This is a genomic window from Mucilaginibacter sp., assembly GCF_965201005.1.
Classification (GTDB): domain Bacteria; phylum Bacteroidota; class Bacteroidia; order Sphingobacteriales; family Sphingobacteriaceae; genus Mucilaginibacter_A.
The window spans coordinates 2996461-3054131 of sequence record NZ_OZ241747.1; the positions used below are offsets into that span (position 1 = coordinate 2996461).

Here is a 57671-nt window from a genome sequence, read left to right on the forward strand (position 1 = left end):
GATCCTGATTATTTAGGGATGATAACTTTTGAGTTACCCGGCAAACTTTTTAATTATGAAGCCGCAGAAGGACAGGGATTAACCTCGGAAGAAGTTGAGGAAGCGATTGAACAAATAACACAATACCGGGAAACGCCCGGCATGTGGCAAATTTAGCCTGGTAAAAGAAGCATTGTTTATTGGCAATGCTTCTTTTATCGACTAAAAATTGGTGCGTGCATTCTTAAATACAGGCAATTTAGCCAACTGGATAATAACGATTCGCAGCAAATAAATGATCAATCCGATTACAGCAATAATAATCAGCCCGAAAATTAAACCAGCTTTAAAAGCACCTTCAACCAAGCCGCAGCCAGAAAGTGCAAAACTTAAAAATGCGCAAATTATAGGTAGAATTGATTTTTTCATATTTGTTGTTTTTGAAATAAAGGTAAATTAATTTTTTATTTGAATGTTTGGCTGGATGCTGTTTTTATCGGTATAAATATTGGATTTTATATTTTCATCCTCACTCCCCGCTTTTTTTTAAAAAATAGTTTGGGCGTGCCCCTTCGGGTCGGGCTTTCCGTTGCAAGTCCGCGCTGCGCTTGCGGGCTTTCCACTGCAATCCCTCACGCAGAGCTACACTACCGGCACACCAATCACACTAACAAACATGCTTCTTTTACCACATAAAAAACCCCCTGTACTTTATTTAAAGCACAGAGGATTTTTCATTATAAATAAATTAAAATCAAGGAGTTAACACCACTTTTACACAATCATCTTCTTTATTTTTAAAAATATCATAACCATGAGCCACTTCGCTTAGCGGCAAACGGTGCGAAATAATATCATCCAAAACCACTTTTTCGGTAGTTACCAGTTCTATTAAATGATCGATATAGTTTAAAACCGGTGCCTGGCCTTGTTTAATGGTGATACCTTTATCAAACATGCGGTGAACCGGGAAATTATCAAACGGCGTACCGTAAACGCCCACAACTGTTACCGTACCAGAACGGCGCACGGCCCGGAAACACATATCCAGCACTTTCATGGTTCCTTTTTCAAAGTTAACGGTGGCTTTTACTTTATCCAGAAATGAACGTTCGGCTTCAAAACCTACCGCATCCACGCAAACATCGGCACCGCGGCCGCCCGTCATCTCACGGATGGCTTCCACCACATCCACATCGTGCGGGTTTAAGGTTTCTACCTTATTCACGTCTTTTGCTCTTTTCAGGCGGTAATTTTCAGGATCGATGGCAATCACCCGTCCTGCACCATTGATCCAGGCAGCTTTTTGAGCCATCAAACCAACCGGGCCAGAACCAAATATGGCAACCGTTTCGCCAGCTTTTAACTGTGCCCAATCTATTGCAGACCAGCCAGTTGGAAAAATGTCCGTTAAAAACAGCACCTGTTCGTCTGTCATGTTATCTGGTACTTTACGCGGACTGACATCGGCATAAGGCACACGCACGTATTCTGCCTGTCCGCCGGAATAACCGCCATATAAATCCGTGTAACCAAACAAAGCGGCACCTTTTTGATCCAGCAAATCGCCATCCGGGCCGTAATGCTCGTAGTTAGAATTTTCGCAATGCGGCGTGGCTCCGTGCTGACAAAAAAAGCAATGGCCACAGGCAATCGGGAAAGGGACTACCACCCGGTCGCCTTTTTTCAGGTTTTTTACGGATGGGCCAACTTCTTCCACAATTCCCATAAACTCGTGGCCCACAATCATATCTTTGGTTTGAGGGATTCCACCGTCAAAAATATGCAAATCCGAACCGCAGATTGCCGTGGATGTAACCCTTAAAATCACATCGCCCGCGTCTTCAATTTTCGGGTCCGGAACGGTATCATAACTAATATCACCTGGTTTGTGAAAAACTGCTGCTTTCATAAAAAAATTATTTTTGGTTTTATTTAGAAAGTAACAGTTGCCTTAAAACAATAGTTTTAGTACTTAAAAATATTACTTTGTAAGTAACGGAAACCGGCTTAAAACCGATTATGGATTTCGGTAATGATACGCGCTATTTCGGCACGGATTGCAGCCGTAGGCTGGATGAAATTATTGTTCATGTAGGAGAAAATCAGCTTTTTACCTTTCCGCGTAACTAAGTAGCCGCTTTGGTTGTAAACATTGCTTAATGAACCGGTTTTGCCCCAAACAAACGGAACGCCGTTGTCCGTTTTATAAGTGTTGCGCAATGTGCCGGAAACGCCGCCTGAGGGCAATAAACTATGTAGTTTTGGGTCGTTGTTGATTTTTAGCCTGATTTTTTGCAGCAGCGCAACCAGCGTTTGCGGCGTAAACAAATCTTGGCGCGATAAACCCGAACCGTCTGACCATTGCGGTTCATCAGGCAAATCATTTAAAAAGTGTTTTTTGCTGAAATTGATTGCAGCTTGTGTACTTAAATTTCCGCTAAGTTTGGATGAACAAACCAATAACAACTGCTCGGCAATAAAATTATCACTTGGCAAAAGCATGTACTTGTAAACAGAATCCGAAGCAATACTATATAAAGTTTTGGCATTTTTTGGCATATCCAACTTTACCAGTCCAACCGGTTTTTTCAAACTATCCTGCAACAAAGAAATGGTTAGTTCCGGGCTTGTTTTCCATGGGATTTCCTGCTTAAACTTAGATGGGATTTTACCAGTCGGATACATAAACCAGTTTTCAAACAATGCTCTTTTTACCATATAATTTTTAGGCTTAAAAGAAGTATCCGGTTGTAACTTGGATTGAAAGTAAGCCGGTTTAACTTGTAAGTTTCCTTGTGCATCAGCCTGAAACTTTGCCACATTATCTTCAATTGGCATTGCGTTTATTTCTGCCTGATAATAATCATTGTAATCACCGTAAGGCCAGCCTTCACCATAAAAATTTCCCTGATAATTATTGTCTGCAAAAAACAGCTTCTTAGGGCTTTCCTTCAGCAGATCATAAACTTTGGTTGATTTTAAAGCAGAATGCAAAAGAGAAGGATCGCCTGTTCCCCAAAAAATCAACGAATCATTTCGCTCCAGGTAACGCAAACCGGGAATAGAATCGCCCAGCATTTGCAATGCCGTATAAAAAGTAAAAAGTTTGGTATTGGATGCCGGTGTAAAATATTTGCTTTCATTTTGTGCAAAGATCATTTTCCTTTTATCCTGATCATACAAAGCAAAACCTGTAAAATGATTTTGGTTAATGGCGGAATTATTGAAAATTTTACTGATTTTGTGTTGTGTAATCTGATGGCTGCAACCGGTGATACTTGCAAAAATTATAGCATAAAAACAGTATGCAAGTTTGGATTGGGTTTTTAGATTTTTTATCGGCATTACATATACAATTTTATATAATTATACTTTCCAATTTATCCAAATAATCCTGGTCAACATCAGCCCCGATCCCCGGCGTATCATCCAGCAGTATTTCCATGATATTGTACTTGCAGCCACCAATTACCGGATCAGCCAAATGCCCTAATAAACACGTATCTAAATCAAAAAAACAGATATTTTTAAAAGCCATGGCAAAATGAACATTGGCCGTTAAAGCCAAACGGCTTTCCAACATTCCGCCTTGCATACAGCGTATGTTATTTTGTTCGGCAATCTGGTTTATTTTAATGGCTTCGTGGATGCCGCCGCTTTTGGCAAGCTTGATATTGATGTATCTGGCCGCTTTATTCCGGATGATCCGTTCGGCATCATGGTGCGTGTAAACACTTTCATCGGCCATTATGGCAATTGGCGAAAGCTGGCAAAGTTCGGGCAGCCGTTCATCATTGTAAGTGCGCATGGGCTGCTCGCAAAACTCAATATCATATTGCGCCAAATTTTGCAGGGTAAAAACAGCATCGTCAAAACCCCAGCCCTGGTTGGCATCCAATTGCAACTTAATTTCCGGACCGATGGTTTGGCGGATTTGCCTGATGCGCTCCAAATCTTCCTGCGGCTTTTTGCCTAATTTAACTTTGATCTTTTGATAACCCTGCATTTTAAATTTCAAAGCCGAAGCCGCCATCGCTTCCGGTGCGGCAATGCCAATGGTGATGTCGGTTTCGATCTTTCTTTTTTCCCCACCCAGAAATTGGTACAAGGGCTGATTTACATTTTTGGCCGCCAGATCATACAAAAGCATATCGAATGCACTTTTTACCGTATAATTTTTGGCCGTGTATAGATGCAGTTCGGCCATTCGGGCTTCAATGTCCAGCGCATCTTTACCTTTCCACAAAGCGGCAAAATCTTTGGCCATTTCGTAGCAGGTGGCCTGGGTTTCGCCTACAATCATCGGGAAGGCCGAACATTCGCCCACGCCGGTTAAACCTGCATCGGTATGCGCCCGCACAAACAGGTTTTGTGCATACTCCATCGTGCCGGTTGCAATGGTAAAAGGCTCTATCGGGATAGAATATTTGTAAATTTCGAAGGAAACGAACCTCATATCTGTATAAAATAATTTCGGCAGATAATATCAGCAAAATATTGTTGTTATCATCACACTCCATAAAATCAACCCAAATTATACAGCCTGATTTGGTTGCAGGAAGGCTATCTTTGATTTGATACATGAAATTATACCATTACTTTTTTCCATATCCATCAATCTGTTTTAAACATAGCCGTTTTTTATGTTTTATTTTAGTTTTGGTTTTCGCTTTCACCAACCCTGATGCTGTTTTTGCACAGGTAAAATTGACGGTTAGCGGCGTGGTGAAAGATGCCACAACCGGCGAAACATTAATTGGTGCCAGCATCCGGTTTCTGGAGATTAATGGCAGCGGCACCAGCAGCAACAGTTATGGTTTTTATTCTTTATCGGCATCGGCAGGTGTTTACCAACTGCAAATCAGCTATACAGGCTACACTACGCAGGTTAAAAATGTTGATCTGCGGAAAAATTTAAGGCTGAACATTGCTTTGAGTCCGGGCTCTACTTTAAATGAAGTGGTGATTAGCGGCAGGCAGAACAAAAACGAGCAGGTTACCAACCCGCAGATGGGTTTGCAGGCCATCAGCATCACCGAAATTAAAAACGTGCCGGTACTTTTGGGCGAAAAGGATGTGTTGAAAACCCTGCAACTGCTGCCCGGGATCAAATCTGCCGGGGAAGGAAACAGTGGTTTTTATGTCCGCGGCGGCTCATCAGACCAAAACCTGATTTTGCTGGACGAAGCCACTGTTTACAACGCCTCGCACTTGCTGGGCTTTTTTTCCACCTTTAATTCTGATGCAATAAAAGACGTAAACGTGTACAAAGGCAACATGCCCGCGCAATATGGAGGAAGGCTGGCTTCTGTAGTTGATATAAAAATGAACGACGGCAACCAGAAAGAATATACGGCGGAAGGCGGCATCGGTTTGATTGCCTCGCGGTTAAAAGTGGAAGGGCCGATTGTGAAAGACCGCGGTTCGTTTATGATCAGCGGGCGGCGCACTTATGCCGATTTATTTTTGAAAGCATCCAGCGACAGCACTTTAAAACAAAGCTCGCTGTATTTTTATGACCTTAACCTGAAAGCAAATTATCGTTTAAATGATAAAAACACCATTTATTTATCCGGATACACCGGCAAAGATGTACTTGGTTTAGGCAGCACTTTCAACCTGAACTGGGGCAATCAAACCGGCACGCTCCGTTTAAACCATCTTTTTAGTGATAAGCTGTTTTCCAACACCACGCTGATCTACAGCAATTACAATTATACCATCCAAAACTCCACCGATAACCAGGATTTTAAGGTAACATCCAAAATTCAGGACGAGGAACTGAAAGAAGATTTCCAGTACTATGCCAACGACAAGCATTTGCTGCGCTTTGGTTTGGATGCCGTTTATCACACCATTGCGCCCGGAGAAATTACCACTTCGGCCACTTCCAGCTTCAATACCAAAACCATCGAAAACCGGTTTGGTGCCGAAATTTCTGCTTATATTTCTGATGAATGGCGGGCCAATGATCGTTTGAACCTGGTTTATGGCCTGCGTTTAAACACATTTTCGCTGCTTGGCCCGGGCACGTTCAATACTTACAACGCGGATGCTTCGATCAAAACTTCCGACACGTACAGTTCGGGCAAAATCGTAAAAACTTATATCAATCCGGAACCGCGCATTTCGGCCAGTTACCGGCTGGATTCTGTCAGTTCCATTAAAGCCAGCTACGCGCGCAACACGCAAAATCTGCATTTGCTGTCCAATTCTACCTCAACTTTGCCAACAGATTTATGGGTGATGAGCAGCAACAACATCAAAACTGAAATTGCCGATCAGGAAGCACTGGGTTATTACCGGAATTTTAAAGACGGCGTTTACGAGTTTTCTTCGGAAGTATATTACAAGGCCATGCAAAACCAGATTGATTATAAAAATGCGGCCCAACTGCGCGCCAATGATGATGTAGAATCGCAGTTGCTGTATGGCGTTGGCCGGGCTTATGGCATTGAGTTTTTCCTGAAAAAGAAAACCGGGATTTTTACCGGCTGGCTGGGCTACACCTTATCGCGCACGGAAAGGAAGTTTGACGGCATCAACAACGATACTTATTTCCCTTCCAAACAAGACCGCACGCACGATATTTCGGCTGTTGGGATTTATAAACTCAACAAACGCTGGACTTTTTCCGGAACGTTTGTGTACAGCACCGGCAACGCCATCACCTTCCCAAGCGGAAAATATACCTTAAACGGTGAAACTACTTTTTATTATTCGGAACGGAACGGCTACCGGATGCCCGCTTATCACCGTTTGGATTTGGGCGCTACGCTGGAAGGGAAACCTCATCCTAAATACCATTCGAGCTGGACTTTTGGTTTTTACAATGCCTACGATCATCATAATGCTTACGTGATCGAGTTTAAAGATGACCCGAAAAACCCCGGCCGAACCGAAGCAGAACAAACAGCACTGTTTGGCATTATCCCATCTGTAACCTGGAATTTTAAGTTTTAATTTATGAAATTCGATCCGCCCAAAACAACGTTTTTTACGATACTGGTTTCGGCCATGCTTCTTTTATCGTGCAAAAAAGTGATTCAGATTGATTTTAACAACGCCGGCCAGCAGCTGGTGATCGAGGGAAATGTAACCAACGGCAGTAATACGCAAACGGTCAAAATTTCAAAATCGGTTGCCATTACCGATGCCAGTAATTTCCCGGCCGTAAGCGGTGCCACAGTTACAATCTCCAGCAACGGCAATATTTACCCGCTAAAAGAAGCATCGCCCGGCAATTATATCACTACGGGTTTAAGAGGGCAGGCCAACAGGACTTATCAGCTTAACATTAATTACAACGGGCAGGTTTATACAGCAACTTCTACCATGCCCATTCCGGTAAAACTGGATTCTTTGGGCATAGAAACCACTTCTTTTGTTGGGAAAGAGTTTAAATCAGTTACAGTTACTTATACCGATCCGGTGGCAGAAACCAATTATTACCGGTTTTTGTTAACGGTAAACAACACACCCTCAACCAATTATTTCATTTATACCGATCAATTGACCAACGGCCGCAACGTAAACCGCAATTTACTTGACAACGATCTGAACCTGGAAAAAGGCGATATTGTGGTGATTGAAATGCAATGCATCGACTGGAATATTTACCAATACTGGAACGGGCTAAGCCAGAACCAAAACCGCGGTGGTGCATCTACCACGCCGGCCAATCCGGTTTCCAACATCAGCAATAGCGCGCTGGGTTATTTTAGTGCGCATACCATTCAAAAAGTGCAGCTTACCGTAAACTGACCGGTAAAAACAGCATGGTTATTTTTGTTTTGGTTTGAATAAATTACTGTTTAAAACCCATCCTTAAAAATAGGTGGTAAAAGAAGCATCTGTTTAAATGATGCTTCTTTTATCCATATAAAAACTGGTAAAAGGGTTTGCGGCAGCGATCAGCAAATCCTGTGTTTTAGTAATTTACACCATTACTCCGTTCATCAGTTTTAAAATAGAATCCACATACTCGCGGTTATTGGCCAGGCGCGGCACTTTGTGCTGGCCGCCTAATTTGCCTTTCAGTTTCATCCAGTTGTAAAAAGTTCCTTCCGGGGCAAAGTGGACCAGCGGCGGCTTTAAAGCCATGTCTTTAAAACGCTTGGCATCATAATCAGAGTTGATTTTACGCAGCGTTTCATCCAAGATCAGCTTAAAACTTTCTTTGTTGCTGGGTTGCTGTTCAAATTCGATGATCCACTCGTGGCCGCCGGAATTGTTTCCTTCAAAATAAATCGGTGCAGCAGTATATTCACGGATAATGGCATCGGTTTGCCGGCAAGCTTCTTTTAGCGCACGTTCGCTGTTGTCAACAATCACTTCTTCGCCAAAAGCATTGATGAAATGTTTGGTGCGGCCGGTAATCCTGATCCGAAACGGCGAAAGTGAAGTAAATTGCACCGTATCGCCGATCATATATCGCCATAAACCGGAATTTGTACTGATGATCAAAGCGTAGTTAACACCCGTTTCCACATCATCCAGCAGTTTGGTTTTTGGGTCATTGTCGAACAGGTTTTCCAACGGCAAAAATTCGTAAAAAACACCGTAATCCAGCATCAGCAGCATTTCCTCAGAATCAGATTGGTCCTGGATGCCAAAAAACCCTTCCGATGCATTATAAGTTTCCATATAATACATATCGTCTTTCGGGATCAGTTTTTTAAAATGATCACGGTAAGGCGTAAATGAAACTGCGCCATGCACGTAAAGTTCCAGGTTCGGCCAGATTTCCAGCAGGTTATCTTTGCCGGTAAGCTCTAAAAGGCGTTTGGCCAGCACAATGTTCCACGTAGGCACGCCGCTGATGCCGGTAACGTTGACGTGCTGCGTGATCTGGGCAATTTTTTCGATCTTCTCTTCATAGTTTTCCAAAAGCGTGATGGCCAGTTCCGGCGTTCTGTAAAACTCTGCCCAAAGCGGCAGGTTTTTAAGCAGCACGGCCGAAAGATCGCCATAATATGCATCCGGGTTAAGCTGATTGATTTGATGGCTTCCACCCAAAACCAGCGTTTTGCCGGTAAAAAGTTTGGCTTCCGGGCGATTGTTGCAATACAGCGTAATCATATCTTTGCCACCTTTAAAATGGCATTCTTCCATCGCTTCCTCACTCACAGGGATAAACTTGCTGCGGTCGCTGGTGGTGCCGGAGGATTTGGCAAACCATTTTACTTCAGATGGCCAAAGCACATTTTGCTCACCGGCCATCATTCGTTCAATATATGGTTTTAGTGTATCGTAGGTTTGGATGGGGAAACGCTGGCGGAAATCATCAACGCTGACCATGTTTTTATAGCCATATTTTTTGCCCCATTCGGTATTTTCTGCACTGTCGATCAGGTTTTTGAACCATTCCTGCTGCACTTCATTCGGATATTTGATAAAAAGCTCGATCTGGTGCATCCGCTTTTTCATGATCCAGGTAACCAACGAATTGATAAAAGTCATAAAAATTAAGCGAAAGTTTTTCTTTTCAAAACGAAATTAGAACCGAGATACAATTTGCGCACAACCGGATCATCGGCCAAAACCTCCGGCTCGCCGTAGCGTAAAATCTTGCCTTCAAAAAGCAGGTAAGCCCTGTCTGTGATGGATAAAGTTTCCTGTACGTTATGGTCGGTAATCAAAATCCCGATGTTGCGTGTGCGTAGTTTGGCCACCATATACTGTATTTCTTCCACCGCAATCGGGTCAACACCGGCAAAAGGTTCATCCAGCAAAATAAATTTTGGTTCGGCCGCCAGGGCGCGCGCAATTTCGGTACGGCGGCGTTCTCCTCCGGAAAGCAGATCGCCGCGATTTTTACGCACTTTTTGCAAGCTAAATTCTTCGATCAGTTCTTCCAGTTTGTCTTTTTGTCCGGCCGGGTTCATTTTGCCCATTTCCAGTACGGCACGGATATTATCCTCTACCGAGAGCTTGCGGAAAACCGAAGCTTCCTGCGCCAGGTAACCAATCCCTTTTTGTGCGCGGCGGTACATCGGTGCATCGGTTATATTCTCATCTTCCAGGTAAATATTGCCTTCGTTTGGTTTGATCAAACCCACAATCATGTAAAAAGAAGTGGTTTTTCCGGCACCGTTCGGGCCAAGCAAACCTACAATTTCGCCTTGTTTTACATCAAAAGTCACATCGTTTACAACGGTTCGCTGTTTGTATTTTTTGATGAGGTTTTCTGCTCTTAAAATCATGTTTTTGGTTTAGCTAATTGCAGGTCCCGAAATCCGGATCCCTTTAATGTTCAGTTGAAGTGTGCGTTGTTCGCGCCAAACATTTTCTTCAATGGTATAACAAATATCAAAAGGCATACTGTTTTTAAGGGATAAAATATCTTCGCCTAAACCAAAACCAATGCAGCTGTAAACCGCTGAACCTTCCTGCATCACACACATTTTAAGATGATTTTGGCCTACTAAACTTGCAGAACCGCTAACATACACATTTTTGGTCAGGAAAACCGGGGTCATGTTTTCCGGCCCGAATGGCGAAAACTGCTTTAAAATCCGGTAAAATTTGCCGCTGATCTCGTTCAGGTTAAGTTCCGCATCAATTTTAATGCGCTGCACCATTTGCTCTTCTGTAATCGCCGAAGAAACCACCTGCTCAAAACGCTCGCTGAAAGCCGGTACGTTTTCGGGAAGCATGGTCAAGCCCGCCGCGTATTTATGTCCGCCAAACTGCAGCAGCAAATCACTGCAACTGCACAACGCTTCATACAAATCAAAACCGTGCACCGAACGCGCTGAACCGGCCACATGCCCGTTGCTTTGCGTGAGGACGATTGTTGGCCGGTAATATTTTTCGATCAGCCGTGATGCCACAATTCCAATTACGCCTTTGTGCCAGTGTTTTTGGTAAACTACTGTTGACCGGCGTTTCAGCATTGCCGGGTTTTTGTCGATCATGTTTAAAGCTTCGCCTGTAATGCTCAGGTCATGCTCTTTTCGTTCGGTATTTTTCAGGTTGATGGAAGTGCCGAAATCCGAAGCGGCGTTGCTGCAATCCGAAATCAGCAAATTAACGGCATGTTTGGCATCATCGATACGACCGGCGGCGTTGATGCGCGGACCGATTGAAAAAACCACATCAGAAACTGTATAATGCTCTGCCCGGCCGGAAACATTCATCAAAGCTTTTAAACCGATAGACGGATTGTTGTTCAGTTTTTCCAGGCCAAAAGCAGTAAGCGTGCGGTTTTCGCCATTAATATGCACCAGATCACAGGCAATGCTGACGGCCACCAGATCCAGGTAACAGTTCACTTCTTCCCAGGGGATATTATTTTTTTCGGCATAAGCCTGGATCAGTTTAAAACCGATGCCACAGCCCGAAAGTTCTTTGTAAGGATAACCACAATCGCTTCTTTTCGGATCTAAAACGGCAACTGCTTTTGGCAATTCTTCGCCGGGCAAATGATGGTCGCAAATGATAAAGTCGATGCTTCTTTTATCGGCATAAATTACCTTATCTACGGCTTTGATGCCGCAATCCAACGCAATGATCAAACTAAAACCGTTCTCAGCGGCAAAATCAATCCCAGCTTCAGAAACACCATAACCTTCTGTATATCTGTTTGGTATGTAAAAGGAAACAGGGTTGTAACGTTTTTTAAAAAACTGGTAAACCACAGAAACTGCCGTTGTGCCATCTACATCATAATCACCATAAATCATAATTTTTTCGTTTTGGGCGATGGCTTTTTCAATCCGCAAAACAGCTTTTTCCATGTCCTGCATTAAAAACGGATCATGCAGATGGCCCAAATCAGGCCGGAAAAAATAGCGCGCATCTTCATAAGATCTTATGCCGCGCTGCACTAATAAACGGCTCAAAACTTCATCAATCTGCAACGCTTCCGCCAGATCTGAAACCTGCTGCCGGCTGCCCTCCTGCTCCATTATCCAACGTTTTTGCATATTTTTAAAGTTTTTAAACAGTAAAGATAATTATTGACTTATCATTCTGCCGGTTTTAACAGATTTTAGCATTCTTATGAAAATACATGCGTTGGGCGAAGGTTCTTTTTCGGTTGATCTGAGCAAAAAATTCGTCCCTTTCAATCCGCTTACCGATCATCCGCAGGACCGCAAAGGTTCTATTTTTATCCACGTACAGCCATTTTTACTTAAAACAGAGCAAGATTTAATTTTGATGGATGCCGGTTTGGGTTTTAAAAACCCGAATGGCGAACTGATGCTGCACGACAACATCCGCCAGGCCGGTTTTGAGCCGGAAGAGGTAACTTTAGTGCTGATGTCACACCTGCATAATGACCATACCGGCGGTTTGGTTTTGGAGCGGAACGGCCGCATGGAACCTGCTTTTCCGGATGCAGAACACATTGTTCAGCGTGGCGAATGGGAGTTTGGTTTTTCGGGAAAATCTGCCTCGTACAAAGAACCGATTTTTGAGGTTTTGCAACGATCGGCCCAGATAACTTTGGTGGAAGGCAGCGGAATTTTGAAAGAAGGGATTTCTTACGAATTGACTGGCGCACATTGCCCTTTTCATCAGGTTTTTAAAATTAAAAGTAACGGTCAGATTTATTTTTTTGGCGGCGATGTGCTGCCGGAGCCGGAGCAACTGGTGCGCAGGTTTGCGGCCAAATATGATTTTGACGGACGCAAAGCCATGGAATTACGCGAAGAGTTTGGCAAACAAGCCGCCGCGGAAGATTGGGTCTGCTTGTTTTATCATGCAAAAAACCTGGCTATTGGAAAAGTAAGCAACCAAAATGGCTTTAAAGTAGAAAGTATAAAGGCTTAACGGTTCTTGGAAATCTAGGATTAACGCAATGCTTCTTTTACGGTCTAAATTTTGTTGGTTTTCAGACGTTTTTGATCTGTAATTATTACAAAACCAAATTTACCGGCATAAAAGAAGCATTGGGATTTTCGGCAGAAACTAAACTGGATTCCGGGCTTATTCAAATTTTGCCCAATGCTTTTTATATGCTTCTTTTACCGGCTAAATTTTGGTGGTTTGGATCGGCAGAAATCAAAAAGTAAAATTTATAGGCATAAAAGAAGCATTGTAAAATTGCAGGTAGAAAATAATTAAATTTAGTTATTTTGAAAGTTCATCAATGTGAACACTTCTTTTATCGACTCTATATTGAGCGGTTTTGATATGAAGTTTGCAACAGATTCATAGGTTTTGGCTTTGTCAATATCGTTGCTAAAAACCGAAGAAGACAGAATGTAAATGGTGATTTTTTTTTCCGGGTCGAGGTTTGAGGCTTTATACTCTTCCAAAAACTCCCAGCCGTTCATAATCGGCATGTTAATGTCCAAAAGAATGAAATCCGGTATTTTTTCCGGGCATTCTGCAAAAAGCATCTTTAATTTTTCTATCGCCAGCCTTCCGTTCAAACAAGTGCTGATGGTTGCATCAGGAAATGCCTTTTTTATCAGCTTAACAGTGATGAAATTATTTATCTCATCATCGTCAACCAATAGGATATTAACAGGCCTCGGAACTACACTCATGTGTGTTTGTACGAAGGTTAACGAATGAAAGTTTTGGACATCCATAATAAAATTTCATTTCTGTTGCTACGGTTTTTTATATCTATTTATCAATAAATTGTGTTTTGCAAACAATATTTTAAAGAGCAAGCAATCGGGATTACATCTTACGAAAAGATATATACGTTTAACTTAAACCTACGGATGTTGCGGGCAATATTTATTTGAAATCTTCTTAAAAAGTTTCGTTACTCTGTCAAACTTTCTTCAAAAGCATAACTTTCTAACGGCGGACATGTGCAGATCAGCGTGCGGTCACCATGCGTGTCATTCACTCTTCCTACAGATGGCCAGAATTTGAACGCAGAAATATAAGGCAGCGGGAAAGCCGCTTTTTGGCGTGTATAAGGATGTTCCCATTCATTTGCGGTGATAACTGCTGCTGTGTGCGGTGCATTTTTAAGCGGATTGTCCAGCTTGTCGAATACTCCTTTTTCCACATCTTCAATTTCGTTGCGGATAGCAATCATAGCATCACAAAAACGGTCCAGTTCGTGTTTGGGTTCTGATTCTGTCGGTTCCACCATCACCGTTCCGGCAACCGGGAAGGAAACTGTTGGCGCATGGAAACCATAATCCATCAGGCGTTTGGCAATATCCGTTACTTCAATACCGAAATTTTTGAAAGCACGACAGTCTAAAATCATTTCATGCGCACAATGCCCATTGGCACCGGCATATAAAACCGGATAATGTTTTTGCAAACGTGCTTTGATGTAATTTGCATTGAGGATGGCATAACGGGTTGCATTGGTGAGGCCTTCGCTGCCCATCATGGCGATGTAGGCATGGGAAATCAGCAAAATAGAAGCCGAACCCCAAGGCGCAGCTGAAACCGCCGGAATAGATTTTCCCTGTTCAATATCAACCATGGCATGGCCCGGCAGAAACTGAACCAGATGTTTGGCCACACCGATCGGGCCCATTCCCGGGCCGCCGCCGCCATGCGGAATGCAAAAGGTTTTATGTAGGTTGAGGTGGCAAACATCGGCACCGATATTGGCCGGACTGGTTAAGCCAACCTGCGCGTTCATGTTTGCGCCATCCATGTAAACCTGGCCACCGTGCTGATGGATAATATTGCAGATTTCTATAATTGATTCCTCAAAAACACCGTGCGTAGATGGATAAGTAACCATCAAACAAGAAAGATCTTTGCTGTATTGTTCTGCTTTGGCTTTCAAATCGGCAACATCAATGTTTCCGTTGTCATCGCATTTTACCACGATGATTTTCATACCAGCCATTGCTGCCGAAGCAGGATTGGTGCCATGTGCCGAAGAAGGAATTAAAGCAATGTTACGGTGATGATTACCATTGGCCTGATGATAGGCCCGGATCACCAATAAACCTGCATATTCGCCTTGTGCACCGGCATTTGGCTGCAAACTCATGGCCGCAAAACCGGTAATTTCGCTGAGCCATTGGTTCAGTTCATCAAAAATTTGCATGTAACCGCCAACCTGGTCGGTTGGTGCAAAAGGGTGCATTTTGCTAAATTCTGCCCAGGTAACCGGAACCATTTCTGTTGTTGCATTCAGTTTCATGGTGCAGGAACCAAGCGCAATCATGGAATGGCAAAGCGATAAATCCTTGGCTTCCAGTGATTTGATGTACCGAAGCATTTCGTGTTCCGAATGATGCGAATCGAAAACGGAATGATCTAAAAATTTGGAAGTCCGCTGCAAATCCGCAGGAACCGGCGATTGCAATGCTGTTTTTATCGCCTCAAAATTGACATCCGCCAAAGTTTTGCCTTTTGCTTTCGCGAAAATTTTAACAATGGTTTGGATATCTTCTGCAGAAGTGGTTTCATCCACCGAAATCGAAACCAATGAACCTTTGTAATAAAAATTCATTTCGTTGTTTAAAGCTTCTGCGTGAATGGTGTTCACCAACTGACCGGCATCAAAAGTCAACGTATCAAAATAAGTGTGATTTTGCTGTTCGTAACCCAAAGCTTTCAACGATTCGGACAGTAAAATGGCCAGACCGTGAATCCGTTCGGCTATCAGCGTTAAACCTTTTGCACCATGATAAGCCGCATACATGCCTGCCATAATGGCCAGCAAAGCCTGCGCCGTACAAATATTGGAAGTTGCTTTATCTCTGCGGATGTGCTGCTCGCGGGTTTGCAAAGCCATGCGCAGCGCATAATTGCCTGCATTATCAATGGTTACACCGATAATCCGGCCGGGAATGCTTCTTTTATAGGCATCTTTTGTGGCAAAAAAAGCAGCGTGCGGGCCGCCAAAACCCATCGGCACACCAAAACGTTGTGTAGTACCAACTACCACATCGGCACCCCACTCGCCCGGAGGCGTAAGCAAAACCAAGCTCATCAAATCTGCAACTACGGTTAGTTTGATGTTTTTTTGGTGAAGTGAATCTGCAAAACTGCGGTAATCAAAAACCTCGCCGTTTGATGCCGGATATTGAACAATCGCACCGAAAAAGCTGTCGTCCAGTTCGACAGTTTCGTGGTTGCCGATCACCAGTTCCAGATCCAGCGGCTGCGAACGTGTTTTTAAAATATCAATGGTTTGCGGGAAAACTTCTGCAGAAACAAAAAACTTTTTGGCTTTGGCGTTTTTTCGCAAACTGTATTGCATAAACATCGCTTCGGCCGCGGCCGTACCTTCATCCAGTAAAGATGCGTTGGCAATTTCCATTCCGGTCAAATCAATCACCATCGTTTGGAAATTGAGCAAAGCCTGCAAACGCCCTTGTGCAATTTCGGCCTGGTAAGGCGTGTATTGTGTGTACCAGCCCGGGTTTTCCAAAATATTTCGCTGGATGACGCCCGGAACAATCACATCGTAATAACCTTTTCCGATAAAACTTTTGAAAACTTTATTTTTAGAAGCGGTAATTTTCAGGTCGTTCAAGTAATCAAACTCACTTTTGGCAGCAGGCAGGTTTAAAGGTTTTTTAAGACGGATGGCCGCCGGAACCGTTTGCGCGATCAGCTCATCTACCGAATCAAGGCCAAGCGTTTTAAGCATTTCCCGGGTTTCGGTTTGATTTGGGGCAATATGACGGTGTTGAAATTTTTCCTGATAATCGATATTTAACTTCATGTGGCTGGATGAAATGAAGGCGCAAAAGTAAGGTTTTGACCTTTGCCCGTCAACGTTTTGTACAATCGTTACAGGAGATTTACACAAGGTTTTGGAATGCTTCTTTTAGCACTGTTTTTTATGGATGGATAAAAAAGCAAAAACCTGCTGCACTGATTTTTGCACGGTAAAAGAAGTATCAACAACGGAAAGTGTTTTACGCCAAACACAGCTTGTACAACTGTATCGTATTCTCCAAACCCAAATACAAAGCATCCGCAATCAAAGCATGGCCGATGCTTACTTCCAGCAAGCCGGGGATATTTTGGGCAAAATATTTTAAATTATACAAATCAAGATCGTGGCCTGCATTTAAGCCTAAACCTAATTCAACCGCTTTTTCCGCAGCTTTCACATAAGGTGCAATGGCTTGTTCTTTGTGGTGATGAAAGTTGGAAGCATAAGCTTCGGTATAAAGTTCAATGCGGTCAGTTCCGGTTTCGGCGGCAGCTTCCACCATTTCTACAAACGGATCAACAAAAATTGAAACCCGGATATTTTGTGCCTTAAAAACAGCAATGATTTGTTTCAGATAATCCTGATTTTTGATCGTGTCCCAACCATGATTGGAAGTGATCTGGCCTAAAACATCCGGAACCAAAGTAACTTGTGCAGGCTGGTTGGCCAGCACCAAATCAACAAATTTTTGCTCCTGGCAATTGCCTTCAATATTAAATTCGGTTGCAATTACTTTTTTCAGGTCGAAAACATCCTGATAACGGATATGCCTTTCATCTGGCCGCGGATGCACGGTGATTCCTTCGGCACCAAAACGCTCGCAATCCAGTGCTACTTTTACCAAATCCGGGTTGTTGCTGCCGCGCGAATTACGCAGCGTGGCAATTTTATTTATGTTTACGGAAAGATGCGTCATGCTTGTAACAATAGATTTTTGACGAAAGATGTTTTATGATGCTGTTTTTATGGGCTAAAAATATGGCTTCTGCTCCAATTAAAGGTTTTAGTTAATACAAGTCTAAACTCTTCACTTGATACTTGCGTTAAAATCTTGCTTCACCGTAAATTTGAAATATTGATATCCAAGTCCGCCATTCTGAGCTGTCCCTTGCAGCAAACCAACATAGTTCCCTGCCCTGTCCGATGTATAAAAATCCACTTGTGTTTTTCCGTTAACATTTGTAAAGATACTTGGCGACCAATAGAGCACGTTTCTAAAATCGGGAAGCCTGCTTACCTTTTGCTGGTTAGTTTGATAAGCAGGCGAATAAAATTGCCGCTCCAATTGCATACCTTCATAATCTACAATTACCGCTTTTGGATCGAATTCATATCCTGCCAAATCCGATTTATAAGTTCCAAGGTTTAATATTCCTTCAAATTCAGCGGCCTGCCAAAAATATCGGCTGTTGACCAATCCTAAAGTTCTAACTTTTAACGGATCGATTTGCATCACTTTGTCTATGTCAAAAATTGGTACACCATCCAAAATCACCAATGGATCGCCATGCAAAACACTTTTCCCACCAATAACCCGAATATGAAAATGATTTTTCTGTTTTGTTACTTCTACAGACTTTACATATTCACGCAAAACTTCTTCCATCGTTGTGAACCTTGTATAATCATCTAATTTATATCGCACGGCAGAATTACCAAAAAACGAACTACTGTCGATTTTAGCATCATAAAACTGTTTTATCTTAGCTCCTGAATACAAGTTTTGAACCTGCAAATCTATGCTATGCGTTAAAATTATATTTGCTATGTCGGGACTTATATTAAAAGACGCAGGAATACTTGGAATATAATTTTCTGAAAACGGACTCATGATATCGATTCGATAAGTGCTGTCGATATGCTCGTTTGTTTGAACCACAATTTCCTCCGGACCATATAAATCTTTCGTATTAAACAAAAGCTTACCCGACGAATCACTCTTGGATACATATAACTGCACCCTTTTTCCAGGCACTGAAAGATAACTTGTAATGTTTGCCTTCGGTTTGTTGGTCAATATACTTGTAAGTTTTGCAGTAACGATGTGACCGGCATATTCCGGCAAAAAAGAAAACGCCGGCTTTTTACTATCAAGGACTGCGTCCCAGTTAAACTTACTCCAACCTTGTGTCAGCATTAAATTGTCGGTTGCCTCAGTTGCTTCTTTATTTTGATTATCGAAATAATAGTTTGGAGATTCCACGTTCCCGCGCAACTCAGATGTTAACCAAATGGAATTGACAATATTGCAAGAATCAATTTGTTGTAAGGAATCGGTTTGATAAACTGATAAAGATAAATCTGAAAGCAATGGCTTGCCATTTTCATTATTGGCCGATATATCCAAGCTAACTTTCGTTCGCGTTTCGTATTGCTTTTGATTGGTGTTCGTTGTTAAAAAAACGTGTTGTGTAGGCCGCTTGAAGTAAAGTCGTTCGCAAACAGGTTGTCTTTCATCATTAAAAACGGTTAAATGTGAAATTCCTTCGCCTAATAAATCCTTGTCCATCAAAAACTTCGCATTTCCGTCTTTCAACAGGCTACTTTGCATATACTTGGAAACATTTCTGGTATCCGCAAAAAGATAAACGCGCCCATCATTTAAATTGCTATTGATTGTTATTTCCAATTGTTTTTCTTGATCTTTTAATTGGACAATATATCCCTGCTTATTAATTGGCGGAAGTTCTTTAAAAATCTTCTTTTTTTCTTTATCGATATTTACGATTACTTTATAAGTCTCGGCAATATCAGGCTTAAAAATAAAATTCCCCATTCCGAATTTTAGCGGAGAAAACTTTACAATTGTGTCGTTATGTTGATTAAGGATTAACCCATTAAAATTGACACCTTTACCATCTCTGCCAACAACTTTTAATGCCACTTTACTACTTAAACCATTAACTAAATTGCCACCCTCCGGAAAAAACTGAATATCGTAATCCGGCGTAATGTTATTTTTTGCAACATCAACTGATTTTAGCGGATTTATTATAGCGATCGTCTTGTAAAAATAGCTTTCCACACCAAAATTCTTCATCCAATTGGTGTATGCCCTTAATTTATAATTCCCGTTAGAAGCAGAAACTGGTAAATAAACTGAACCGTTTCCACAACCTTCCCGGTTTATAGCGACTTTTGCTTGTATTATCGGTATATTGTTACTATCCAGTATTTCTAAGTAAACTGTTTTACTTGTGTTGAGAGGTAAATGATTTTTTACATCAACATTGTAAATTTTAAACCATACAATTTCCCCTGTGAGATATACACTTTTATCAGTGTGTACAAACAATTTCTCCTGCAAAGTTTTTTGCCAATAACCATCAAACTGTTTTTGAATTACGTTTACAGTTTGCCCAAAAATATTGAAAGAAGATGCAATCAATATGATGAAACTTAAAACTGCATTGTTGATAATCCTTCTCATTGATTTAAGTTTGGTAAGTTTTTGAATGCTTCTTTTATCATATAAAAAATCGTAAAAACAACTCTGTTTATTTAACGGCTTATTTAAAAAATGGCGGTTTAATGGTCGTTCCAAATGGAGGTTTTAAACGGCAATCAATACACCCTTTTGGTGCATAAGAATATCCGTAAATCACGCCGTTAAAACCCTGATCTGTAATCAGCACACTGTCGCCCCTTGCAAAAGTATTATTAGCGCGTTGATCGAAAGAACTCGCCGGCGCGATCGAGATTGACTTTGCCCTGCATACCATCGTATCGGGCGGCGGAATATAATAAGGCGTGTACAAGGCAATATTGTTATGATCAATAAATATGCGTTTTGATTTAACTGTAGAAACGCTTATAAAACCAAGTACAGGTATTTCCGGATGTGTAATGCAATGAATATTACCTGTAATGGTTGAGGGCTGCGCATCAAAAATAGAACCTAAATTTTCGGTATTTTTTTTTAAGTTTTCCCAATAACTATAAGCTGCCTGTGTTAAGCCGTACTGTTTCAGCAAAAAACTATAACCATTTGATATTTTTCCGGAAACAGCTGCAACATAATTAACAGGCTGCAAGTTAATTATATCTTGCGCTAATTTTTCCGAACTGCCAACAACTATTTGTTTCGAAAATTGGCTTTTATAACAAGTATTGATGGAAGCGCTAATCGATCTTGGAACTATTTTCCCATTTAAAAATTGATAGATTGATTGATGAAAAGACACATAAGCCCATGTTTCTTCAAAGCTCCAGCGATAATAACGGGTTTTGTTTTGCGGGTCGTGCGTGTTTACATAAAACTGAATACCGGTGTTGGTAACTTTGTATGGGATACTGTCAATATCAGGTGTGTTGATGGCCGCCAATAATTCCGATGTATATTCGTTTCCATCGGCAGTAAGTATGTGTAACTTGTATTTGTGGGTGTTGCTCAAATTTAAAAGTGCTGAATATTTCCCCGCCGCAAGTTCGGTTAACGGATAGTTGTTGTTATTTTCATCCTGCACGCTTACTGCGGCTTTAGGTTCTGGCTTAGCTACGGTATTACTATCCAATTTAATAGTCCTACTTAAAGAAATCGTTGTTGTATCTGCACCCGTATTAATCAAACCTTCAACCACCAAATAGTTGGTATTTACCGCAATTGCGGGCGGGTTATAAGATTTTTTACAACTGAAAACTACTCCAAGGATAAATAGCGATAAAAGAAGTATGATATTCTTCATAGAACTTAAAATCTAACGTTATAGTTAATAAAAGGTATTGGGCGCGCGAATATGGAAAGCTGATATCCATTAACTGCGCCGCCTTGTTCAACAAAATAAGTTGAATAAGCATTTTGACGGCCTGTTAAATTGTAAACGCCGATTGTAAATGAATTGTGAAAACGTTGATGTATCTTGTGATTGCCTTCGATGTTCATGGAAAAATCCGACCGGAAATAATCCGGGATGCGATATTGATTTCTGTCAGAATATAAGACCCTTTCAGAACCTGCGTAAACATATTTTGCAATCGGTAAAGTAATTGGTCGGCCGGTACTATATGTTACGTTCAAAGAAATGCTGAAACGATGTGATAAACGATAATTACCGGTGAAGTTAAAATCATTCGGTTTATCAAAGTTCGCGGGATAATAATTTCCGTTATTGATCAAGTCGCCAACACTTGGGTCATCTTGCTTTAAAAAAGTACGCGAATAGGTATAACTCATCCAACCATTTAGGTTTCCGGCAGTTTTCCGCAGTAAAAATTCTGCACCATAAGCTTTTCCCTGTGTGCCAACTACGTCGGTTTCTACATGATGGTTTAATATCAAAGTTGCACCGCTTTTATAATCCAGGTAATCTTTCAACCTTTTATAATATACTTCCACAGAAAGTTCAATTGTATTTGCCTTTGCATTTTTATATAAACCTAAAGAAACCTGATCTCCGTATTGCGGTTTGATATTCGGATCGCTTAACTTGTAAACGTCAGTTGGGGAAATAGCAGTGGTATTGGAGAGTAAATGAATATATTGCCTCAATGTATTATAACCAGCTTTTATCGATAGGTTATCTGCGAGATTGTATCTTGCAGAAATGCGGACTTCCGGCCCGTGATATGTTTTGATAATTTTATTGTTTTGATAAGTTGTGCTATCAATAACGTTAGCGTTTTCCTTTGGAAGGTTTGGTGCATAATTATAAACAGTTTGCGGGCCTAAAAAATTATACAAAGAATAACGCAATCCAAGGTTAATCAACAGATCTGGCGTCACCTCATACTTATCTCCAATATAAAGTGCGCTTTCCAATGCTTTTTCTGCGGGGACAATATTAGGTGCAACCAAAGATTGGTTTCCATTTGGCTGTAAACTACCCGGATTTAATTTATATAAAATCGAACTCAGGCCATAATTTAAAGTATGTTTCGTGTTTAAATAATTGGTAAAATCAGCTTTAAAATTAGACTGGTTAATATTGAACCCAAGTTTGTAGGCGTTGATCGGATTGTCCGAACTGGAAACATTGTATTGATAATAATCATCCCCCAAAGTAAAAACACTATAAAACTTGTCGGTAAAATTGTGCTTCCATTTGACGTTGATGTTCCTGTTGCTGTACTCATAAGTGGTATCGCTGTTGAGTTTAAACCGGTCGTGGCTGAGATAACTGGTCAAATACAAATTATTTTTTTTGTTGATCTGATGACTTATGTCCAAGTTCAGATCATAAAAAGACGCCGAACTGTGCTTGTAATCTTCAGGGAGCAATTTTAACAACCAGTCAGAATAGGTAGTCCTGCCACCAAAAATAAAAGATGTTTTGTCCTTAACGATTGGCCCTTCGATGTTAAACCTGCTGGTGAGCAATCCGATACCTGCTGATCCGGTAAATTTTTTCTTGTCGCCTTCGCGGTTCGTCACATCTAAAACAGAGGACAAGCGACCGCCGTATTTCTCCGGAATACTACTTTTATACAACTCAACATCTTTAACTATATCAGGGTTAAAGGCGGAAAAGAAACCAAAAAAGTGTGCCGGATTATAAATTGTCGAGCCATTTAGTAAGATCAAATTTTGATCTGTTGAGCCACCGCGAACGTTAAATCCCGTTGTAGCTTCGCCAACAGACTGCACGCCGGGCAAGGTCAATATTACACGCAACACGTCGGCTTCGCCAAAAACCGTGGGAACTTGTTTAATACTTTCTATATCGAGCCTGTTTACACCTAATTCGGCACTACGTATGTTGGCTACTTTTTCTGCGGATATTTGTACTTCTTTTAGCGTCGTGATTTGTTCCCGCATTTCAATATTTAGCTGCCCGTTGCCATACAATAAAAGCTGCCTTCTGGCATCGCGCATCCCGATTCCCCGCACCGTCAAAGTTTGCCGTCCGCGGGGCAAAGTAAGCGTATAAGAACCGGATAGATCTGTTGCGGTACTTACTTTAGAATTTAACACAATTATAGTGGCACCAATAACTGCATCGCCTGATTTAATATCTTTGACATAGCCACTCAAGGTCGTCATGCCCGGTTGGATTGTATTGCTTTTGATACCAATTTCATAAAGTTTATTTTCAGTAGTTGCATCTGTGATTTGCTTGCTGTTGTCGATGTTGTAAGCGTTTGTTGTTAACCCTTGCGTCTGCACCTGTTTTCCATTTAAAAATCCATTGGCAAGTCCTGTTTGTATCGTCCTTCCTTTAGTCAATAATATTTCATGATTTTGGGTTATCGCAAAATGAAAATCAGTATTTTGAAAAGCGAGTTCTAAAATCGTTTTCAGCGGTTGGTTGTCAACTTGCAACGTCACTTTCAAACTATCCAACTGCGCAGGGTCATAATAAAAACGATAACCGCTTTTAGCTTCCAAGTCTGCAGCAAACTGTTCTACTTTAGCATCCCGAAAATTTACGCTGATTGTTGCATTTGGCTTTTGCGCTAAACACATTCCTACGATTGAAAATAGTAAAATGAGCAAGGAAAGTTTTTTCATATTAATCTTTTAGCTGATCATAAAAAAAAGCAATTTTTACCAATGCCTGTTCCAAACCTTTTTTATAATCAAGATTATTGCTTTTGATATATAAGCGCAATGGTGTTTGCTTGTCTTTCAATGCTTTTAGGATAGACGACTTTCCGTTAATACTAAAATATCGATCTCCTTTTTTCAAATAAATCTCCTTTTTAGCAGTAGTAAAATAACGCTCCAAACTACTTGAAGTACTTATTTGCATTGTTTTGGATGCCCTCACCAGAACTTGGGTTTTCCCTTTATAAAGTTCTTCATAAATCCCGTTCTTAATACCGGGATTATCTAAGCTATCTACATTTATCGATACAAAATGCTGCCCTGAAAGATCAAAGTATTGTAATTTGTCATTAAGCAAAACGTAACTGGAAACTTTATTATAATGCAGCGCAACTAACTGATCTTTAAAAACATCATACTTAACCGGAACATTTTTATATAATATGTTATCATAATACACCGTTGCGGGTTTCCAAATATTTACATCGTTATAAAATGGGTTGCTTTTGATGGCAGGATCAGCCTCATTATATTCCGGTCCATTATACAATCTTGACTGCTCCCCGATGCCGGACATATAATTTTGAACGTAATTATTGAGTACTACTTGCTGCCCCGTAGTATCTGAAGCAAAATTTTGACTATGGGATTTTTGAAAAATAAACAAGCAAACAAACAAAATAATTATTTTTTTCAGCATAACTTACTTGTCTTTTAGGTAAAAGAAGGAAGACAACTAAAGTAAAATACTTTAGTTAAATAATCAAGTAGTCTACTTTTTATTATTTATTTTTGTTAAGCCGAAACTGAAGTCATAAAAAATCCCGAAGTTCCATTTATCTTATCGATGGTTACTTTTATAAAATAAATTTATCATGCATAAATAAGTCTATGCTTCTTTTATCATCATAAAATTTAAAATTTGATTTTATTGCATTAAAAGAAGTATATTTTAATTGGTGGATAAAACGACTATTTTAAAGGGCAACATTTGTTCAAATGTTCAACACATAAACCGTTTTGCTTTTACCATTATCTTTATATCTTGTCCAAAGTTTCGCGCGTCAATTTTCCTTTTGTATCTCCCGTATTTAATGTTGAAGCAGGTTCAAAAAGCAGTACCGAAACTTCTTCCTCGGCAAATGGCTTATGTTCCACGCCTCGCGGAACAATCAAAAATTCCCCTGTTCCAATTTCAATTGTTTTATCGCGGAATCCGATTTTCAGCTTTCCTTCCAAAACCAGGAAAAGTTCATCTTCATCATCGTGTTTGTGCCAAACAAAATCACCTTTAAGTTTTACCAACTTAACATGTTGTCCGTTTAGTTCCCCAATAATTCTGGGGTTCCAATAATCTGGGGTTCCAATAATCAGAAAACAAAGAAAGTTTTTGGGAGATGTTTATTTTTTCCATATCAATTTCAGATTTTTATAACCTAAACGCAATCCCTGTAAAAAACGCATGGTCTGCTGATTTTTGAATTCCCAAGTTAAATCCTAAATCAATCATGACCGATTTAGAAATGCCATATTGCAAAGCTGCATCAAAATAATTACTGATGTTTTTTGCTTTGAAATCATAGGTGTAATAAGTTTCTAAAAAACCGTTTAAGTTTTTATTGAAAATTGGATGCCCGATATTTACAGATTGCAATAGTTGATTGTGCAAACCATCGCCTGCATCATCTTTCAAACGGTCGCTTTCAATCTGCGTACTTAGCTGCCATTTGTTTTTCAATTTGAACATAACCGGCACAATCAAACCAAATTCGTAACGGGAGTTTTCTTCGTAATGATTGGTTGAAAAAGTTAAATATGGAATTATGGCCAGCGAAATATTGCCGTCATTACCCAAAAAATTCTGCTTTAAACGAAGCGTAAGATCACCAAAACCACCATCTTTTGTTTTTTCTTTTGTTGCCAGATTTTGATTGAACTGTTGTGCAAAAGTTTGGACGTTAAGTTGCAAGGCCAAACTGTTTGTCAATCCAAGTTTTATGTTGAAATAATTATAAAGCAAAGCATGTTGCTTACTTTCATCAGTGGTTTTGTACTGATATTGTACAAAAGCAGCTTCGTATTGCACGTGCCCGGCATCAACCGTATAAGGAGATTCGGTTATGTTTGGCCGGTCTGGGTCCATTTCCCGCAACGAATCTTTTGGCGTGGGATGAAAAAGGTCATAACGCTTTTTAATCGGCTTTTCTGTTTTTGGCAGATCTTGCGCTGATACTTGCGACATAATTTTGCAAGATAAAAACAGTATCAGTAAAGTAAATTTTGGGGTCATAAAAGATATATTGGCAAAAACAATTTAAAATAAAAAAGCCACTTTTATAAAGTGGCTTTTTTAAAGATATATCAAAAATTATTAATACCGGTAATAATCAGCTTTATACGGACCGTCAACTTTTACACCAATGTAATCCGCCTGGTAATTTTCCAATTCTTCCAGTTCAACACCAATTTTTGCTAAGTGCAACCTTGCAACTTTTTCGTCCAATGTTTTTGGTAAAGTATAAACTTTGTTTTCGTACTTGTCTGTATTTGTCCAAAGTTCTAATTGTGCCAAAGTTTGGTTGGTAAAAGAAGCACTCATCACGAAACTTGGATGCCCGGTTGCACAACCCAAGTTTACTAAACGGCCTTCTGCCAATACAATTACATCTTTGCCATTGATGGTATATTTATCAACTTGTGGTTTAATTTCAATCTTGGAACTTCCGTAATTTTCATTCAACCAGGCCATATCAATTTCATTATCAAAGTGGCCAATGTTGCAAACAATCGCTTTGTCTTTTAACGCACGGAAATGTTGTTCTTTTACAATATCACAGTTTCCGGTTGCGGTAACTACAATGTCTGCTTCGGTAATGGCAGTCGAAAGTTTCTTCACTTCAAAACCTTCCATTGCAGCTTGCAACGCACAAATCGGGTCAATTTCGGTTACAATCACACGAACGCCGGCATTGCGCAAAGAATCCGCAGAACCTTTACCCACATCGCCATAACCGCAAACCACGGCAACTTTTCCGGCCATCATCACATCGGTTGCACGGCGAATGGCATCAACCAAAGATTCGCGGCAACCATATTTATTGTCAAACTTGGATTTGGTAACCGAATCGTTGACGTTGATGGCAGGCATCGGCAACGAACCGTTTTTCATGCGCTCGTACAAACGGTGAACGCCAGTGGTCGTTTCTTCAGACAAACCTTTGATGCCTGCAACCAACTCCGGATATTTATCCAAAACCATGTTGGTCAAATCGCCGCCATCGTCCAAAATCATGTTCAACGGTTCCTGGTTTTCGCCAAAATGCAGCGTTTGCTCAATGCACCATTCAAATTCTTCTTCGTTCATCCCTTTCCAGGCATAAACCTGGATTCCGGCAGCCGCAATTGCCGCCGCAGCATGGTCTTGAGTGGAGAAAATATTGCAGCTCGACCAGGTAACTTCTGCACCCAATTCGATCAATGTTTCGATCAAAACAGCGGTTTGGATCGTCATGTGCAAACAACCGGCAATCCGTGCACCTTTTAATGGTTTTGATGCGCCGTGTTCCTGGCGCAATGCCATCAAACCGGGCATTTCTGCCTCGGCCAAATCGATTTCTTTGCGGCCCCATTCGGCCAAATTAATATCTTTTACTTTGTAGGGTGTGTAGGTTTCTACTAATGACATAAATGCTTCTTTTATCGTGCAAAATTAGGTATTAAAAGGTTTGTAATGAAATAAGGTTTGGCTGCGTTGTCAGTTCTGTGTTAATATTTTGGTTAGGTTAATGCTGATAAATTCAATTGATTAGATTTGTGTAGATTTTTAAAAGCAGAGAAACATGTATCCAGAATATTTAGTTGCCCCGATGCGGGAAGATTTGACAAAAGTTGGTTTTACAGAACTGAAAAACGCCGAAGAAGTAAAAAACGCCATTGAAAGCGAAGGAACAACATTTGTAATGGTCAATTCGGTTTGTGGCTGTGCGGCCGCCAATGCGCGCCCGGCTGCAAAAATGGCCACTAAAAACAGTAAAACGCCCGATAAATTTGTCACCGTTTTTGCCGGGATGGAGCGCGATGCCGTAGATGCCGCCCGCGATTACATGCTGCCTTATCCGCCGTCGTCCCCATCAATGGCTTTGTTTAAAGATGGGAAATTGGTGCACATTATCGAGCGTCATCAAATTGAAGGACGCCCGGCACAAATGATTGCCGATAACCTGGCTTACGCATTCGACCAGTATTGCTGATGCTGTTTTTATCGATATAAAATTGAAATCCGGTAAGTTTAGATTTGCCGGATTTGTTATTTACTGGTTTTTTTGCGCGGATGACGACTGGTGTGGAAAATAGAAACAATGGTGATGATCCCGGCTTGTTGATCAACTGAGTAAATAATTTGGAACGGGAAGATTTTCATTAAAGCTTGATGATACCCTTTTTTTGATTTCGGAAAAATTAACGGTTGATTTAAAATCACAGCAGTCTCGATATCAAATTGATCAACAAATTTTTCATCTAACCCATCTTGCTGGTTCATGTACCAGGAGATAATATCAACAAATTCTTGATTGGCCCGGGCAAGCATTACAATTTTAAACCGCACTTTCTTCCTTAAAATTTTTAATCATTTCCCTTGCATTAAACAATACTTCCTCCAACGGAATGCTTTTTGCAGTTCCGTCTTTGTATTCTTTTAATCTGCTGTCCATTTCGGCCACAAATTCCGGGTCGTCCCAATGATCATACAATACTTTTACTTCGCTTTCTAAAACCATATAAAGTGCCTTCACTTTTTCTTCGTTCGCCGAGTCGATATAACCGTGTAGCCTTTTCTTTATTTCGGATGTTTTCATAAAATAAACTTTATCAAATTTAACATAAACTTTATTATTTGCCGGATGATTGTAAATTTACAAAATACAATAATTACATTTCTTTATCACAAAAATGAACCCCAACCGCTTTAAACGATTTGCTGTGTTTGGTGCAGCTTTACTGATCTCGTCTGCCATTTTTGCACAAAACCCAACCAAAGATTCGGCATTATTAAAAATCTATCACGGATCTGCACCAAAAATAAACGACTTGGTAAACACCAAACTGGATGTGCGTTTTGATTACGCCAAACATTATTTGTACGGTAAAGAATGGGTTACGCTGAAACCGCATTTTTACGCTACGGATTCGCTTACCCTGGATGCAAAAGGAATGGACATCAACCAGATTGCTGTTGTAAAAAATGGCAAAAATGTGCCGCTGAAGTTTTCGTACGACAGTTTAAAGCTGAAGATCAACCTCGACAAAAAATATACTTCCGCAGAAAACTACACCGTTTACCTGAGTTATACGGCCAAGCCGGATCAGTTAAAAGCAGTTGGGAGTGCGGCGATCAGTGATGCCAAAGGTTTGTATTTTATCAATTCGGACGGCGCAGACAAAACAAAACCGATCCAAATCTGGACGCAGGGCGAAACCGAAAGTTCATCGGCCTGGTTCCCTACGATTGATAAACCAGACCAGAAAACGCTGCAGGAAATCAGCATGACGGTTCCTTCCAAATACGTTACCTTATCAAACGGAAAACTGATCTCCCAAAAACCTGCCGGAAATGGCCTGCGCACCGATACCTGGAAAATGGACAAGCCCAACGCGCCTTATCTTTTTATGATGGCCGTGGGCGATTTCAAAATCTACAAAGATCATTATAAAGACAAGGAAGTAAACTATTATTTGGAACCCAAGTATGCTCCTTTTGCCAAGCAAATTTTTGGTTTTACGCCGGAACTGATTGGTTTTTATTCGCAGAAACTGGGCGTTGATTTCCCCTGGAACAAATACAGCCAGATTGTGGTGCGCGATTATGTGAGCGGTGCGATGGAAAACACCACGGCCACTTTGCACGGCGAATACGTGCAGAAAACCGCCCGGGAAATGCTGGACGATAATTACAGCGCAGGCGAAAGTACGATTGCGCACGAACTTTTCCACCAGTGGTTTGGCGATTATGTAACAACAGAAAGCTGGAGCAATTTAACAGTAAATGAATCTTTTGCAGATTTCAGCGAAACGCTGTGGGCCGAACATCGTTATGGAAAAGATGAAGGCGGCGCACATATTTATGAAAACCTGCAGGCTTACCTCAACTCAAAAGATGCGCAGACAAAAAACCTGGTGCGGTTTCATTATGTAGATAAGGAAGATATGTTTGATGTGGTTACGTACCAAAAAGGCGGCTGCATTTTGAACATGCTGCGGAATTATCTGGGGGAAGATGCTTTTTTTAGCGGCTTAAATTTGTACCTCCGCCAAAATGCTTTTGGCAACGGCGAAGCGCAACAATTGCGTTTGGCCTTTGAAAAAGTGAGCGGCAAAGATTTAAACTGGTTTTTTAACCAATGGTATTACGGTGCAGGCAACCCGGATTTAACAATTAATTACCATTGGGACGAAGCCGGGAAAACACAATCCGTTTACCTTGCCCAAACGCAGGAAGGTGCAGCATTTACACTGCCGATGGCGGTTGATATTTATGCCGGCGGAAAGATGGAACGCCACCAGGTTTGGATGAAAGGCAAAAGCGATACGCTGACGTTTAAACTTCCGGTAAAACCCAACCTGGTGAATGTAGATGGCGATAAGGTGATCATCGCTAAAAAAACAGATAACAAAACCACGGAAGAATTTGCATTTCAATATTTTAACGCGCCATTGTATATAGATCGGCTGGAAGCCATCCTCGCTTTGACCGGCAAACAAAACGATGCCGATGCACGCAAGGTAATGCTGGCCGCACTGAAAGACAAATATTATGGTTTGCGCACCCTGGCCATCCGCAACATCAGCCTGAGTGATGCGGCAACAAAGCAGTCCGCTTTACCGATTTTAACCAACATCGCCCAAAACGATCATAACAATACGGTAAAAGCAACTGCAATAGTTGCTTTGGGCAGATTGAAGAACCCGGCTGATTTATCGTTGTTTAAATCCGCTTTAAACAGCCAGTCTTACGCGGTACAAGGCGCGGCTTTAACGGCTTTTGCGGCACAAAACCCGGCCGGTGGTTTGCAACTGGCCAAAGGTTTTGAAAAAGACAATAAGGGCGCGCTTACCAGGGCAATTGTATCGGTTTATGCGGCACAAGGAGGAGAAACCGAACTGCCTTTTGTAAGTAAAGCTTTTGATGAAGGTACGCCGCAGATAAAATTCAACACCATGCAGCAAGGTTATATCAATATGCTGGGCAAAATCAACGATACGCAAAAAGTAAATGCACGTGTTGATGCTTTTAAAGATTTTGCCATAAAATATAAACAATTTGGTATCGATCAGCCGGTTGTATCTATGTTAAATCAGCTTAAAACACAAAAACAAACGCAGGCAAACCAGGCAGACGCTGCATTAAAAAGCCAGCTCAACGCGCAGGCAGATTATATTACCAAAGCGGTCGATCAAATCAACGGCAGCAAATAAGCATACTGTTTTTACCGGTATAAAAATGGGCATCTGCAATAATTGGAGATGCTCTTTTTATGGAGGAAAAACCTGTAAAACTTTCAGCAGTAAAATTTGTAAATTAGTGGTTAACAATAAGATCATGAAAAAACTGCTTTTCTTTATCATCCTTGCCGGCGTTGCTTATAAGCTGAAAGCCCAGGACAAAACGTTTAAAAATCCGTTTGACAAAGACAATTATAAAGATGGTTTTTCTGTTAAGCCGGTTTATCCTAAAAGTTTTATCAACCCCGAAATATTAATACAACCAAAGCAAAATCTGATCGCCAATAATTTGGTTACTTATGCTGAAATGGACAAAATGCCGATTGTAAAACCGGCAGGAAAATGGAATATGCCGGTTGTTAAACCCGGTGGAAATTATAAAATGCCAATTATCGGTTTGCCACCAGTGGTCAAAAAGGATTCGGCCTTGTTCAAGCCTTAAAAAACACCGGTAAAAACAGCATCATTCAAAAATCACGGTTTTGTTTTTGTGCACAAAAACGCGGTCGTCAAACACCAATCGCAAGGCTTTGGCCAGCACGGAAGTTTCAATTTCCTGCCCGGCTTTCATCATGTCGTGGGCTGATAATGAGTGGTTTACAGGAATGATCTGCTGCGTGATAATCGGGCCTTCATCCAGTTCGTTCGTTACAAAATGCGCAGTGGCACCGATCAGTTTCACGCCGCGCTCAAAAGCCTGCCGGTACGGGTTTGCACCAATAAAAGCGGGCAAAAACGAATGATGGATATTGATCAGCTGCTGCGGAAATTGCGAAACAAAATCCGGCGATAAAATCCGCATAAACTTGGCCAGCACCACATAATCGGGTTCAAACTGCTTGATTAAACTGATAATTTTTTGTTCTGATGCTTCTTTTGGCACCGAAAAATCATACAAAACCGGATAAAACGGAACTTCAAAACGTCGGCAAAGATCCTGCAGGTTATCATAACTGCCGATCACGGCCTGCACAGTTGCGCCCAGCGTCCCAAAGAAATTACGGATCAAAATATCGGCCAGGCAATGGTATTCTTTGGTTACCAAAACCACAATTTTTTTCTGCGGGTTTGGGTTGATGCCGATCACCGCATCATCGGGCAAAATATTTTTAAGCTGATTTTCAAGCGTAACAACATCCGCGGGCTGCTCCACTTCCAAACGCATGTAAAAACGGTTTTCGGCTTTGTCAACATACTCGTTCATTGAAACTATGTTCAGGTTTTCTTCCAGCAAAATCCCCGAAATGGCCGCCACCAAACCTACACGGTCCCGACATTGTATTAAAATAATCATCAATTCTTTATAAGGTTTAAGATTGAGGCTGATGCTGTTTTTATCAGTTAAAATCTTTGTTCAGCAGTTTTTCCAGCTCCGCGAAACTGAGGTTCATGCGCACTTTCCCTTGTTTGGCATAAGCAATTTCGCCGGTTTCTTCGGATACGATCAGTGCCGTTGCATCGCTGGCTTCGGAGATGCCAATGCCTGCCCGATGGCGCAAACCAAACTGCAGCGGCAAATCAGTTTTATCAGTTAAAGGCAAAATGCAGCTGGCCGATTTGATTTTATTTTGGGCGATGACCACGGCCCCATCGTGCAGCGGACTGTTTTTCTGAAAAATGCTTTCGAGCAAACGCTTGGTGATTTTGGCATCCACATATTCGCAGCTGTTGTGAAAAAACTCTTCGTCATAATACTTTGCAAAAACGATTAATGCCCCAATGCGGTTTTGCTGCATGGTTTTACAAGCATCTACAATGGGTTTTATGCGTGTCAGGTTATTTTTTTCTTCTTCCGGATGGCCGAAAAAGTATTTCCACCAGGCTTTGTTTCTTTGCAGCGATGCGTTGCGGCCCACCAGCAGCAAAAACCGCCGGATCTCCTGCTGAAAAACCACAATCAGGGCTAAAATGCCCACGTTCATAAAATTGCCCAAAATACCGGTGAGCAGGCGCATATTTAAAGCCCTCACCACAAAATATAAAGCGCAAATAATGGCCAAACCGATAAAAATATTTGCTGCAATGGTGCCACGGATCAGGTTATAAATCTGAAACAGGATGATGGCCACGAGCACCACATCGAGCACATCAAAAAAAGTTACATGTAAAAAATCAAGGTTAAACGGCAGCATTTGCACGAAGTTAGGATATTCCGGGAAATCAGTTTAAAAATTTCAGCTAATCGGCCCAAAAAACCGGTGCTGTTTTTATCGGCATAAAAATGATCTGGGCAGAAACCAAACGCCGGCAGAAGAGTTTTTTAAACCGAACCAGATTAATAACCAAAAAAACAAAAATCAACATGGATTTTGAAGAAACAGAACAATCAATACCAAACCAAAAAGCGTACGACCGCCGGCAGTTTATAGAAAGTGCAGGCAAAGGTTTGCTGGCGGCCACCGTAGTTGGCGGGATTGCCCCGATCGCTTCCGCAGCGGCAGAAGATGTGGACGGCGCAGCAGGAAACCCCGGCCCAATGTCGGCAGCAATAAAAGTGGTTGGCCCGAACCAGCACGCGGCCAGCGAAGGCGAAAGGACCAATTACGCCACGATTTTGCCGAAAGACAAGCGCGTAGGCTATGCCATTGTAGGGATCGGCGAATTGACTTTGGAAGCGATTTTGCCCGGATTTGGTTCTGCAAAAAACGCTAAAGTGGTGGCTTTGGTAAGCGGCGATCCGGAGAAAGCCCGAAAAGTGGCCATGCAATATGATGTTCCGCAGAAAAATATTTACAATTACCAGAACTTTGACAACATCAAAAACAACCCCGAGATTGATGCCGTTTACATTGTGCTGCCCAATTCGATGCACGAGGAATTTGTGATCCGCGCAGCAAAGGCCGGTAAACATGTTTTGTGCGAAAAACCGATGACCACTTCGTCCAAATCTGCCGAACGGATGATTGATGCGTGTAAAAAAGCCGGTAAAAAACTGATGATCGCTTACCGGATCCAATACGAACCGAACAATAAAGAGATCAAGAATTTTACCCGCGAAAAAAAGTACGGCCAGGTTAAAGTGATTTCATCCAACAACATCCAAAACATTGGCGACCCGAAACAATGGCGCTTAAACAAAGCTTTGGCCGGCGGCGGTTCTTTGCCGGATATTGGTTTATACAACATCAATACCAACCGCTATCTGCTTGGGGAAGAGCCATATATGGTGAACGCCAGCATTTATACTACGCCAAACGACCCGCGTTTTAAGGAAGTGGAAGAATCGGTGATGTTCCAGATGTTTTTCCCAAGCGGTGCCATTGCCAACAACACTTGCAGTTACGGTGCACATAACTCTAAACATTATCGTTGTTATGCAGATAATGGTGGCTGGTTTGGCATGGACCCGGCGTTTGATTATAAAGGTTTAATGCCCGAAGCCAGCCACGCCGAAGGTAAAGTAGAAAATAAAATGAACCCAAAAATACAGGAAAAAGACCAGTTTGCCCTGGAAATGGATCATTTTTCGGAATGTGTGATCGAGAACAAAACGCCTTACACGCCCGGCGAAGAAGGTTTGCAGGACCAGAAAATCATGGAGGCAATTTATGAATCTGCCCGCACCAACAAACCTGTACAATTAGAACGGATCGAAAAACTGGACGCTTTTAGAGGAACGCCGCCAACGGAAGGGTAAGTTTGATTTTTTGTAAAACAGTAAAGTCGAAGAAACTTCTTCGACTTTACTGTTTTTAGGGATATTTTTTCATCTCTTTAGAAGCTGTTGAAATATATACAATGCTTCTTTTATGCGGGTAAATTTTGTTTTAAACTTTTTGCTGATTGTAAAATCTATCAAAACCACCAAATTTTAGGTGATAAAAGAAGCATTGGAAACCTTATAATGGAATTTAAACTGAGCCCAAACGCCCCGGAGTTGTACAAATGAATGGATATCAAAGTACAATATTCGGTTCAACGGCCAAATTTAATAGAATCAACCATGTTTAAACTTAACCCTGATATTGTAAAACCCATGTTAGCTGCTGGTTTTTTTCTTTCGGATCAAGTCTGTGGGGTTTTGATGATATTGTTTCTTAAATGCAAATGAAAAATGCGATAAGTTTTCAAACCCCAGATCTAAATATACATCTTTCGGGTTTTTTTCGTGTTTATCAATCAGAAAATAAGCTTCTTGTAATCTTTTTTTTAATAACCAATTACTTGGCGTATCATCAAACACTGTCTTGAAATCCCTTTTAAATGATGAAATACTCCGCCCGGTCAGGTAAGCAAAGCGTTCGTTGCTCACATTGAATTTGTAATTACGGTTCATAAATTCTTCTAAATGCACTTTGCCGGGTATATCGTAATTAAAGAAAACACCAGTAAATGTTGGTTCAGTTTTCAGTAGAATAATCAATAATTCTTCGTATTTTAAATCTTCAAAGGCTTCATCTAACTTCATAATGCCTTTGTAATATGGCTTTGTGGATTGTATGAAATTTTCAATTAAATCTGTTTTCCGGGTTTTGATAATGGCATCTTCTTCTTTAACATTTGTTGCAGGAATTTTATGTTTTATCTGAAACTTATGCAGAAACTTTTCTTCAAAGCAAAATATTATAGGTTCAAATCCATCCTGACTATCTTTTATAAAATATTTTAGCAAACGGTTTTTTCGGGCGATACCACAGTCGCCTGCATTGAAAGTATAGTTTTTGTTTCCGTCAAAAAAATCAATTGCCCCTTTAACAATATACATAAATATAGTGTCGGGTATGAATTGCTCTTTTAAAATTTTCGATTTTATATCTTTTGCTAAATCTCCCATTATATGATTTTATATTTAATCATACTTTCCATAGCCGCAAGTATTGCCTGTTCTTTTGTAGCAACAGGTTTCCAGCCCAAAGTATCCTTTGCTTTTGCATTGCTTACGTTACGGTTTACGTTCAAAAGTAATTTACCTTCTTTTGCTTTTTTGTTAAAAAGTGATGCTAAATTTAAAACAAAATCGGGCACTTTCCGGGTTGAAACTTTTGTTGCTATGTTTGGCAGTTTTTCTTTCAGAAGGGCAGCAATTTCAGGCATTGAAATCTGACCGTCTGCGGTAGCAATGAAACGATTGCCGTTGGCTTCAGGAATTGTCATGGCAAGGATATGCAAATCGGCCACATCTCTTACATCCACAATATTTAAAGGAATATTTGGAACAGCTTTCATCGAGCCGTCCAGCAAATGTTTTAGGATGCCAAAACTGCCGGAAATATGTGCATTTAAGGATGGGCCCAAAATAGCAACAGGATTAATGGTGGCAAATTCTAAAATGCCGCCTTCATTTCTTATAAATTCCCAAGCTGCTTTTTCTGCCAAAGTTTTTGATTTTTCATAAACCGACAATCCTTTTTCGTTGGGGTTTGTCCAGTCTGATTCAGTTGTTTCTATGTTTTTATCAGTATGGCTAAACCCAACCGCCCCAAAATTTGAAGTCATTACCACACGTTTTACACCTGCATTCTTTGCAAATTTTAATACACGAAGGATACCTTCAACTGCTGGTCGTGTAGCTTGTTTTTCGTCTTTTGGGGTATCAAAAAAAACAGGAGAGGCTACACTCAATACATATTTGCAGCCTTTCATTGCTTCTTCCCAGTTATCATCTTGGGTTAATTCTGTTAAAGCAAATGAAAGGTTGTCAAATGCTGAAATTCCATTTGCTTTAAGTGTTTCGATTAATTTGTCTTTACTTTTTAAGCTGCGGATTGTGGTTTTTACTTGGTAGTCTTTTTGCAATAGTTGTAAAATGATTTGCATCCCAACAAAACCAGTTCCACCAGTTACCAATACTGGTTCTTTAATATTTGTCATTTTCTTTATATTTTGTACAGCAAAAATCAGTATAAACTAAAACTTAAACTTTGTTTAAAAGTCCAATTTTACTTTGTTGGTAAGTCCACGGATTCTGATAATTTTGAGGTGCCTGTTAAAATCACACCTAACAGATTTGTTGGAGTAGATGCAAAACAAAAAAGGGGTTACAATTAAATGTAACCCCTTTGTATAAAATGTGGGAGATACTGGGTTCGAACCAGTGACCCTCTGCTTGTAAGGCAGATGCTCTGAACCAGCTGAGCTAATCTCCCCTTTTGGGACTGCAAATATAGAAGTGAAAATTAGTTATGCAAAATATTTTTTTAGTTTTTTTAGAAGAGGTCCAATGCTGTTTTTATCAGGTTTATTTTTGGTGAAGCTTGTTCCTGAACGCATTTTTGTTTATCCTCAACCCAACACTTCTTCCAGCACTTCATGCGAACGGATTTGGCCAAACCCATCAATATGCAGCGCATAATATTCCAGCAAGCGGTCTAAAATAAATTTGCGGATATCATTTGGGATCTTGATTTCAGGCAAATCTTCAAAGTTCCTGCCGATCAGTAAGTTAAAATATTGCGTGTATGGCGGTGCCAGAAACAGATTGTGCTCCGGCCGTTTGGCTACGAACAAACCATCTTTTAAATCAAAAAAAGAAGCGGTTTCGCCTGAGTTTTTCTCCGGATGAAAACCCAGATAACGGCTCAGCTGCACCATGAACAGCAAATGAAAATTGGCCAAACCCAGTTCCTGATGATCCAGCCATTCCACAGAATGAAAAATAAAGTTGAACAGTGTTTCGTCGGTTTCCTGCTGGCGGATGGCTTTATAGATCACTTCGTTCAAAAAAATAATCAGCGAACTTTTGACCACGCCATAAGGGATTTCGGTCAAAACCGGCACGTTCCGCAGTTCGGCCACGCGCTGGATATTGCCGTTCGGTTTGTGATAAACCACCATTTCCAGCAAATGCAGCGGCTGCAGCATGTTACGGCTGATTTTGGCGCGCGGTTTTTTCACACCATTAATCAGGTATGCCTGCAGCCCGAATTTCTCCGTAAAAATTTGCACCACCACGCTGCTTTCGCTGTAATCGGTCGTTTTAAATACAATGCCGCGGGTTTTATGTAACATCCTGCTAAACTAAAACAATCCGGTTGACCGCAGAAAAACGATGCTTCTTTTATCGCCATAAAATTACTATCGTCCATCCAATTTTTATGGCGATAAAAACAGTATTGCCCAGCTAATTCCAACCAATTTGTTTTACATAATCCAATTAAAAATCTCAGTAAAAACCGTATTTTTGCACCTCAAAAATCTGAGGTAAACGCATTGATGTACAAGGAATATAAGCAGCTTAACCTGCCGGAGCTTGGAAACGAAGTCCTGGAATTTTGGAAGCAGAACAACATCTTCGAAAAAAGTATCAGCAGCCGCCCGGCCAGCAAACCTTACACTTTTTATGAAGGCCCGCCTTCGGCCAACGGAATGCCCGGCATCCACCACGTGATGGCGCGTTCCATCAAAGATATTTTTTGCAGATATAAGACCTTAAAAGGCTTTCAGGTAAAACGCAAAGGCGGCTGGGACACGCATGGTTTGCCGATTGAGCTGGCCGTTGAAAAAGCGTTAGGCATCACCAAAGACGACATCGGCAAAAAGATTTCCATTGAAGATTACAACGCCGAATGCCGCAAGGAAGTGCTGAAGTACACCGATGTTTGGAACGACCTGACCGAGAAAATGGGTTATTGGGTTGATCTCGAAGACCCTTATATCACTTACAAAAACGAATATATCGAAACCCTTTGGTGGATTTTAAAGGAGTTTTACAACAAAGGTTTACTTTATAAAGGTTATACCGTGCAGCCTTATTCTCCTGCGGCAGGCACGGGCTTGAGTTCGCATGAACTGAACCAGCCGGGCTGTTACCGCAATGTAAAAGATACATCAATTACTGCCGAATTTCATTTGATCAATAATCAAATTCATCCTTTAATTCCGGTTTTGTTTGAAGAAGAAACCGAAGATACGACGATTTTAGCTTGGACAACCACGCCTTGGACTTTGCCTTCCAATTGTGCGCTGGCTGTGGGCGAAAACATTGATTACGTAAAGATAAAAACCTTTAATCCATATACTTACGCGCCGGTCAGTGTGGTTTTGGCGAAGGTTTTAATCAACCAATATTTTAAAAAAGAAGGCGAAAATGCTTCTTTTACCGACTATAATTCGGGCGATAAAATTATTCCATGGGAAATTGCTGCCGAATTTAAAGGCGTAGAACTGATTGGTTTGCGTTATCATCAACTGATGTCTTATGTTGATAACGAAGACCTCGAAAAGAACGCTTTCCTTGTTATTCCCGCTGATTTTGTGACAACAGACGAAGGGACCGGAATTGTACACACGGCTTCTATTTTTGGTGCCGACGATTTTCGCGTGGCAAAAGCAAACGGCGTTCCTTCAGTTTTAGTAAAAGATGAAAACGGAAAAGAAGTTCCGTTGGTGAATAAACAAGGCCGATTTGTTGATGAAGTAACTGATTTTGCAGGCAAATTTGTAAAAGAAGAATATTACAGCGATGCCGAACGCCAGGACCCTGATTTTAAACCGACGGACGTTCTAATCGCCATCAAATTAAAAGAAGACAACAAAGCGTTCGACGTAAAAAAATACGAACACAGTTACCCGCATTGCTGGCGCACCGATAAACCGATTTTATATTATCCGCTGGATAGCTGGTTTATCAAAACAACGGCCGTAAAAGAGCGGATGGTGGAATTAAATAAAACTATCAACTGGAAACCGGAATCAACCGGCACCGGAAGGTTTGGAAACTGGTTAGAAAATTTAGTGGACTGGAATTTATCGCGTTCGAGATATTGGGGAACGCCGCTGCCGATTTGGAGAAGTGAAGATGGTTTGGAAGAAATTTGCATCGGCTCGATTGCTGATCTAAATCAGGAAATCCGGAAATCCATCGATGCTTCTTTTATGCCACAAAACTTTGTGCTGAACGATCTGCACCGCCCTTTTGTGGATGACGTAATTTTGGTTTCTCCAAGCGGTAAAAAAATGTTCCGCGAACCGGATTTAATCGATGTTTGGTTTGATTCTGGTGCAATGCCTTACGCACAGCACCATTTTCCGTTTGAAAATAAGGAAGCTTTTGCAAACTCTTTTCCCGCAGATTTTATTGCTGAAGGTGTTGACCAAACGCGCGGCTGGTTTTTTACTTTACACGCCATCGCGGTGATGTTAATGGACAATGTGGCGTATAAAAACGTGATTTCCAACGGTTTGGTGCTGGATAAAAACGGCAACAAAATGAGCAAGCGTTTAGGCAATGGCGTTGATCCGTTCAAAACCATCGAAAAATATGGTGCCGATGCCACGCGCTGGTACATGATTAGCAATGCATCGCCTTGGGACAATTTGAAATTCAATTTAGAAGGCTTGGATGAAGTGCGACGCAAGTTTTTTGGTACTCTTTATAACACTTATTCTTTCTTTGCTTTGTATGCCAATATCGATGGTTTTAAATATGAAGAAGCAGAGATTGAGTTACAAAAACACCCGGAAATTGACCGCTGGATTTTATCATTATTAAATACGTTAAGCGCAGAAGTTGATAGTTTTTATGCTGATTTTGAGCCGACAAAAGCAGCACGCGCCATTCAGGATTTTGTAGATGCGCATCTTAGTAATTGGTACGTTCGGTTGAGCCGCCGCCGTTTTTGGAAAGGCGATTATAGCGAAGATAAACTTTCGGCTTACCAAACTTTATACACTTGTTTAGTTACAATTTCGAAATTAATGTCGCCGATTGCACCGTTTTTTGCCGAGCGTTTGTTTGGCGATTTAAACTCAATCACCCAAAAAGAAAATGTGGAATCCGTGCATTTGGCAGATTTTCCGGCTTATCATCAAGATTTGGTTGATGAAGATTTGGAAGAACGGATGCAGCTGGCACAAGATATTTCATCGTTGACGCTTTCACTTCGGAAAAAAGTTGGGATCAATGTCCGCCAGCCTTTAAGCAAAATTTTACTGCCGATTTTAAATCCGCATTTTCAGCAGCAGGTGGAGCAGGTGAAAGATTTGATCTTATCGGAAACGAACATCAAAAACATTGAGTTTTTAACGGACGATGCTTCTTTTATCAGTAAAAAAATCAAGCCGAACTTTAAAGCTTTAGGCAAAAAAGTGGGGAAAGATATGAAGCTGGTTGCGGAAGCAATTGCCCGATTTAACCCGGAAGAAATAAGCGAACTGGAACAAAACGGGCAAATTTTGATACCAAATACTTCTTATTTAATCCTTTCTTCGGAAGTAGAAATTTCTGCCGAAGATGTTCCCGGATGGCAGGTGGCAAGTTTAGGAAAGCTGACTGTTGCTTTGGATGTAGCTATAAATGAGGGACTTAAACAGGAAGGGATTTCGCGCGAACTGATCAACCGTATTCAAAACCTGCGCAAAAACAATGGCTTTGAAGTGACCGACCGGATCAATGTACGCATCGAAAACAAACCAATTGTGGCAGAGGCCGTAAGAAATAATTTATCCTATATTTGCGCCGAAATTTTGGCCGATAATTTGGTTTTGGACATGCAGCTGGATAAAGGTGAAAAAGTGATGATAAACGAAGACGAATTATTGATTGAAATAAAAAAAGCAGAATGAACGAACAAAAAGAAAAAAACAGATATTCTGATGCTGAACTGATAGAATTTAAAGAGCTGATTTTAGAAAAACTCCGTGTTGCCAAACAGGAATTACATGCGCTGACTTCCTCATTGAGCAGTCCGAACTCTAACGGGACAGATGATACTTCGGGCACGTATAAAACGCTGGAAGATGGTTCTGCCACGCTGGAAAAAGAGCAGATTAACCAACTGGCCGCACGTCAGAAAAAATTTATCGAGCAGTTGGAAGCAGCTTTGGGGCGAATTGAAAACCGTACTTATGGCGTTTGCAGGGAAACCGGAAAACTGATCCCGAAAGAGCGTTTACGCGCTGTGCCGCATACTACGTTAAGTATGGAAGCCAAAATGAAGCAATATTAACTGGATGAAATCAACCTATACCAAGCCTTTTTTGATCGCAGCTTTTGTTGTGCTGGCAGACCAGATCCTGAAAACCTGGGTACGTACGCATATGTACCTCGGCCAGGAAATAAAGCTGTTGGGCAATCGTGGTTTTCTGCATTACACCGAAAACAACGGCATGGCTTTTGGCTGGGAACTGGGCGGGGAAGCGGGCAAATATGCTTTAACATTGTTCCGTATTATTGCTGTTTCGGGTATTGCTTATGGTTTGGTTTATTTGATTCAGCATAAATATCATCGCGGATTGATCATTACAATTGCGCTGATTTTTGCCGGCGCGCTGGGCAATATTATTGATTCAACTTTTTACGGTCAGCTTTACCATTATGCGCCGCTGCTGCAAGGCCGCGTGGTGGATATGTTTTATTTTCCGCTTTTGTCTGGCGTTTTTCCCAATTGGGTGCCGGTTTGGGGCGGAGAAGAATATATCTTTTTCCGGCCGGTTTTTAATATTGCAGATGCGGCGATTTCTGTTGGTGTGATCCTGATTTTACTCAACCAAAAGAAGTATTTTAAAGAAGATATTAAGGAAGAACCGCAGCCAAACAGTGAAGTTGTGGAAGAATAACACGAACCTGAACAAGATCAATCAGGATAAAAACAAGGCCGGAAACTATTCCGGCCTTGTTTTTTAACAACGGTTTTGATACTGTTTTTATGCCGGTAAAAACAGTATCTGTAACTAAGCTGTATATTTTTCTTGTTGAGAAAGAATACTTTAGCGTTTTTTGTGCTGCCAAACAGAAGTATCAACGCGACAAATCCATAAAACGCTCGTCTATCAAATCAAACCCAAAAACATGAAAAAGCTTTTGACTTTTGTACTGATTTCCTTTTTTGCTGCCACAACTTTTGCGCAAAGTGTTGATCTCCGCCGGAAAATAACCGTTACTGGAAACGCCGAAACCGAGGTAACGCCGGATATTATTTACTTCAGCATTTCGCTGAAAGAATACCTGAACGGTAAAAGCAAAATAAGTATTTCTACGTTGGAAAACCAGCTGGAAAAAGCCGTATCTGCGGCCGGGATTGCCAAAGCGGATTTTACGATCAACAATTTATCTTCTTACAATTACGTTCCGGAGAAAAAGAAAAACGCCGATTTCCTGGCTTCCAAACAATATCGCTTAAAGCTGCACGACCTCAGCAAAATCAATAAAATTTTGGATGCGGTAGATGATAAAGGCATCCAATCTACCGGAATTGACGGCTATGATTATTCTGGAATAGAAGCTTTAAAAAGCGAACTGAAATTAAAGGCATTAAAAGCAGCACAAACTAAAGCGGCTTTTTTATTAAGCGGGATTGGCGAAAAATTAGGCAATGCAATCGATATTCAGGAAATCAACAATGAACCGATGCAGCAACCGGTTTTCCGAAGTATGATGATGAAAACTGCTTCTTCTGATGCTGTAGAATCTGATATTGATTTTAAAAAGATTAAATTGAATTATCATATCCAGGCGGTTTTTGAGATTTTGAAGTAAAGGAAGAAAGCTCCTTTCAATTTATATTTTGGGTAGTAAAAGAAGCATTTGAATTTACTGGTCCTTATAAATTTTAAATAGCTAAATTCAGCTCAGTCAGAAACGCTTTTGCATCTACCATTTTAAGTTTTCCGGCTTTTAATAGATATCCTTGTTTATAAGCACTTATTAAATGCTTTTCTTCCTGACTTAGTTTTTGTCTTTGGTTTTTATTAGGTTTTTCAACCACCTTTTTTACTTTTATGCTCACTTGTTTTATGTTTAAAAGTTAATTAAAAAATAATTTATGGAAATCACTTTTTGCAATAATTCAGAAATTAAAGAAGCGATAGTTGCATTAATTAATAAAGAGATAACACCAGGATTACAAGAAACCGTAATTGAAAACTTCTACAAAGATTGGAAAGAAAAATTTGAAACAGATACTGTTGACTTTAAATTTTCCAACAAAGTTATAGCTACAGACTTTTTTCTTCCAGATATCAAAAGTTTGGTTGGAGTAGATTATCCAACATGGTTTAATATAAATTCTTCCAATACAAAAAGAATAATGATTTTGGGAATAGACCCACTAAGAAATAAGAATGCCTTTAATAGTGAAGGAGCTGGCATAAATACTGAGGCAATTATAGGTACTCCTTATGCTTTACATCGAAAATCAATGAGAGAAGGTAAAGACGGAAAGGACAAATCTTATTGGGAATTTATTAAATCAATGCTAAATAAAAACTATGGGATTTATTTAACAGATATTTTTAAAATTTATTTTATGATTGAAAATAAAAGAAGTTATGACCATAAAATTTTTATTAAGAATGAGCAAAAACATCTTAAACAAATCCTTGATAAAGAAATTGAAATAATAAAGCCAGATTTAATTATTGTATTAGGGAATAAACCATTAGGCTTTCTTTGCGAACAAAAAATTAAATTGACAGATAAGATTTCTACAAATCTTGAATATAATAACACTCCCATTTTACCTATGGTTCATCTTTCAGGTTTAGCTAGTGGAGGGAGAAAAACGTTTATCAATAATAATCTAAGTGTTAATGATAGTAAAAATGATGTTAATTCTTATTTAAACATAGTTGATAATTTTATATCAGGTAGTAATTAAGTCGCATAAATTTAAATAATAGGGAAAAAGTGAGCTTGTAAACAACCAATTGGAGTTAATGTAATATACCTAATCATGCTTCTTTTAACCCTATAAATTCAGCATCAATCAATAAACGCAAACCTCGTATAAGGCACTAAAACTTCCGGGATTTTAATACCGTTTTCCGTCTGGTTATTTTCTAAAAGCGTAGCTACAATACGCGGCAAAGCCAGTGCACTTCCATTTAAAGTATGCGCCAACTGGTTTTTACCTTCGCTGTTGCGGAAACGCAATTTTAAACGGTTGCTTTGAAAAGTTTCAAAGTTAGAAACCGAAGAAACTTCCAGCCAGCGTTGCTGCGCCGCGCTCCAGGTTTCCATATCGTAAGTTAAAGCTGCGGTAAAACCCATATCGCCGCCGCACAAACGCAAAACGCGGTAAGGCAATTCTAACTTTTGAAGTAAAGATTGCACGTGCAAACTCATCTGTTCTAAAATTTCATAAGATTTTTCGGGGTGAGCAACCTGCACAATTTCCACTTTATCAAACTGGTGCAAACGGTTTAAGCCGCGGACATGTGCGCCATAAGAACCAGCTTCCCGACGGAAACAAGGCGTATAACCACAGTTTTTAACCGGTAATTCTTCTTCTTTTAAAATCACATCGCGGTACAAATTGGTCATCGGCACTTCTGCAGTCGGAATTAAGAATAATTTATCTTCTCCCACAAAATACATTTGCCCTTCTTTATCAGGCAATTGTCCGGTCCCAAAACCGGAAGCTTCGTTTACCAGCAAAGGCAACATGCGCTCATCGTAACCGGCTTTTTCGGCTTCGTCCAAAAAGAAAGCAATCAGCGCACGTTGCAGTTTCGCCCCTTTTCCTTTATAAACCGGGAAACCTGCACCGGTAATTTTCACCCCAAGTTCAAAATCAATCAAATTATATTTGGCGGCGAGTTCCCAATGCGGCAAAGCATTTTCTGGCAGATTTGGTTTTTCGCCGTGTTCCAAAACCACTTCATTTTCTTCGGCAGTGCTTCCTTTTGGTACGGATTGATGCGGTAAATTAGGCAGTAAAAAAAGCTTTTGTTGCTGTTCGTTTTCCAGCGCAGCCAATTGTAAACTGTATGTGCTAGTATTTCCTTTAAAGCTTCCTAATCCTATTTTAGCTTCTTCAGCTTCTTGCACCCTACCTTCTTTTATTAGATTACCAATTTGTTTTGAAATAGAGTTCAATACTGATAAATTAGTATCTAAAGCAAGTTGAACTGATCGGCGTTGCTCATCTAAACCTAAAATCTCATCAACCAATTCCGGCTGTTTAAAATTTCGCACGGCCAAACGTTCCAAAACCTTTTCCCTGTTTTCGCGGATATAACTAACTTGCAGCATTATTTTAATTTTTGGCAAAGATAGGTTTTCGGCTGTGAGTTTTGCGTTGCAGGTCGCCAGTTTTTAGTCGATAAAAACAGCATCAAACTTTAAACTGATAACTTACAACTCACCACTCAAAACTGAATGAACGGCAAACTTTACCTCGTACCCACGCCAATTGGCAATCTCGAAGACATGACTTTCCGTGCCATCCGCATCTTAAAAGAAGTTGATTTGATCCTGGCAGAAGACACACGCACATCAGCGCCAATGTTAAAACATTTTGGCATTACCGGAAAAGTTTTTTCGCACCATCAGCACAACGAGCATCAATCTACCCAGGAAATTATGAAGTTTTTGGCCGAAGGAAAACAGGTTGCTTTAATTTCTGATGCCGGAACACCTGCCATTTCTGATCCTGGTTTTTACTTAGTCCGCGAAGCTTTAAAAAATGGTTTTCCGGTTGAATGTTTGCCTGGCGCAACGGCTTTTGTTCCGGCTTTGGTCAACTCCGGTTTGCCAAACGACCGTTTTATTTTTGAAGGTTTTTTACCGGTAAAAAAAGGTCGGCAAACGCGCTATTTAAATTTGAAGGAAGAAGAGCGGACAATGATTTTTTATGAATCGCCGCACCGTTTATTGAAAACTCTGGATGAAATGATTACACATTTTGGTGCGGAAAGACTGGCTTCCGTTTCGCGGGAACTGACTAAATTGTTTGAAGAAACCGTTCGCGGTACGCTAACCGAAGTAAAAACTTACTACGAAACGCATCCGGTAAAAGGCGAATTTGTGATTGTGGTTGATGGAAAATAGTTAAAGGTTTATAGTTCATAGTAATTTGCAAAGTCTTCGCACCTCGTTCCTCGCTCTAAAAAATGAAAAACAAACTCCTCCTCGCCATACTTTCCGGTTTATTAATGTGGATTGCCTGGCCGCCAACACCTTACACCACGTTTTTATTATTTATTGGCTTGGTGCCGATGCTTCTTTTACTGGAGGAAATTATGCAATCCAACTCCAACCGAAAAGGCTTTTTGATTTTCTGGTTGAGCTTTTTAGGCTTTTTCATTTGGAACACACTTTCTGTTTACTGGGTTTATAATTCCATCAAAACTATTGGTGCGTTGGTGGCTGTTCCGATTACCCTGATTCCGTATTCGCTCGGCCCCTTGTTAATGTCTTCCGCTTGCTGGCTGTATTATCGTTTGCGGAAAGTTGCTCCTTTAGGCTGGAGTTTAGCTGGTTTAGTTTGCTTCTGGATCGGATACGAATATTTGCACCAAAGCTGGGATTTGGCTTTCCCCTGGATGACTTTGGGAAACGGTTTTGCCATAAGTCATAGCTGGATCCAATGGTACGAATACACGGGCGTTTATGGCGGAACGATCTGGATATGGCTGGTCAACATTTTGATTTTCCTGATCTATCTCAACCTGAAAAAACAAGGGCAAAAGAAGCATCGGCAGCGTTTGGTGGCTGCTACGGTTCTGGCAATTTTGCTGCCTTTAAGTTTTTCTTTGTTTCGATATTATCTGTATCAAGAGCAGGAAGATCCGTCCAACATCGTTGTCGTGCAACCCAATATTGATCCTTATAAAAAAGTAGGAACGATATCAACTTCAGATCAAATCAATACTTTAATCACACTTTCTAAAAAAGTTGCGCAGCCGAATACCGAATTTTTCATCTGGCCGGAAACTGCAATTTTTGATGAAAAAGGCGTTGATGAAGACCAGATCAGAAGCAGCAATTATTATTTGCAGGTGCAACGCTTCCTTTATCCATATAAAAATGCAAACGTGTTGACCGGGATAGAATCTTATAAATATTACAGTCATGACCCCACGCCTTCATCCGAGCAAATACCTGGTTATAATGTGTTTATAGACCGCTTTGATGCAGCCGTAAATATTGAAAACTCGGCTAAAGTTCAATTTTACCATAAATCAAAATTAGTTCCGGGCGTAGAACAAATGCCTTTTGGTTCGGCTTTATCGTTTTTGAAACCTGTTTTTGCGCATTTGGGCGGCAGCACGGGCAGTTACGGCAAGCAGGACGAACCAACAGTTTTTTATTCGCAAAGCGGGATTGGTGCCGCGCCGGTTATTTGTTATGAATCCATTTATGGCGAATATGTAGGAAAATACGTGCTAAAAGGGGCACAGTTTATTGCTGTTATCACCAATGATGGCTGGTGGGAAAATACTTCCGGCAAAGACCAGCATTTGGATTATGCCAAGTTAAGGGCGATAGAAACACGGCGTTGGGTTTGTCAATCGGGCAATACCGGCATTTCTGCTTTTATCAATCAGCGCGGCGATGTGGTACAACACACCAAATGGTGGGTTCCGGCGGCCATCAAACAGGATATTAATCTTAACAGCGAAATAACTTTTTATGTCAAACACGGCGATTATCTGGCAAAAATAGCAAGCATTATTGCTTTATTAATTATTATTTTCTTATTAATTAAAAATATATTATTAAAAGCACGATAATAGTGTATCTTTATTTCGGAAATTAAACCTGTTCCGAAGTAAAAATTGCTGCCTGATTCTTTAAAAAACACTTCTTACTTTTCGTTTTGCAGAAAAATATTTTTCTGTGCGATGCTTCTTTTATGCCCTATTTTTTATGCTGATGCGGCAACCGTTACTTCAACCGCAACCGGCGGTAATTGGAACGATGCTTCAACGTGGACAAGTGGTATAATACCCAAATCAACAGATGATGTGGTAATTGCAGCAAATGCAACAGTTACGATGGATGCTGCTAACACTTCATCCGGTATTTTAAGTTTAACAATTTCATCGGGAGGCATTCTGCAAACCGGGGCTTTAGCCGGAAATATCCGCTTTTATATCAAGGGAAACATTATTAATAACGGAATAATTAACTTTTGGTTAAATAGTGTACAAGGATCAGGATTAACTTTAACCGGAAACAGCACCTGGTCTGGCAGCGGGACATGGAACTTAGCACAGATTTTTATCGGGAATTTTGCGTTAGAATTTGGGGCAGATATTTCCGTTACGGTCAACAGAAGCATTACAGTTGGTTCCGGTTCATTAAATTTAACCAATAAAAGAAGCAATTATACCTTTGTATTATCCGGGCCTGAAAACATTACGCTGGCCAGTGCGAACGCAGTGATGTTTTACGGTAATCTTGTTGTTGATAAAAGCAACAGTTCGTATGGGATTTTCTCCATAACTGGCACAATATCAGCTTATAACACGATCAACGTATTGGGGAATATCGCTATAAACTACGGAAATGATTTGCGTGTTGCCAACTATAATTTGCTGGATATCAAGAACAATCTCTCCGGAAGCGGGAAAATCACCGGCGGAAACAGCAGCGATATACAAATCAGCGGTACGGGAAATGCGGTTTTATTCAATTCCGGTGGTTCGGGTTTTAGAAACTTTACGCTGAGCAGGGCAAATGGTGCCACTATTGATAGTACCATTGCGATCAACCAAAATTTATCAATTCAAAACCAGGCTAAATTATACATGCCTGCCGGAAAATCATCAGTTGGTGGAAATCAAACGTTTACTGTTAGTGGAAATATAACAGGCGATGGTTATCTGGCACAGCAAAATGGAACAAATGCATACGTTTTAACAGATTTGACCTTAACCGGAACTGCGGTTGCCAATCTCCGTTTTTCGCAACTGACAGGCGAAAACATCATACATAATTTGGTGATAAATAAAACTTCCGGTGCTGTAAACTTGCTGGATGGTGGATTATTGCAGGTAAAAAATACTTTAACGTTAACCAACGGAACCTTTAATATTGGCAGTGGAACTTTGAAACTAACCGGTTCTATTTCTATGAATGCGAATGGAAATTTAACCGGTTCTACAGCATCAAATCTGATTATCGGGAACGATGTGAGCAGCAACAGTGCTACCATTTACTTCAACCAAACGGATGCGCCAAGCCGTTCACTCAAAAGTTATACGCAAACCCGAAACGGAACTATTACTTTAGGCAATCCTTTAGAAGTAAATAATTTGGTTGATTTGAACGGCGGTACTGCTACCAATATTCTCAATTCGGCCAGTAATTTAACTTTGATTTCTAACGAAGCAGGAACGGCACGCGTTAATAATTTAGGGCTTTCTTCCATTGCAGATTCTGTTTTTGTACAGCGGTTTATTAAGGGCAGCGATATTTCCCGGCGCAGTTACCGTCTGCTTTCCTCGCCGGTTTATCAAGTGCCAAATGCTAACCCGGGTTTGCGCCGATATTATTTTAGCCGGTTGCAAGATCAAATACTGATAACCGGGGCAGGAGGAGCAGCAAACGGTTTTGATACATCGCCTGCAAACGGGCCAACAATCTGGAAATACAACGAAACCGCGGCCACAAACGCTTTGCAGGATTTTGTGCCTATCAGCGGCATCAGTAAAAATCATTCGGTTGCCACACAGGATTTTTTAACCTCAGGAAACGGTTTTCTTCTGTTTTTTCGGGGAGACCGTTTTAACAACACCAGCAACAAAACATCTCCACCTTTTTCCGTTCCGGAAGATGTTACCATTACCTATAAAGGCTTATTAAACCAGGGGAACATTATGGTAACTGCCCCTTTTGGTGCCGTAAACGGTTTTTTATCGTTTACCAATAAAGCAGAAGCAAACGACGGTTTTAACCAGGCTGGCAACCCTTACCCTTCGGCAATTGATTGGGAACTGTCTGGCGGAAGCGGTTCGGCAATCGCTTTAACCAATATCAATCCAACAATTTATATCCTCAACCCGGTTACAAAGAATTACGGCACTTATACCAAAGGCGGCGTCTCTACCGGTTTGGCCACGCGTTATATTGCTTCAGGGCAGGGTTTTTTTGTGAAAGCAAATGCGGCAAACCCAACGCTCAGTTTTACCGAAGCGGCCAAAGCTTCGGAAACTTCTAACCCGTCGGTTTTAGGTGGAAAAATGGTTTCAAACATTGATTTTTTAAGGCTGAGCCTGCAAAAAGACACATCAGACCAGGATGATATTCTGATCACTTTTAAGCAAGGCCATAGCGAGGATTTTATTGCGGGAGAAGATGTTGAAGATCTGGCCGGACAAAATGCAGCGGCATCTTTATCTTCCATCAGCAAAAAAGAAAAAACGAAACTGGCGGTAAATGCTTTGCCGGCAGCAGCAAATGTGGCAACTGTTCCGCTTTTTGTGGATGCGGCAGCGGACGGCAATTATAGTTTAAAGTTAGCGGATTGTTCAGCCAATTTTAAAACCCAGACCGTTTACCTGAAAGATAATTTTACAGGGGATTCTGTTGACCTGGGCCGGCAGTTGATTTATGCTTTTTTTATCCGAAAAAATACTGCGGCCACTTTCGGAAGCGATCGGTTTGTGCTATACTTTAAGCAGCAAACGATTGCAGTCAACAATAATAATCAAAACCTGATTAACCGGCCCAAAACAGATTCGGCCGTTGTTTCTGTTGTACTTTTTCCCAATCCGGCTTCGGCAGAAATCAATATTTTGGTTGATAAAAACAGTATGCCGAATATCAAACTGACCATTTACAGCAGCAAAGGCCAAAAAGTATTTTCTGCCGTTTACCAAAACCAGTTTGCCTTTAAACATAATATTTCTGGTTTGCCGCCTGGTGTTTACGTAGCCGAGTTGCTGGATTTAGCAAACAGCAGCCGAAACCGAAAAATAAAATTCATCAAAAATTAACAAACTGTTTAAATTTTACATGCTTCTTTTATCACCTAAAATTTGGTGGTTTTTATGGATTTTTATATTGCAACAAGTTTAAGAACAAAATTTACTGGCATAAAAGAAGCATGTAAAACTTGTCAAAGTATTTCCAAACACGTTGTAATACATGCTGCCTTTTACATTTTTTAAAAACTATTTACTTTTTTTAGGCGATAAAAGAAGCACCTGTTTTGATACCGGATCAAAAGTGGCATTCCGGGCAATCACATCCCCACGGTAAAGCCGCCCCTGAGAAAAATACTCAACATAATGGCCATGCTTTAAATCCTGCGCTTTATAGTAAAACCCTTTGCGGCCTTTATTGTAATCCAATATTAAAAAGCTGTTTTTCTGCACTTTAACTATATCTCCGGGGTTAAAAATGTAATTTTTCTCTGTTTTACAAGCTGCAAAAAGCATCAAAACGAGTAAGTATTTTTTCATGGTATTTAACTTTTTACTGATAGAAATACCATTATCGTACCTGCTGAAAACAAGCGCATGATTGCCATAGCCGCACAAACCCGGTTAAAATTTAAAGTACCGGCGTGTTTGGAATTACCAACAACTTATCTGTTGCGTAAACCGTAAACGGTGCGTTTGGCAAAGCATCTGCTGGGGCAGATAGTTGTAAATACGATGAGTAAATTTCATTCAAAAAGTGTAAATATTTTTATGACCCTCGATCAGCAGGTGATCGATGGTTATTTTAACAAACACGACCCGGCACCGATTTATAAGCGGCAACTTAGCCATCAGTTTGAGCAATATATTTTAGAAACGGTAGCCGTAGCCAAGCGGTACGACGTGGTTTTTTACAAGTTTAAATGTACCGCCGAAGCAGATAAACAATATGCAGAACCGCTGATGTATGCTATCCACCGGCATTTTTCGGACAAAAAAGCAGAACGTTTGAAAGATTTTAGCCGCTTTAAACAGCGTAACTGGATTTTGCTGGCCGTTGGCGTTGCGGTCACGGTTTTATGCCAGGGGTTTTTGCCTTTACTAAATGAACACCAAAGCCTGCCTTCCGGCTTGACCAACAGCCTGGATATTTTTGCCTGGGTACTGCTTTGGCACCCGATTGATGAACTTATTTTCCATTGGAACCCGCATTTAAAGGATATTTTACTGCTTGATAAATTAGGTACAGCAGAATCAATTATCATCGAACATGAAAAAAAGACTGCTGTTGGCAACAACGATCCTATGCGGGCTGTGGCATAATCTGCCGGCGCAATCCCGTGCTGGCGTAGAGCAGTATTATTACATGGGCAACTACCAAACTTTTGCTTTTGTGCCGGTTGTTTATTATCAATCTGCCAAAAAATGGTATGCCGAAGGTCGCTTTAATTACGAAGCATTAAATACCATGGCCTTGTACGGCGGCAAAACTTTTGATAAAACAGGCGTAATATCTTACACAGCCAGTCCGCTTTTGGGTATTGTTTTAGGTGAGATGAACGGCGGTTCTGTTGGCTTAAATTTAGAGGCAGATTACCACAGGCTTAGCTTTAATACGCAATCCCAATACACGTTTTCGGCACAGCAGCGCACTAATAATTTTGTTTACAGCTGGTCTGATCTTACTTATCGGGTTTCCGGAAGATTTGCTGCGGGGGCATCCCTTCAGCAAACAAAATTATACCACGTAAACGGCGCATTTGATACCGGAATTTTGCTAAAACCTGCATATAAAAGCTGGGCGTTTCCGCTGTATCTCTTCAGGCCGGAAAGCAAAGAGCGGTATTTTGTACTGGGGATTAATTATGAATGGGAAAATAACCATGCTAAAAACAGTATCGATCATTAACAATAATTAGTAAAGAAATGAATACACTTTACCTTTTGGCATCCGCAGAAAACCTGCTGATGATTCAGTTTTGGCTAACCTGGTGGTTTTATCTGCTGGTTTTAATGCTTGCATTAATTGGCGGATATATTTTTTATACCATCAAAATAAACATGGTTTTGCATGAAGTGGCAGATTTGGAACGGCAGCTCCTGGAACGGACGGAACTGCTGTCCTACTCCAAATTAACGGCACAAAAAGCACAGGAAGATGCAGCACTGGCCAACCGCAACAAAAGCACCCTGATCACAAAAATCAGCCACGATATCCGCACACCCATGAACACCATTATGGGCATGGCATCTTTGCTGAACGAAACCACTTTGAACACCGAACAACAGGAATACAGCAGCACTATTTTTTCTTCGGGAGAAAACTTACTGGCCATTATCAACGGGATTTTGATGGATGACCTTTTGGAGTATTCTAAAATGGAATCCGGCCGCGAATTAGAAAGCAAGGATTTTGATTTACGGAACAATATTGAAGAAGTATTTGATGTGTTTTCTGTAAAAGCCGCGCAGCAGCACATCGAATTACTGTATTATATTGAGCCGGATGTACCAGTGCAGTTGATTGGCGATGCCATGCGCCTGCGCCAGATACTGATGAATTTAGTAGAAAACGCACTGAGTTTTAAAGCCAAAGGCGAGATTTATATTGTGGTTGGTTTAGTAAGCAAACCTGATGACCATCGTGTAAAATTAGGCTTTGAAGTGCGGGACACCAGTGCCGGCCTGGCCCCGGAAATACTGATCCCGTTAGCTGCCGATTTGCAATCCGAAACAGAAAATAATACAACGGCAATAGGCAAAACCTTAAACATCTGCAAAAAACTGGTGCGTTTATTTAACGGTTCGCTTAGTGTAACGAGCGAAAAAGGCAAAGGCAATATTTTTAAATTTACGATGATAACCAGTTATGGCAAGCAAAATTCGCGTGCAAACACGCAAACAGAAATGGCCAAACACATCGGTAAAAAAATACTGGTGGCAGATAATAACGCAACCTTGGCCAGCTCTTTTCAGTTTTTTTTAGAGAAATGGAAGTTTACGCCATTTGTGTTTGGTTCTGGCAGGCAGGCGTTGGAAGCACAGGCCAATGCAGGCCGGTTTGATTTGGCTATAGTTGATATGATGATGCCCGAAATGAACGGTATCGAACTTGCCAAAGCATTGAAACAGATGCAGCCGGATTTGCCCGTGATCCTGATGAACAAGCCTGGTAATGATACTTATAAAGAACAGGCAGGATTATTCAGTGCCGTTGTTGACAAGCCTTTAAAGCACCATATTATATCTGGCCATATTTTAAGTTTGTTGGGCCACAACGGAAACGCCGGGGCAGATCAAACTTCTAAGCAAAAACTTTCGGTTGATTTTGCCAAATCTTACCCTTTAAATATTTTAATTGCCGAAGATGACAAGATGAACCAGAAGCTGGTGACCAAGGTTTTAAATAAATTAGGTTATGAGCCGCAAGTTGCCGAAAACGGGAAAGATGTGCTGGAAATTGTAAGCAACAAAACCTACGATTTGATTTTGATGGATGTGCAGATGCCGGAAATGGACGGCCTGGAAGCTACCCGGATGATCCGGCTGTGTTTAACCGAGCAGCCAGTTATCATTGCCATGACGGCCAATACTTTGCAAGGCGACCGGGAAGAATGCCTGAAAGCCGGTATGGACGATTATATTGGTAAACCCGTGCGGTTGGATGGTTTGGTAAACATCATCGAAAAATGGGCTTTGCAATCTCAGCAAAAGCAATAACGCCGATGCTGTTTTTATCACCCTAAATTTAGGCCGATAAAAACAGCATTGCCATGTCGGCCGGCAAATCTTAACAATAACAAATCAGGCTTTAACCCCGTAGAAAAGCATAATCCGTTGTTGTTATGAAAATAAATCAATACTATAAAATACTTGCGGCACTGGTTTGTGTTTTGCTTGCCGATACTGCTTTTTCGCAAAACGTGGGCATAAGTTCCAGCAGCAGTTTTACCCCCGATGCTTCGGCTGGTTTGGATGTAAGTTATACCAATAAAGGTTTGCTTATGCCGCGTGTGGCACTTACGGCTACCAATGCTGCCGGGCCGATCACTTCTCCTGCAATATCGCTGTTGGTTTATAATACGGCCACGGCTGGCACCTCGCCTAACAATGTTGTACCCGGTTATTATTACTGGAACGGCACTGCCTGGACAGCATTATCTACCGGGGCGCAATCCGCAAATACTGCCTGGTCAACCACCGGAAATACAGGAACCAGTTATCCAACTAATTTTTTAGGAACGAAAGATAATAATGGGCTGCATTTTTTAACCAACAGTTTGCATCGTTTTCAAATTGATACCTCGGGAAGCGTAGCAGTGGGTTTAAACCCGATATTTAGTTCCGGTGCTGCACGGGAGAAATTTCTGGTAGATGCCGGTTCTACAACCAACAACCAAACGCCGGCAGGTGCCTTTAACCTGATTGCCGGGCGCGGATACCTGGATAATTATCTGCAGCTGAACATTCAAAACAATTCGCCTACAGCCAGTGCAAGTACAGATATAGTGGCAAGCAATGATGCAGCAACAGAAACAGCAAATTTTATAGATATGGGCATCAACAGCAGCGCAAACAATACAACAGGTGCTATTGGCGGACCCAGTACGGCTTATTTGTATGGCACCGGAAATGATATGGCCATAGGCAATGGAACCCCGAATAAAAACCTGATTTTTTTTACCGGAGGCATAAGCCCTTCTACCTATACAGAACGTATCCGGCTTGATGCAAGCGGCCGGGTAGGTATCGGTACAAACGCGCCGACATCAGATCTCACCTTGTTCCAAAGTTCTGGTACGGGCGGTACAAAAGGTTTCAGGTTTGCAGGAAATTCTATCGGAGCAGTAAACTCAGGTACCGGTTTCCTAATGTCATTAGGCTACAATGGTCCCGGCAATAAGCAACTCTGGCTGGGTGATCCGGACTACTCAGGAAATTCTACGGGAACATTTGTCCGTTTTGGCGTTGTTAACGGCAGTGCTGCTGTTTTTGATGCCGTAAGCGGTGACAACAGTGTGAGGAGATATCTGACACTTGGCGTTGGCGGTGATCCTAATTCAGGCGTAATATTTGGAAATGATAACAATCCGGCAGCTCCGGGTTCTATGGTTTGGACAAACGGGAATATGTCTATCGGCAACGGTTACAGGGCAAATGCTGCCCCGGCTAACGGACTTATAGTACAAAGCAAGGTAGGTATAGGCAATAATGCCCCAACCGAAATATTGGACGTAACGGGCAACTTAAAATTTAGCGGGGCATTAATGCCAAATAATGATGCTGGTACCAGTGGATATTTTTTACAATCTTCTGGCAGTGGCACAGCACCAACGTGGGTTAATCCGAGCAATGCAGTTACCTCACAAGCTTGGTCTTTAGCAGGTAATTCAGGAACTACTGCTGGTACAAATTTTATCGGAACAACAGATGCCACAGATTTTGTGGTTAAAACAAATAATGCAGAAATAGCCAGGTTTAATAGCGTAGGCAACGTAGGTATTGGTAGTTCTAGTTTTAACAGTTCAAACCCCGAGCAGCTTTTGGTTGATGCCG

General features: G+C 40.9%; 48 protein-coding genes and 1 tRNA gene (2 of these 49 only partly in view). 22 read left to right on the forward strand and 27 right to left on the reverse strand.

Features of this window, described 5'->3' with window-relative positions:
* Positions 1-156: the final stretch of a hypothetical protein gene (locus tag ACOFKR_RS13700; protein WP_419801368.1), read on the forward strand. The gene continues 183 nt to the left of window position 1, outside the view; only the last 156 of its 339 coding nucleotides appear in the window; its start codon lies off the left edge, out of view; it ends in the stop codon at positions 154-156.
* 118 nt (positions 157-274) lie between these two features.
* Positions 275-439, forward strand: coding sequence for a hypothetical protein (locus ACOFKR_RS13705; RefSeq protein WP_419801369.1), 165 nt, complete (start codon positions 275-277; stop codon positions 437-439).
* A gap of 294 nt (positions 440-733) precedes the next feature.
* On the opposite strand, the gene ACOFKR_RS13710 is transcribed toward ACOFKR_RS13705, so the two are convergent.
* From ACOFKR_RS13710 to ACOFKR_RS13720, 3 genes are all read right to left on the reverse strand, one after another.
* Positions 734-1891, reverse strand: a complete 1158-nt coding sequence (locus tag ACOFKR_RS13710; RefSeq protein WP_419801370.1) for a zinc-dependent alcohol dehydrogenase — start codon at positions 1889-1891, stop codon at positions 734-736.
* A gap of 98 nt (positions 1892-1989) precedes the next feature.
* Positions 1990-3327, reverse strand: a complete 1338-nt coding sequence (locus ACOFKR_RS13715) for a D-alanyl-D-alanine carboxypeptidase/D-alanyl-D-alanine-endopeptidase (protein WP_419801371.1) — start codon at positions 3325-3327, stop codon at positions 1990-1992.
* Between the two features lie 13 nt (positions 3328-3340).
* Complete coding sequence (locus ACOFKR_RS13720; RefSeq protein WP_419801372.1) at positions 3341-4438, reverse strand: mandelate racemase/muconate lactonizing enzyme family protein; 1098 nt, start codon at positions 4436-4438, stop codon at positions 3341-3343.
* Between the two features lie 125 nt (positions 4439-4563).
* Here ACOFKR_RS13720 and ACOFKR_RS13725 point away from each other — a divergent pair, with 125 nt between their 5' ends.
* Together ACOFKR_RS13725 and ACOFKR_RS13730 are read left to right on the forward strand one after the other, a co-directional pair.
* Positions 4564-6945 (forward strand): TonB-dependent receptor, encoded by a 2382-nt coding sequence (locus ACOFKR_RS13725; protein ID WP_419801373.1) that lies wholly within the window; start codon positions 4564-4566, stop codon positions 6943-6945.
* A 3-nt stretch (positions 6946-6948) separates the two neighbouring features.
* Positions 6949-7746: a DUF4249 domain-containing protein gene (locus ACOFKR_RS13730; RefSeq protein ID WP_419801374.1), complete on the forward strand. Its 798-nt coding sequence runs from the start codon at positions 6949-6951 to the stop codon at positions 7744-7746.
* A gap of 174 nt (positions 7747-7920) precedes the next feature.
* Here ACOFKR_RS13730 and ACOFKR_RS13735 read toward each other — a convergent pair whose 3' ends face one another.
* The 3 genes from ACOFKR_RS13735 to recJ are packed head-to-tail and all read right to left on the reverse strand — an operon-like array spanning position 7921 to position 11912.
* Positions 7921-9444: a GH3 auxin-responsive promoter family protein gene (locus ACOFKR_RS13735; RefSeq protein WP_419801375.1), complete on the reverse strand. Its 1524-nt coding sequence runs from the start codon at positions 9442-9444 to the stop codon at positions 7921-7923.
* A 5-nt stretch (positions 9445-9449) separates the two neighbouring features.
* Positions 9450-10187, reverse strand: a complete 738-nt coding sequence (gene lptB, locus ACOFKR_RS13740; protein WP_419801376.1) for an LPS export ABC transporter ATP-binding protein — start codon at positions 10185-10187, stop codon at positions 9450-9452.
* A 9-nt stretch (positions 10188-10196) separates the two neighbouring features.
* Positions 10197-11912 (reverse strand): single-stranded-DNA-specific exonuclease RecJ, encoded by a 1716-nt coding sequence (recJ, locus tag ACOFKR_RS13745; protein WP_419801377.1) that lies wholly within the window; start codon positions 11910-11912, stop codon positions 10197-10199.
* A gap of 76 nt (positions 11913-11988) precedes the next feature.
* On the opposite strand from recJ, the gene ACOFKR_RS13750 reads away from it, so the two are divergent.
* Positions 11989-12762 (forward strand): MBL fold metallo-hydrolase, encoded by a 774-nt coding sequence (locus ACOFKR_RS13750; protein ID WP_419801378.1) that lies wholly within the window; start codon positions 11989-11991, stop codon positions 12760-12762.
* Positions 12763-13058: 296 nt separating this feature from the next.
* On the opposite strand, the gene ACOFKR_RS13755 is transcribed toward ACOFKR_RS13750, so the two are convergent.
* The 10 genes from ACOFKR_RS13755 to ahcY form a co-directional block, all read right to left on the reverse strand.
* Entirely contained in the window at positions 13059-13484 is a 426-nt protein-coding gene (locus ACOFKR_RS13755; RefSeq protein WP_419801379.1) for a response regulator, read from the reverse strand.
* 227 nt (positions 13485-13711) lie between these two features.
* Positions 13712-16603 carry an aminomethyl-transferring glycine dehydrogenase gene (gene gcvP / locus ACOFKR_RS13760; protein ID WP_419801380.1) on the reverse strand — a complete coding sequence of 964 codons (2892 nt, stop codon included), beginning with the start codon at positions 16601-16603 and terminating at the stop codon, positions 13712-13714.
* A 196-nt stretch (positions 16604-16799) separates the two neighbouring features.
* The gene (locus tag ACOFKR_RS13765) at positions 16800-17516 is read right to left on the reverse strand and encodes a pyridoxine 5'-phosphate synthase (RefSeq protein ID WP_419801381.1); all 717 of its coding nucleotides are present in this window, start codon (positions 17514-17516) and stop codon (positions 16800-16802) included.
* Between the two features lie 111 nt (positions 17517-17627).
* A complete protein-coding gene (locus tag ACOFKR_RS13770; protein ID WP_419801382.1) occupies positions 17628-19907 on the reverse strand; it encodes an MG2 domain-containing protein in 2280 nt (759 codons plus the stop codon).
* Between the two features lie 202 nt (positions 19908-20109).
* Positions 20110-21285, reverse strand: coding sequence for a DUF4249 domain-containing protein (locus ACOFKR_RS13775; RefSeq protein WP_419801383.1), 1176 nt, complete (start codon positions 21283-21285; stop codon positions 20110-20112).
* Positions 21286-21290: 5 nt separating this feature from the next.
* Positions 21291-24047 carry a TonB-dependent receptor gene (locus ACOFKR_RS13780; protein WP_419801384.1) on the reverse strand — a complete coding sequence of 919 codons (2757 nt, stop codon included), beginning with the start codon at positions 24045-24047 and terminating at the stop codon, positions 21291-21293.
* Position 24048: 1 nt separating this feature from the next.
* Positions 24049-24660 (reverse strand): hypothetical protein, encoded by a 612-nt coding sequence (locus ACOFKR_RS13785; protein WP_419801385.1) that lies wholly within the window; start codon positions 24658-24660, stop codon positions 24049-24051.
* A 461-nt stretch (positions 24661-25121) separates the two neighbouring features.
* Complete coding sequence (locus ACOFKR_RS13790) at positions 25122-25388, reverse strand: cupin domain-containing protein (RefSeq protein ID WP_419801386.1); 267 nt, start codon at positions 25386-25388, stop codon at positions 25122-25124.
* 124 nt (positions 25389-25512) lie between these two features.
* Positions 25513-26325 carry a transporter gene (locus tag ACOFKR_RS13795; RefSeq protein WP_419801387.1) on the reverse strand — a complete coding sequence of 271 codons (813 nt, stop codon included), beginning with the start codon at positions 26323-26325 and terminating at the stop codon, positions 25513-25515.
* A gap of 129 nt (positions 26326-26454) precedes the next feature.
* Positions 26455-27768, reverse strand: coding sequence for an adenosylhomocysteinase (gene ahcY, locus ACOFKR_RS13800; protein WP_419801388.1), 1314 nt, complete (start codon positions 27766-27768; stop codon positions 26455-26457).
* A 154-nt stretch (positions 27769-27922) separates the two neighbouring features.
* Between ahcY and ACOFKR_RS13805 the strand changes: the two genes are divergently transcribed.
* Positions 27923-28333: a BrxA/BrxB family bacilliredoxin gene (locus ACOFKR_RS13805; protein WP_419801389.1), complete on the forward strand. Its 411-nt coding sequence runs from the start codon at positions 27923-27925 to the stop codon at positions 28331-28333.
* 56 nt (positions 28334-28389) lie between these two features.
* On the opposite strand, the gene ACOFKR_RS13810 is transcribed toward ACOFKR_RS13805, so the two are convergent.
* Together ACOFKR_RS13810 and ACOFKR_RS13815 are read right to left on the reverse strand one after the other, a co-directional pair.
* The gene (locus ACOFKR_RS13810; protein ID WP_419803643.1) at positions 28390-28671 is read right to left on the reverse strand and encodes a type II toxin-antitoxin system RelE/ParE family toxin; all 282 of its coding nucleotides are present in this window, start codon (positions 28669-28671) and stop codon (positions 28390-28392) included.
* Between the two features lie 7 nt (positions 28672-28678).
* Positions 28679-28939 carry a hypothetical protein gene (locus ACOFKR_RS13815; protein WP_419801390.1) on the reverse strand — a complete coding sequence of 87 codons (261 nt, stop codon included), beginning with the start codon at positions 28937-28939 and terminating at the stop codon, positions 28679-28681.
* Between the two features lie 94 nt (positions 28940-29033).
* Between ACOFKR_RS13815 and ACOFKR_RS13820 the strand changes: the two genes are divergently transcribed.
* Positions 29034-31556, forward strand: a complete 2523-nt coding sequence (locus ACOFKR_RS13820) for a M1 family aminopeptidase (protein WP_419801391.1) — start codon at positions 29034-29036, stop codon at positions 31554-31556.
* Positions 31557-31680: 124 nt separating this feature from the next.
* On the forward strand, positions 31681-32025 hold the full coding sequence (locus ACOFKR_RS13825; RefSeq protein ID WP_419801392.1) for a hypothetical protein: 345 nt from the start codon (positions 31681-31683) through the stop codon (positions 32023-32025).
* A gap of 21 nt (positions 32026-32046) precedes the next feature.
* Here the strand turns inward: ACOFKR_RS13825 and purU are convergent, their stop codons facing one another.
* Complete coding sequence (gene purU, locus ACOFKR_RS13830) at positions 32047-32838, reverse strand: formyltetrahydrofolate deformylase (protein ID WP_419801393.1); 792 nt, start codon at positions 32836-32838, stop codon at positions 32047-32049.
* Here purU and ACOFKR_RS13835 point away from each other — a divergent pair.
* A complete protein-coding gene (locus ACOFKR_RS13835) occupies positions 32795-32890 on the forward strand; it encodes a hypothetical protein (RefSeq protein WP_419801394.1) in 96 nt (31 codons plus the stop codon). The two genes, purU and ACOFKR_RS13835, sit on opposite strands and share 44 nt — an antisense overlap.
* 30 nt (positions 32891-32920) lie before the next feature.
* Here the strand turns inward: ACOFKR_RS13835 and cdaA are convergent, their stop codons facing one another.
* On the reverse strand, positions 32921-33715 hold the full coding sequence (gene cdaA / locus ACOFKR_RS13840; protein ID WP_419801395.1) for a diadenylate cyclase CdaA: 795 nt from the start codon (positions 33713-33715) through the stop codon (positions 32921-32923).
* Between the two features lie 170 nt (positions 33716-33885).
* Between cdaA and ACOFKR_RS13845 the strand changes: the two genes are divergently transcribed.
* Positions 33886-35220, forward strand: a complete 1335-nt coding sequence (locus ACOFKR_RS13845) for a Gfo/Idh/MocA family protein (RefSeq protein ID WP_419801396.1) — start codon at positions 33886-33888, stop codon at positions 35218-35220.
* Between the two features lie 342 nt (positions 35221-35562).
* Here ACOFKR_RS13845 and ACOFKR_RS13850 read toward each other — a convergent pair whose 3' ends face one another.
* From ACOFKR_RS13850 to recO, 4 genes are all read right to left on the reverse strand, one after another.
* On the reverse strand, positions 35563-36288 hold the full coding sequence (locus ACOFKR_RS13850) for a helix-turn-helix domain-containing protein (RefSeq protein ID WP_419801397.1): 726 nt from the start codon (positions 36286-36288) through the stop codon (positions 35563-35565).
* Between the two features lie 68 nt (positions 36289-36356).
* On the reverse strand, positions 36357-37394 hold the full coding sequence (locus ACOFKR_RS13855; RefSeq protein ID WP_419801398.1) for an SDR family oxidoreductase: 1038 nt from the start codon (positions 37392-37394) through the stop codon (positions 36357-36359).
* Between the two features lie 200 nt (positions 37395-37594).
* A tRNA-Val gene (locus ACOFKR_RS13860) sits at positions 37595-37669 on the reverse strand.
* 136 nt (positions 37670-37805) lie between these two features.
* On the reverse strand, positions 37806-38531 hold the full coding sequence (gene recO, locus ACOFKR_RS13865; RefSeq protein WP_419801399.1) for a DNA repair protein RecO: 726 nt from the start codon (positions 38529-38531) through the stop codon (positions 37806-37808).
* 204 nt (positions 38532-38735) lie between these two features.
* Here recO and ileS point away from each other — a divergent pair, with 204 nt between their 5' ends.
* The 4 genes from ileS (at position 38736) to ACOFKR_RS13885 (ending at position 43998) form a co-directional block, all read left to right on the forward strand.
* Positions 38736-42086 carry an isoleucine--tRNA ligase gene (gene ileS / locus ACOFKR_RS13870; RefSeq protein WP_419801400.1) on the forward strand — a complete coding sequence of 1117 codons (3351 nt, stop codon included), beginning with the start codon at positions 38736-38738 and terminating at the stop codon, positions 42084-42086.
* Positions 42083-42469, forward strand: a complete 387-nt coding sequence (locus ACOFKR_RS13875; RefSeq protein ID WP_419801401.1) for a TraR/DksA family transcriptional regulator — start codon at positions 42083-42085, stop codon at positions 42467-42469. The genes ileS and ACOFKR_RS13875 overlap by 4 nt, the downstream gene beginning before the upstream one ends.
* Before the next feature lie 4 nt (positions 42470-42473).
* Entirely contained in the window at positions 42474-43079 is a 606-nt protein-coding gene (locus tag ACOFKR_RS13880) for a lipoprotein signal peptidase (RefSeq protein ID WP_419801402.1), read from the forward strand.
* A 232-nt stretch (positions 43080-43311) separates the two neighbouring features.
* Positions 43312-43998, forward strand: a complete 687-nt coding sequence (locus ACOFKR_RS13885) for an SIMPL domain-containing protein (RefSeq protein WP_419801403.1) — start codon at positions 43312-43314, stop codon at positions 43996-43998.
* A gap of 73 nt (positions 43999-44071) precedes the next feature.
* Here ACOFKR_RS13885 and ACOFKR_RS13890 read toward each other — a convergent pair whose 3' ends face one another.
* Positions 44072-44248 (reverse strand): hypothetical protein, encoded by a 177-nt coding sequence (locus ACOFKR_RS13890; protein WP_419801404.1) that lies wholly within the window; start codon positions 44246-44248, stop codon positions 44072-44074.
* A 36-nt stretch (positions 44249-44284) separates the two neighbouring features.
* Here ACOFKR_RS13890 and ACOFKR_RS13895 point away from each other — a divergent pair, with 36 nt between their 5' ends.
* Positions 44285-45118 carry a uracil-DNA glycosylase family protein gene (locus tag ACOFKR_RS13895; protein ID WP_419801405.1) on the forward strand — a complete coding sequence of 278 codons (834 nt, stop codon included), beginning with the start codon at positions 44285-44287 and terminating at the stop codon, positions 45116-45118.
* Between the two features lie 104 nt (positions 45119-45222).
* Here the strand turns inward: ACOFKR_RS13895 and serS are convergent, their stop codons facing one another.
* A complete protein-coding gene (gene serS, locus ACOFKR_RS13900) occupies positions 45223-46494 on the reverse strand; it encodes a serine--tRNA ligase (protein ID WP_419801406.1) in 1272 nt (423 codons plus the stop codon).
* 126 nt (positions 46495-46620) lie between these two features.
* Here serS and rsmI point away from each other — a divergent pair, with 126 nt between their 5' ends.
* The 3 genes from rsmI (at position 46621) to ACOFKR_RS13915 (ending at position 52187) form a co-directional block, all read left to right on the forward strand.
* On the forward strand, positions 46621-47292 hold the full coding sequence (gene rsmI, locus ACOFKR_RS13905) for a 16S rRNA (cytidine(1402)-2'-O)-methyltransferase (protein ID WP_419801407.1): 672 nt from the start codon (positions 46621-46623) through the stop codon (positions 47290-47292).
* Between the two features lie 62 nt (positions 47293-47354).
* On the forward strand, positions 47355-48977 hold the full coding sequence (gene lnt, locus ACOFKR_RS13910) for an apolipoprotein N-acyltransferase (RefSeq protein WP_419801408.1): 1623 nt from the start codon (positions 47355-47357) through the stop codon (positions 48975-48977).
* 111 nt (positions 48978-49088) lie between these two features.
* On the forward strand, positions 49089-52187 hold the full coding sequence (locus tag ACOFKR_RS13915; protein ID WP_419801409.1) for a T9SS type A sorting domain-containing protein: 3099 nt from the start codon (positions 49089-49091) through the stop codon (positions 52185-52187).
* Between the two features lie 177 nt (positions 52188-52364).
* Here ACOFKR_RS13915 and ACOFKR_RS13920 read toward each other — a convergent pair whose 3' ends face one another.
* A complete protein-coding gene (locus ACOFKR_RS13920; protein WP_419801410.1) occupies positions 52365-52655 on the reverse strand; it encodes a hypothetical protein in 291 nt (96 codons plus the stop codon).
* Between the two features lie 195 nt (positions 52656-52850).
* Between ACOFKR_RS13920 and ACOFKR_RS13925 the strand changes: the two genes are divergently transcribed.
* The 4 genes from ACOFKR_RS13925 to ACOFKR_RS13940 all read left to right on the forward strand — a co-directional run.
* Positions 52851-53438 carry a hypothetical protein gene (locus ACOFKR_RS13925; protein ID WP_419801411.1) on the forward strand — a complete coding sequence of 196 codons (588 nt, stop codon included), beginning with the start codon at positions 52851-52853 and terminating at the stop codon, positions 53436-53438.
* Entirely contained in the window at positions 53386-54024 is a 639-nt protein-coding gene (locus tag ACOFKR_RS13930; protein WP_419801412.1) for a hypothetical protein, read from the forward strand. Before ACOFKR_RS13925 ends, ACOFKR_RS13930 begins: the two co-directional genes overlap by 53 nt.
* A gap of 17 nt (positions 54025-54041) precedes the next feature.
* Entirely contained in the window at positions 54042-55835 is a 1794-nt protein-coding gene (locus tag ACOFKR_RS13935; RefSeq protein WP_419801413.1) for a response regulator, read from the forward strand.
* Positions 55836-55960: 125 nt separating this feature from the next.
* Positions 55961-57671, forward strand: the 5' portion of a protein-coding gene (locus ACOFKR_RS13940) for a tail fiber domain-containing protein (RefSeq protein WP_419801414.1). The gene runs 1007 nt beyond the window's last position; 1711 of the gene's 2718 nt are visible here — the first part of the coding sequence; the start codon lies at positions 55961-55963; the stop codon falls past the right edge of the window.

Bases quoted from the DNA above. Each gene is read 5' to 3' on its own strand.
- ACOFKR_RS13930 (WP_419801412.1), top strand. From the start codon at position 53,386: ATGAAAAAAAGACTGCTGTTGGCAACAACGATCCTATGCGGGCTGTGG.
- ACOFKR_RS13880 (WP_419801402.1), top strand. From the start codon at position 42,474: ATGAAATCAACCTATACCAAGCCTTTTTTGATCGCAGCTTTTGTTGTG.
- lnt (WP_419801408.1), top strand. From the start codon at position 47,355: ATGAAAAACAAACTCCTCCTCGCCATACTTTCCGGTTTATTAATGTGG.
- ACOFKR_RS13735 (WP_419801375.1), bottom strand. From the start codon at position 9,444: ATGACTTTTATCAATTCGTTGGTTACCTGGATCATGAAAAAGCGGATG.
- serS (WP_419801406.1), bottom strand. From the start codon at position 46,494: ATGCTGCAAGTTAGTTATATCCGCGAAAACAGGGAAAAGGTTTTGGAA.
- ACOFKR_RS13855 (WP_419801398.1), bottom strand. From the start codon at position 37,394: ATGACAAATATTAAAGAACCAGTATTGGTAACTGGTGGAACTGGTTTT.
- ACOFKR_RS13885 (WP_419801403.1), top strand. From the start codon at position 43,312: ATGAAAAAGCTTTTGACTTTTGTACTGATTTCCTTTTTTGCTGCCACA.
- ACOFKR_RS13730 (WP_419801374.1), top strand. From the start codon at position 6,949: ATGAAATTCGATCCGCCCAAAACAACGTTTTTTACGATACTGGTTTCG.
- ACOFKR_RS13765 (WP_419801381.1), bottom strand. From the start codon at position 17,516: ATGACGCATCTTTCCGTAAACATAAATAAAATTGCCACGCTGCGTAAT.
- ACOFKR_RS13835 (WP_419801394.1), top strand. From the start codon at position 32,795: ATGTTCAGGTTTTCTTCCAGCAAAATCCCCGAAATGGCCGCCACCAAA.
- ACOFKR_RS13715 (WP_419801371.1), bottom strand. From the start codon at position 3,327: ATGCCGATAAAAAATCTAAAAACCCAATCCAAACTTGCATACTGTTTT.
- ACOFKR_RS13775 (WP_419801383.1), bottom strand. From the start codon at position 21,285: ATGAAGAATATCATACTTCTTTTATCGCTATTTATCCTTGGAGTAGTT.
- ACOFKR_RS13820 (WP_419801391.1), top strand. From the start codon at position 29,034: ATGAACCCCAACCGCTTTAAACGATTTGCTGTGTTTGGTGCAGCTTTA.
- ahcY (WP_419801388.1), bottom strand. From the start codon at position 27,768: ATGTCATTAGTAGAAACCTACACACCCTACAAAGTAAAAGATATTAAT.
- rsmI (WP_419801407.1), top strand. From the start codon at position 46,621: ATGAACGGCAAACTTTACCTCGTACCCACGCCAATTGGCAATCTCGAA.
- ACOFKR_RS13755 (WP_419801379.1), bottom strand. From the start codon at position 13,484: ATGAGTGTAGTTCCGAGGCCTGTTAATATCCTATTGGTTGACGATGAT.
- ACOFKR_RS13895 (WP_419801405.1), top strand. From the start codon at position 44,285: ATGGAAATCACTTTTTGCAATAATTCAGAAATTAAAGAAGCGATAGTT.
- ileS (WP_419801400.1), top strand. From the start codon at position 38,736: ATGTACAAGGAATATAAGCAGCTTAACCTGCCGGAGCTTGGAAACGAA.
- ACOFKR_RS13810 (WP_419803643.1), bottom strand. From the start codon at position 28,671: ATGCTTGCCCGGGCCAATCAAGAATTTGTTGATATTATCTCCTGGTAC.
- ACOFKR_RS13825 (WP_419801392.1), top strand. From the start codon at position 31,681: ATGAAAAAACTGCTTTTCTTTATCATCCTTGCCGGCGTTGCTTATAAG.
- ACOFKR_RS13935 (WP_419801413.1), top strand. From the start codon at position 54,042: ATGAATACACTTTACCTTTTGGCATCCGCAGAAAACCTGCTGATGATT.
- ACOFKR_RS13780 (WP_419801384.1), bottom strand. From the start codon at position 24,047: ATGAAAAAACTTTCCTTGCTCATTTTACTATTTTCAATCGTAGGAATG.
- lptB (WP_419801376.1), bottom strand. From the start codon at position 10,187: ATGATTTTAAGAGCAGAAAACCTCATCAAAAAATACAAACAGCGAACC.
- ACOFKR_RS13805 (WP_419801389.1), top strand. From the start codon at position 27,923: ATGTATCCAGAATATTTAGTTGCCCCGATGCGGGAAGATTTGACAAAA.
- ACOFKR_RS13845 (WP_419801396.1), top strand. From the start codon at position 33,886: ATGGATTTTGAAGAAACAGAACAATCAATACCAAACCAAAAAGCGTAC.
- ACOFKR_RS13720 (WP_419801372.1), bottom strand. From the start codon at position 4,438: ATGAGGTTCGTTTCCTTCGAAATTTACAAATATTCTATCCCGATAGAG.
- ACOFKR_RS13785 (WP_419801385.1), bottom strand. From the start codon at position 24,660: ATGTCCGGCATCGGGGAGCAGTCAAGATTGTATAATGGACCGGAATAT.
- ACOFKR_RS13850 (WP_419801397.1), bottom strand. From the start codon at position 36,288: ATGTATATTGTTAAAGGGGCAATTGATTTTTTTGACGGAAACAAAAAC.
- ACOFKR_RS13710 (WP_419801370.1), bottom strand. From the start codon at position 1,891: ATGAAAGCAGCAGTTTTTCACAAACCAGGTGATATTAGTTATGATACC.
- ACOFKR_RS13920 (WP_419801410.1), bottom strand. From the start codon at position 52,655: ATGAAAAAATACTTACTCGTTTTGATGCTTTTTGCAGCTTGTAAAACA.
- ACOFKR_RS13795 (WP_419801387.1), bottom strand. From the start codon at position 26,325: ATGTCGCAAGTATCAGCGCAAGATCTGCCAAAAACAGAAAAGCCGATT.
- recJ (WP_419801377.1), bottom strand. From the start codon at position 11,912: ATGCAAAAACGTTGGATAATGGAGCAGGAGGGCAGCCGGCAGCAGGTT.
- ACOFKR_RS13925 (WP_419801411.1), top strand. From the start codon at position 52,851: ATGAGTAAATTTCATTCAAAAAGTGTAAATATTTTTATGACCCTCGAT.
- ACOFKR_RS13875 (WP_419801401.1), top strand. From the start codon at position 42,083: ATGAACGAACAAAAAGAAAAAAACAGATATTCTGATGCTGAACTGATA.
- ACOFKR_RS13725 (WP_419801373.1), top strand. From the start codon at position 4,564: ATGAAATTATACCATTACTTTTTTCCATATCCATCAATCTGTTTTAAA.
- recO (WP_419801399.1), bottom strand. From the start codon at position 38,531: ATGTTACATAAAACCCGCGGCATTGTATTTAAAACGACCGATTACAGC.
- ACOFKR_RS13705 (WP_419801369.1), top strand. From the start codon at position 275: ATGATCAATCCGATTACAGCAATAATAATCAGCCCGAAAATTAAACCA.
- cdaA (WP_419801395.1), bottom strand. From the start codon at position 33,715: ATGCTGCCGTTTAACCTTGATTTTTTACATGTAACTTTTTTTGATGTG.
- ACOFKR_RS13915 (WP_419801409.1), top strand. From the start codon at position 49,089: ATGCTTCTTTTATGCCCTATTTTTTATGCTGATGCGGCAACCGTTACT.
- gcvP (WP_419801380.1), bottom strand. From the start codon at position 16,603: ATGAAGTTAAATATCGATTATCAGGAAAAATTTCAACACCGTCATATT.
- ACOFKR_RS13815 (WP_419801390.1), bottom strand. From the start codon at position 28,939: ATGAAAACATCCGAAATAAAGAAAAGGCTACACGGTTATATCGACTCG.
- ACOFKR_RS13750 (WP_419801378.1), top strand. From the start codon at position 11,989: ATGAAAATACATGCGTTGGGCGAAGGTTCTTTTTCGGTTGATCTGAGC.